This is a genomic window from Arboricoccus pini, assembly GCF_900187945.1.
Classification (GTDB): domain Bacteria; phylum Pseudomonadota; class Alphaproteobacteria; order Geminicoccales; family Geminicoccaceae; genus Arboricoccus; species Arboricoccus pini.
Map to the genome: position 1 here is coordinate 1 of NZ_FYEH01000020.1, position 56692 is coordinate 56692.

Annotated in this window: 51 protein-coding genes, 1 pseudogene and 1 riboswitch (1 of these 53 cut by a window edge); of the genes and pseudogenes, 22 read left to right on the forward strand and 30 right to left on the reverse strand. The window is 64.7% G+C overall.

Annotation, left to right across the window (positions count from 1 at the left end):
* A pseudogene (locus CFB17_RS19385) lies at positions 1–424 on the forward strand (hypothetical protein); the annotation flags it as partial.
* Positions 425–577: 153 nt separating this feature from the next.
* Here the strand turns inward: CFB17_RS19385 and CFB17_RS17965 are convergent.
* From CFB17_RS17965 to CFB17_RS18035, 15 genes are all read right to left on the reverse strand, one after another.
* Complete coding sequence (locus CFB17_RS17965) at positions 578–1903, reverse strand: dicarboxylate/amino acid:cation symporter (RefSeq protein WP_088562964.1); 1326 nt, start codon at positions 1901–1903, stop codon at positions 578–580.
* Positions 1904–2044: 141 nt separating this feature from the next.
* Positions 2045–3031 carry a D-erythronate dehydrogenase gene (gene denD, locus CFB17_RS17970; RefSeq protein ID WP_088562965.1) on the reverse strand — a complete coding sequence of 329 codons (987 nt, stop codon included), beginning with the start codon at positions 3029–3031 and terminating at the stop codon, positions 2045–2047.
* Positions 3032–3129: 98 nt separating this feature from the next.
* Positions 3130–4404, reverse strand: a complete 1275-nt coding sequence (locus CFB17_RS17975; RefSeq protein ID WP_088562966.1) for a polyhydroxyalkanoate depolymerase — start codon at positions 4402–4404, stop codon at positions 3130–3132.
* 554 nt (positions 4405–4958) lie between these two features.
* Positions 4959–6089 carry a molecular chaperone DnaJ gene (gene dnaJ / locus CFB17_RS17980; protein ID WP_088562967.1) on the reverse strand — a complete coding sequence of 377 codons (1131 nt, stop codon included), beginning with the start codon at positions 6087–6089 and terminating at the stop codon, positions 4959–4961.
* A gap of 140 nt (positions 6090–6229) precedes the next feature.
* Positions 6230–8149: a molecular chaperone DnaK gene (gene dnaK / locus CFB17_RS17985; RefSeq protein WP_088562968.1), complete on the reverse strand. Its 1920-nt coding sequence runs from the start codon at positions 8147–8149 to the stop codon at positions 6230–6232.
* 230 nt (positions 8150–8379) lie between these two features.
* Positions 8380–8850: a flagellar export chaperone FliS gene (gene fliS, locus CFB17_RS17990; RefSeq protein WP_088562969.1), complete on the reverse strand. Its 471-nt coding sequence runs from the start codon at positions 8848–8850 to the stop codon at positions 8380–8382.
* Positions 8847–10577, reverse strand: coding sequence for a flagellar filament capping protein FliD (fliD, locus tag CFB17_RS17995; RefSeq protein WP_088562970.1), 1731 nt, complete (start codon positions 10575–10577; stop codon positions 8847–8849). The genes fliS and fliD overlap by 4 nt, the downstream gene beginning before the upstream one ends.
* Before the next feature lie 57 nt (positions 10578–10634).
* Entirely contained in the window at positions 10635–10967 is a 333-nt protein-coding gene (locus CFB17_RS18000) for a hypothetical protein (RefSeq protein ID WP_088562971.1), read from the reverse strand.
* Positions 10968–11116: 149 nt separating this feature from the next.
* Positions 11117–11917, reverse strand: coding sequence for a flagellin (locus CFB17_RS18005; RefSeq protein ID WP_088562972.1), 801 nt, complete (start codon positions 11915–11917; stop codon positions 11117–11119).
* Between the two features lie 205 nt (positions 11918–12122).
* Positions 12123–12461: a tRNA-binding protein gene (locus CFB17_RS18010; protein ID WP_088562973.1), complete on the reverse strand. Its 339-nt coding sequence runs from the start codon at positions 12459–12461 to the stop codon at positions 12123–12125.
* A gap of 89 nt (positions 12462–12550) precedes the next feature.
* Entirely contained in the window at positions 12551–13099 is a 549-nt protein-coding gene (locus CFB17_RS18015) for a hypothetical protein (RefSeq protein WP_088562974.1), read from the reverse strand.
* A gap of 73 nt (positions 13100–13172) precedes the next feature.
* Positions 13173–13847: a hypothetical protein gene (locus CFB17_RS18020; RefSeq protein WP_088562975.1), complete on the reverse strand. Its 675-nt coding sequence runs from the start codon at positions 13845–13847 to the stop codon at positions 13173–13175.
* A 49-nt stretch (positions 13848–13896) separates the two neighbouring features.
* The gene (gene proC / locus CFB17_RS18025; RefSeq protein WP_088562976.1) at positions 13897–14745 is read right to left on the reverse strand and encodes a pyrroline-5-carboxylate reductase; all 849 of its coding nucleotides are present in this window, start codon (positions 14743–14745) and stop codon (positions 13897–13899) included.
* 81 nt (positions 14746–14826) lie between these two features.
* A complete protein-coding gene (locus tag CFB17_RS18030; protein ID WP_088562977.1) occupies positions 14827–15330 on the reverse strand; it encodes a type III secretion system chaperone family protein in 504 nt (167 codons plus the stop codon).
* Between the two features lie 183 nt (positions 15331–15513).
* Positions 15514–15861 (reverse strand): accessory factor UbiK family protein, encoded by a 348-nt coding sequence (locus CFB17_RS18035; protein WP_088563010.1) that lies wholly within the window; start codon positions 15859–15861, stop codon positions 15514–15516.
* A gap of 217 nt (positions 15862–16078) precedes the next feature.
* Between CFB17_RS18035 and lgt the strand changes: the two genes are divergently transcribed.
* From lgt to CFB17_RS18060, 5 genes are read left to right on the forward strand one after another with little or no spacing between them, the layout of a single operon-like run.
* Positions 16079–16888: a prolipoprotein diacylglyceryl transferase gene (gene lgt, locus CFB17_RS18040; RefSeq protein WP_088562978.1), complete on the forward strand. Its 810-nt coding sequence runs from the start codon at positions 16079–16081 to the stop codon at positions 16886–16888.
* A complete protein-coding gene (locus CFB17_RS18045; protein WP_243389943.1) occupies positions 16885–17991 on the forward strand; it encodes a class I SAM-dependent methyltransferase in 1107 nt (368 codons plus the stop codon). Before lgt ends, CFB17_RS18045 begins: the two co-directional genes overlap by 4 nt.
* Positions 17988–18818: a polyphenol oxidase family protein gene (locus CFB17_RS18050; protein ID WP_088562980.1), complete on the forward strand. Its 831-nt coding sequence runs from the start codon at positions 17988–17990 to the stop codon at positions 18816–18818. The genes CFB17_RS18045 and CFB17_RS18050 overlap by 4 nt, the downstream gene beginning before the upstream one ends.
* A 40-nt stretch (positions 18819–18858) precedes the next feature.
* The gene (locus CFB17_RS18055; protein ID WP_088562981.1) at positions 18859–19065 is read left to right on the forward strand and encodes a DUF3311 domain-containing protein; all 207 of its coding nucleotides are present in this window, start codon (positions 18859–18861) and stop codon (positions 19063–19065) included.
* On the forward strand, positions 19062–20531 hold the full coding sequence (locus tag CFB17_RS18060) for a sodium:solute symporter family protein (protein ID WP_088562982.1): 1470 nt from the start codon (positions 19062–19064) through the stop codon (positions 20529–20531). The genes CFB17_RS18055 and CFB17_RS18060 overlap by 4 nt, the downstream gene beginning before the upstream one ends.
* A 169-nt stretch (positions 20532–20700) precedes the next feature.
* Here the strand turns inward: CFB17_RS18060 and CFB17_RS18065 are convergent, their stop codons facing one another.
* Genes CFB17_RS18065 through CFB17_RS18075 form a run of 3 tightly spaced genes read right to left on the reverse strand, consistent with a single transcriptional unit; the run spans position 20701 to position 23829 of the window.
* Positions 20701–22041: a hemolysin family protein gene (locus tag CFB17_RS18065; RefSeq protein WP_088562983.1), complete on the reverse strand. Its 1341-nt coding sequence runs from the start codon at positions 22039–22041 to the stop codon at positions 20701–20703.
* A 49-nt stretch (positions 22042–22090) separates the two neighbouring features.
* Complete coding sequence (aroB, locus tag CFB17_RS18070; protein ID WP_243389944.1) at positions 22091–23200, reverse strand: 3-dehydroquinate synthase; 1110 nt, start codon at positions 23198–23200, stop codon at positions 22091–22093.
* Positions 23201–23205: 5 nt separating this feature from the next.
* On the reverse strand, positions 23206–23829 hold the full coding sequence (locus CFB17_RS18075; RefSeq protein WP_243389945.1) for a shikimate kinase: 624 nt from the start codon (positions 23827–23829) through the stop codon (positions 23206–23208).
* A gap of 584 nt (positions 23830–24413) precedes the next feature.
* On the opposite strand from CFB17_RS18075, the gene CFB17_RS18080 reads away from it, so the two are divergent.
* Together CFB17_RS18080 and CFB17_RS18085 are read left to right on the forward strand one after the other, a co-directional pair.
* Positions 24414–25808: a hypothetical protein gene (locus tag CFB17_RS18080; RefSeq protein ID WP_133063955.1), complete on the forward strand. Its 1395-nt coding sequence runs from the start codon at positions 24414–24416 to the stop codon at positions 25806–25808.
* The gene (locus CFB17_RS18085; RefSeq protein ID WP_088562986.1) at positions 25805–26761 is read left to right on the forward strand and encodes a site-specific tyrosine recombinase; all 957 of its coding nucleotides are present in this window, start codon (positions 25805–25807) and stop codon (positions 26759–26761) included. Before CFB17_RS18080 ends, CFB17_RS18085 begins: the two co-directional genes overlap by 4 nt.
* Before the next feature lie 69 nt (positions 26762–26830).
* Here the strand turns inward: CFB17_RS18085 and CFB17_RS18090 are convergent, their stop codons facing one another.
* The 4 genes from CFB17_RS18090 to gcvT form a co-directional block, all read right to left on the reverse strand.
* The gene (locus tag CFB17_RS18090; protein ID WP_088562987.1) at positions 26831–27661 is read right to left on the reverse strand and encodes an aldo/keto reductase; all 831 of its coding nucleotides are present in this window, start codon (positions 27659–27661) and stop codon (positions 26831–26833) included.
* 92 nt (positions 27662–27753) lie between these two features.
* Complete coding sequence (gene gcvP / locus CFB17_RS18095) at positions 27754–30639, reverse strand: aminomethyl-transferring glycine dehydrogenase (RefSeq protein WP_088562988.1); 2886 nt, start codon at positions 30637–30639, stop codon at positions 27754–27756.
* Between the two features lie 42 nt (positions 30640–30681).
* The gene (gcvH, locus tag CFB17_RS18100) at positions 30682–31053 is read right to left on the reverse strand and encodes a glycine cleavage system protein GcvH (RefSeq protein WP_088562989.1); all 372 of its coding nucleotides are present in this window, start codon (positions 31051–31053) and stop codon (positions 30682–30684) included.
* Between the two features lie 8 nt (positions 31054–31061).
* Positions 31062–32213, reverse strand: a complete 1152-nt coding sequence (gene gcvT, locus CFB17_RS18105; RefSeq protein WP_243389946.1) for a glycine cleavage system aminomethyltransferase GcvT — start codon at positions 32211–32213, stop codon at positions 31062–31064.
* A gap of 228 nt (positions 32214–32441) precedes the next feature.
* Positions 32442–32541: riboswitch (glycine riboswitch) on the reverse strand.
* Between the two features lie 127 nt (positions 32542–32668).
* Here gcvT and CFB17_RS18110 point away from each other — a divergent pair.
* Positions 32669–33883 carry a glycosyltransferase gene (locus CFB17_RS18110; RefSeq protein WP_133063956.1) on the forward strand — a complete coding sequence of 405 codons (1215 nt, stop codon included), beginning with the start codon at positions 32669–32671 and terminating at the stop codon, positions 33881–33883.
* Between the two features lie 8 nt (positions 33884–33891).
* On the opposite strand, the gene CFB17_RS18115 is transcribed toward CFB17_RS18110, so the two are convergent.
* On the reverse strand, positions 33892–34695 hold the full coding sequence (locus CFB17_RS18115) for a methyltransferase domain-containing protein (RefSeq protein WP_088562991.1): 804 nt from the start codon (positions 34693–34695) through the stop codon (positions 33892–33894).
* Positions 34696–34953: 258 nt separating this feature from the next.
* On the opposite strand from CFB17_RS18115, the gene CFB17_RS18120 reads away from it, so the two are divergent.
* Positions 34954–35127: a DUF1328 domain-containing protein gene (locus CFB17_RS18120; RefSeq protein ID WP_088563013.1), complete on the forward strand. Its 174-nt coding sequence runs from the start codon at positions 34954–34956 to the stop codon at positions 35125–35127.
* Positions 35128–35172: 45 nt separating this feature from the next.
* Here the strand turns inward: CFB17_RS18120 and CFB17_RS18125 are convergent, their stop codons facing one another.
* Positions 35173–35973: a polyphosphate kinase 2 family protein gene (locus CFB17_RS18125; RefSeq protein WP_088562992.1), complete on the reverse strand. Its 801-nt coding sequence runs from the start codon at positions 35971–35973 to the stop codon at positions 35173–35175.
* A gap of 128 nt (positions 35974–36101) precedes the next feature.
* On the opposite strand from CFB17_RS18125, the gene CFB17_RS18130 reads away from it, so the two are divergent.
* On the forward strand, positions 36102–36332 hold the full coding sequence (locus tag CFB17_RS18130; protein ID WP_088562993.1) for a histidine kinase dimerization/phospho-acceptor domain-containing protein: 231 nt from the start codon (positions 36102–36104) through the stop codon (positions 36330–36332).
* Between the two features lie 281 nt (positions 36333–36613).
* On the opposite strand, the gene CFB17_RS19390 is transcribed toward CFB17_RS18130, so the two are convergent.
* Positions 36614–36988 (reverse strand): hypothetical protein, encoded by a 375-nt coding sequence (locus CFB17_RS19390; RefSeq protein ID WP_165769704.1) that lies wholly within the window; start codon positions 36986–36988, stop codon positions 36614–36616.
* Positions 36989–37071: 83 nt separating this feature from the next.
* On the opposite strand from CFB17_RS19390, the gene CFB17_RS18140 reads away from it, so the two are divergent.
* The 3 genes from CFB17_RS18140 to clpA all read left to right on the forward strand — a co-directional run bounded on the left by CFB17_RS18140 (position 37072) and on the right by clpA (position 40658).
* Positions 37072–37695 carry a hypothetical protein gene (locus tag CFB17_RS18140; protein WP_088562995.1) on the forward strand — a complete coding sequence of 208 codons (624 nt, stop codon included), beginning with the start codon at positions 37072–37074 and terminating at the stop codon, positions 37693–37695.
* Between the two features lie 252 nt (positions 37696–37947).
* Positions 37948–38274, forward strand: a complete 327-nt coding sequence (clpS, locus tag CFB17_RS18145; RefSeq protein WP_088563014.1) for an ATP-dependent Clp protease adapter ClpS — start codon at positions 37948–37950, stop codon at positions 38272–38274.
* 59 nt (positions 38275–38333) lie between these two features.
* A complete protein-coding gene (gene clpA / locus CFB17_RS18150; RefSeq protein ID WP_088562996.1) occupies positions 38334–40658 on the forward strand; it encodes an ATP-dependent Clp protease ATP-binding subunit ClpA in 2325 nt (774 codons plus the stop codon).
* 1021 nt (positions 40659–41679) lie between these two features.
* Here clpA and CFB17_RS18155 read toward each other — a convergent pair.
* The 4 genes from CFB17_RS18155 to CFB17_RS18170 form a co-directional block, all read right to left on the reverse strand.
* Positions 41680–44052, reverse strand: coding sequence for a tetratricopeptide repeat protein (locus CFB17_RS18155; RefSeq protein WP_088562997.1), 2373 nt, complete (start codon positions 44050–44052; stop codon positions 41680–41682).
* The gene (locus tag CFB17_RS18160) at positions 44039–46315 is read right to left on the reverse strand and encodes a tetratricopeptide repeat protein (RefSeq protein WP_088562998.1); all 2277 of its coding nucleotides are present in this window, start codon (positions 46313–46315) and stop codon (positions 44039–44041) included. The genes CFB17_RS18155 and CFB17_RS18160 overlap by 14 nt, the downstream gene beginning before the upstream one ends.
* Before the next feature lie 103 nt (positions 46316–46418).
* On the reverse strand, positions 46419–47549 hold the full coding sequence (locus CFB17_RS18165; RefSeq protein WP_088562999.1) for a GNAT family N-acetyltransferase: 1131 nt from the start codon (positions 47547–47549) through the stop codon (positions 46419–46421).
* Between the two features lie 23 nt (positions 47550–47572).
* Complete coding sequence (locus tag CFB17_RS18170; protein WP_088563000.1) at positions 47573–48040, reverse strand: RidA family protein; 468 nt, start codon at positions 48038–48040, stop codon at positions 47573–47575.
* A 227-nt stretch (positions 48041–48267) separates the two neighbouring features.
* Between CFB17_RS18170 and CFB17_RS18175 the strand changes: the two genes are divergently transcribed.
* From CFB17_RS18175 to CFB17_RS18210, 8 genes are all read left to right on the forward strand, one after another.
* Positions 48268–49299 carry an agmatine deiminase family protein gene (locus CFB17_RS18175; protein WP_243389947.1) on the forward strand — a complete coding sequence of 344 codons (1032 nt, stop codon included), beginning with the start codon at positions 48268–48270 and terminating at the stop codon, positions 49297–49299.
* Positions 49300–49533: 234 nt separating this feature from the next.
* A complete protein-coding gene (locus tag CFB17_RS18180; protein ID WP_088563016.1) occupies positions 49534–50463 on the forward strand; it encodes a phosphoribulokinase in 930 nt (309 codons plus the stop codon).
* A gap of 114 nt (positions 50464–50577) precedes the next feature.
* The gene (gene fba, locus CFB17_RS18185) at positions 50578–51660 is read left to right on the forward strand and encodes a class II fructose-bisphosphate aldolase (protein WP_088563001.1); all 1083 of its coding nucleotides are present in this window, start codon (positions 50578–50580) and stop codon (positions 51658–51660) included.
* 48 nt (positions 51661–51708) lie between these two features.
* Entirely contained in the window at positions 51709–53169 is a 1461-nt protein-coding gene (locus CFB17_RS18190; RefSeq protein ID WP_088563002.1) for a form I ribulose bisphosphate carboxylase large subunit, read from the forward strand.
* A gap of 128 nt (positions 53170–53297) precedes the next feature.
* Complete coding sequence (locus CFB17_RS18195; RefSeq protein ID WP_088563003.1) at positions 53298–53714, forward strand: ribulose bisphosphate carboxylase small subunit; 417 nt, start codon at positions 53298–53300, stop codon at positions 53712–53714.
* Between the two features lie 87 nt (positions 53715–53801).
* Positions 53802–54818, forward strand: a complete 1017-nt coding sequence (gene cbbX, locus CFB17_RS18200) for a CbbX protein (protein ID WP_243389948.1) — start codon at positions 53802–53804, stop codon at positions 54816–54818.
* Between the two features lie 3 nt (positions 54819–54821).
* Positions 54822–55496 carry a ribulose-phosphate 3-epimerase gene (rpe, locus tag CFB17_RS18205; RefSeq protein ID WP_088563004.1) on the forward strand — a complete coding sequence of 225 codons (675 nt, stop codon included), beginning with the start codon at positions 54822–54824 and terminating at the stop codon, positions 55494–55496.
* Positions 55497–55613: 117 nt separating this feature from the next.
* The gene (locus tag CFB17_RS18210; protein WP_088563005.1) at positions 55614–56072 is read left to right on the forward strand and encodes a response regulator; all 459 of its coding nucleotides are present in this window, start codon (positions 55614–55616) and stop codon (positions 56070–56072) included.
* A gap of 57 nt (positions 56073–56129) precedes the next feature.
* Here CFB17_RS18210 and CFB17_RS18215 read toward each other — a convergent pair whose 3' ends face one another.
* Positions 56130–56692, reverse strand: partial view of a DNA methyltransferase gene (locus CFB17_RS18215; protein WP_088563006.1) — the 3' portion only. Its footprint extends 181 nt past the window's final position; 563 of the gene's 744 nt are visible here — the last part of the coding sequence; its start codon lies beyond the right edge, outside the window; its stop codon occupies positions 56130–56132.

The following is a 56692-nucleotide window of genomic DNA, read 5'->3' on the forward strand; positions in this document are numbered from 1 at the left end:
CCGGAGCATGGCCGAGCGCTTCGTCGCCCGGGCCGAGGCCGCCGCGCGCGAGACGCAGCCCAGGCCCGAGCGTCGCGAGGCCGCACCGCCGGCCGGGCCGCGCCAGCCGCCGGGCGACTGGAGCCATTGCGCGGCGATACCCGAGCGCCAGGAGGAGGCGGAAGCGCTGGCCCTGGCCGATCTGCGCCGGGTGGCGCGGGACAACCGGGCTGAGCTGAACCGGCTGGCGGACAAGCTGGCGTCGGAAGCGGAGCGGATGGGTACGGGCCTTGGGCCCAGCGCGCTGCCCTCGCTTCGCCTGGAGGCGGTGGCGCGTGGTGTGGCGCGGTACTGGCACGAACGGCCGGCCGAGAGCATGCAGGCGGCGATACGCTTGCAGGGTGCGAGGAAGATCGGCCGCTATGGGACCGGCCCGCCCTCGTGATGGTGGCCGGGTAAGACTCGATCCTCACCCGCACCAACAACCCCGCCCCAACCCGGGTCCAGGGGGCGGTGCCCCCTGGCCGCCGGAGGCATCCCTGCTTTCTCGCAGCGAGACGGCGATCATCAGATCGCCGAGGGCCGCCGGAGGCTGCTTTCACACTGCCGCTTCGTTTTCCTGTTCGGGGAGGCGCTGTGCGAGGGCCTGGCTGAGGCGTTCGGTATCGAGTTCGTTTTCCCAGCGGGCGACGACGATGGTGGCGACAGCGTTGCCGACGAAGTTGGTCAGTGAGCGGCATTCCGACATGAAGCGGTCGACACCGAGTATGAGGGCCATACCGGCGACGGGGACGGCGGGGACGACGGAGAGGGTGGCGGCGAGCGTGATGAAGCCGGCGCCGGTGACGCCGGCGGCGCCTTTGGAACTGAGCATGGCGACGAGGAGGAGGAGGATTTGCTGGCCGATGGAGAGATCAATGTTCATTGCCTGGGCGATGAAGAGGGCGGCCAGCGTCATGTAGATATTGGTGCCGTCGAGATTGAAGGAATAGCCGGTTGGCACGACAAGGCCGACGACGGATTTGGAGCAGCCGGCGCGCTCGAGCTTTTCCATGAGCGTCGGGAGGGCGGATTCCGACGAGCTGGTGCCGAGTACGAGGAGGAGTTCCTCCTTGATGAAGCGGATGAGGGCTAAGATCGAGAAGCCATTATAGCGGGCGACGAGGCCAAGGACGACGAGGACGAAGATGAGCGAGGTGGCGTAGAAGGTGAGGACGAGCATGGCGAGATTGACGACCGCGCCGATGCCGTATTTGCCGATGGTGAAGGCCATGGCGCCGAAAGCGCCTATGGGGGCTGCCTTCATGAGGATGTGCACGACCTTAAAGATGGCGGCCATGCTGGCATTGACGAGCTTGAGGACAGGTTCGCCTTTCTCGCCGATCATGCCCAGGGCGATACCAAAGAGGATGGCGAAGAAGAGGACCTGGAGGATATCGCCATTGACCAGGCCGCTGATGGCGGAGGCTGGGATGATGTTCATAAGGAAGCCCGTGAGGGTCTGCTCATGGGCTGCGGCGGCGTAGCTGGCAACGGCTTTGGCATCGATCGAGGCGGGGTCGACGTTGAGGCCGCTGCCTGGCTGAACGACATTGGCGACGACCATGCCGATGATCAGGGCCAGGGTCGAGAAGAAGAGGAAATAGAGCATCGCCTTGCCGGCGACGCGGCCGACCTTCTTAAGGTCGCTCATGGAGGCAATGCCGGCGATGACCGTCAGGAAGATCACGGGAGCGATGACCATCTTGACGAGCTTGATGAACGCGTCGCCCAGAGGTTTCATCGACTCGCCAATGCCGGGATAGAAATGGCCGAGCGCGATGCCGAGGACGATGGCGATCACGACCTGGACATAGAGATGGCCGAGGAGCGATGTTTTGCGGGCCTGCGGTCTAGGGCTCGGTGTCGTGGCGCTCAGGGCCATGAGATCGTTGCTCCCTCGCTGCGGCCGACGCCTCGTTTCCGCGGGGACCGAGGCTCGGACGATTGGGTTTGTGGGCCATCTTGGCGCGGGTGTGCGCCATCAGATGGGCACTAGCCAAGTGCTACCCGAAGCACAAGGATGTTACGGCAGGCTGCCGCCCAGCTCGTCCTCGATATGCACCTTAATGATCTCATCGAAGGAGGAATCGGCTTTGAAGCCCAGGGCCAGAGCGCGTGTGGGGGTAAAATCACGAGCCCAGCCGCCGACCATTTTCTGAATGGCGGGGTCGTGTTCGCGGCGAATTAGGGCCACGGCCTTGTCGCCGGCGATGCGGCGGAGTGCCTCGATCTGCTCGGCGACGGTGGCGGAGAGGCCGGGGAGCGAAAGGTTGCGGCGGCCTTCGAGTCGGCTTGTATCGAGGGTGGCCGCATGGAGGAGGAAGCCGACGCAGGAGCGGGGGCTGGCGTGCCAGTGGCGCATCGAATCGTCGACCGGCAGGACAGCTTCCTGGCCGATGAGCGGCTCGCGCAGGATGTTGGAGAAGAAGCCGGAGGCTGCTTTGTTGGGCTTGCCTGGACGGATGCAGATGGTGGGCAGGCGAATGCCGATGCCGTCCATGAAGCCGCGGCGACTATAATCGTTGAGGAGAAGCTCGCCGATCGCCTTTTGCGTTCCGTAGCAGGTGAGCGGGGCTGAGAGGAACTCGTCGCCGATGGTATCGCCGAACGGAGCGCCGAAGACGGCGATGGAGGAGGTGAAGACGAGGCGGGGGAGGTAGGGCTCGTTCATACCCTCTTGGCGGATGGCCTCGAAGAGGAAGCGGGTGCCATCGAGATTGATGCGATAGCCTTTGTCGAAATCCGCCTCGGCTTCGCCCGAGACGATCGCGGCCAAATGGAAGATGATGTCGGGGCGCGTGGCGACGATGGCGGGTGCGGTGGCGGGATCGGCGAGATCGGCCGCCCGGGCGACGCTCTCGCCCTTGAAGGCCGGGGGTACGCTTGGTTCGATGACGTCGAGGAGGGTTAGCTTGGTGATCGGCTTGGCGCCGACGGCGCCGTCCTTCGCCAGTCGCTCGGTCAGCTTGCGGCCGACCATGCCGGCGGCACCGATAATGAGAACGTGCATGACGCCCCTCCCTTTTTACTTCTGGCCGATCGCTCGCGGCCTATCGGTCGGCTAAAGGGCGAATTGGGCGGCCTGTCAACTGCGAGACTTGGCGGAGGTCAACTGGCGGCACGGAGAAGTTGGCGGGGGTGGGTGCGAAGGCGGAACTGAGTGGTGCGGATCATTTCGCGGATGCGCGGCTGAATCTCGGTGCGCCAGCGCGTACCGTTGAAGACGCCATAATGGCCAACACCCGGCTGGACATAATGATAGCGGAGCTCCGTTGGCAGATTGGTGCAAAGGTCGTGGGCCGCTTCGGTCTGGCCAAGGCCGCAGATGTCGTCGCGCTCGCCCTCGACGGTCATCAAGGTGACGTCATCGATGGCGGTGCAGTCGACTGGCCGGCCCTGATAAGTGAGTCGCCCATCGGCGAGCTGCTGTTCGATGAATACCTTGGCCACCGTCTGGAGGTAGAATTCGGCAGGCAGGTCCATGACCGCCAGGTATTCGGCGTAGAAGCGTCGATGCTGTTGGGTGCTGTCGCAGTCGCCCTTCACGAGGTTCTTGAAGTACTCGTGGTGCGCCGAGATGTGGCGATTGAGGTTCATGCTGACGAAGCCCGAGAGCTGCACGAAGCCCGGATAGACTCGGCGCATCCAGCCGGGATTGGGCCAGGACACGTAGCTGATGACGTTGCGCTCGAACCAGTCGATGCCGTGCGCCTGGGCGAAGCGATTGACCTCGGTAGGATTGCGTCGCGTGTCGATCGGACCGCCCATGAGCGTCAAGGAGGCCGGGCGACAGCGTTCGTTCGCGGCCGCCATGAGGGCGGTGGCCGCCAAGGCCGGGACGGCCGGTTGGCAAACGGCGATCACATGGACGTCATTGCCGAGGAAGCGGATGAACTCGATGACGTGGCTGATGAAGGAGTCGAGGTCGAACGGGCCTTCCCAGGCGGGTACGTCGCGGGCGTCGCGCCAATCGGTGATATAGAGGTTATGTTCGGGCAGCATGGCCTGCACCGTACCGCGCAGCAAGGTGGCGTGATGGCCGGACATTGGTGCCAGGAGCAGCACCTTGGGGTCGTATCGCTTGCCGCAAACCGTTTCGTCACGGTCGAAATGGAGCAGGTCGCAAAAGGGCGTGCGGGTGACGATTTCTTCGTGAATAGGGACGGTCAGGCCGCCGATTCGCGTCTCGCTGATGCCCCAACAGGGCTTCGGATAGCGCTTGGTCACGTCCTCGAAGAGTTCGCAGCCGGCTGCCAGCATTCGAGTGAGGTCGCTGGCGGCGAAAGGGTTGAGCGGCGACTCGGCCATCTGGCGCACGAGACGCGATTGCGCGCGCCAGGGCGCCATCATCGACTGCAAAATCTCATAGGTCTGATAGAGCACGACGCACGCCTTCGGGCAAAAATCCTGCTGCAGCGCAAGCTAATCTAAGCCGAAGCCGGTCGCGGGGCAAAGGCCAATGATCGAACGGGCAATTCCCTCTTACGCTCGAAGCCGGCCGACGACAGCTATTGCCCCGGCGCGGCCCTTCTCCCGTCGTCTGGCCCCGCGCTAGGGCGGCACCGATGCGGGAGACGACTACTGGTCAAACCGAGGGAGGGCAGCCTCTTTGCGCCAAGGACAGCTCTCGAAGTCGCAGCCGCCCATCATCGATCCGGGGTTCCCAGCGGCGGCGATCATGACAGCGGGGCCATAAAGTGCCGCCGATGGGCACCCTTGAGTCTTTTTATGGATATCGCCATGCCGTTCATCGTCGCCACGGGCTCATCAACGTCTCTTGCGCGTGGCCAGTGCCGCGCGACAGCGTGGCGAAAGCGATCACGCTCTATTCACAACGATGCTCAGAAAAGCCCCTTGGCGACAATCTCAATGGGGGCTCCGCGCGTTCGCCTCCGGCCCGGCGCGCATCACGACCGGGCGTCAAGCGGACCCGGATGCTAATCGCGCAACTCGTCCCAGAATTCCTTGACACGTGCGAAGAAACCCTCGGACTCTGGATTCTGTCCCTTGGGCGCTCCGGCTTCCTCTTTCTCGAACTCGCGCAGCAGCTCTTCCTGCCGTTTGGTCAGCTTTTGTGGGGTTTCGACGACGATTTCGACGAAGAGATCGCCGCGCGTCGTGCCCTGGAGTTCGGTCAGCCCATTGCCACGCAGGCGAATCTGCTTGCCGGTCTGGGTGCCTTCCGGCACCGCCATCCTCAGACGCTTGCCGTCGATCGTCGGCACGTCGACCTGGCCTCCCAAGGCCGCCACGGTCATCGGAATGGGTGCCCGGCAGAATAAATGCGTGCCTTCGCGCTTGAACATGCGATGCGGCGCAATGGAGACGAAGATATAGAGATCGCCCGGCTGGCCCCCACGCAGACCGGCCTCCCCTTCGCCGGTCAAACGGATCCGTGTGCCGTCCTCGACGCCCTGCGGCACGGTGACAACCAGCGTCTTTTCCTTGTGCACGCGTCCGGCCCCCTGGCAGGCCCGGCACGGATCGGCGATGACGCGCCCGGCCCCCTGGCAGGCGGCACAGGTGCGCTCAATCATGAAGAAACCCTGCTGGGCACGTACCCGCCCGGTACCCCGGCAGGTAGTGCAGGTCGTCGGATCGGCCCCCTGCGCTGATCCGCTGCCATTGCAGACCTCACAGTGAACCGAGGTCGGCACGCGGATCTGGGCCTTCTTGCCGACAAACGCCTCTTCGAGCGTGATCGTCAGATTGTAGCGGAGATCGGCGCCCCTCGCGCCACCCCCCCGTCGACGGCCACCGCCAACGAAATCGCTGAACAGGTCGTCAAAGACATCGGCAAACGAACCGAAATCGAAGCCGCCCCTTGCACCGGAAGCGCCGCCTTCGAAAGCCTGATGGCCGAACTGGTCATAAGCGGCCCGTTTTTGCGGATCCTTGAGGACTTCGTAGGCCTCGCTGATTTCCTTGAACTTCGTTTCGGCCGTGGCATCGCCGGGATTGCGGTCGGGATGCCATTTCATCGCCAACTGGCGATAGACCTTCTTGAGCTCACCCTCGCCGCATTGCCGCGAGACGCCGAGAACCTCGTAGTAATCAGCCTTCGCCATCTTCCGACATATCCACTCGTGGCAATATCAACTTGCAGCGGACCGGCTTCAGCACATGTCCGGCACAATGCAAGAAGGATCGAATGCCGGGCATTCGATCCTTTGTCTTGCTCCTAGGCCCCCAAGGACCGTCCCAAGGATCAGGCCGAACGACGCTTGTCGTCGTCCACTTCCTCGAAATCGGCATCGACGACACCATCGTCAGCGGCCTTACTCGCGCTTTCCGTCTCATCGCCTCCGGCAGCGCCGCCCTCGGACTGGCTCTTATACATGGCCTCGCCGAGCTTCATGGAGGCCTGCGCCAACACCTCGGTCTTGCTCTTGATCGCCTCAGCATCCTCGCCGTCGATGACCGACTTCAAATCGGCGAGTGCTGCCTCGATCGCAGAACGATCGCCGGCGGCGACCTTGTCGCCATATTCCTTAAGGTTCTTGTCGGTCGAGTAGATCAGGCTGTCCGCATGATTCTTGGCCTCGATGACCTCACGCCGCTTCTTGTCTTCTTCGGCATGCGATTCCGCTTCCTTGACCATCTTCTCAATCTCGGCCTCGCTCAGGCCGCCCGATGCCTGGATGCGGATCTGCTGCTCCTTGCCCGTAGCCTTGTCCTTGGCCGAGACATTGACGATGCCGTTCGCGTCGATATCGAACGTCACCTCGATCTGCGGCATGCCACGCGGTGCGGGCGGGATACCCATCAGATCGAACTGGCCAAGGGGTTTGTTCTGGGCGGCGAGCTCGCGCTCACCCTGGAAGACCCGGATCGTCACCGCGGATTGATTATCCTCAGCCGTCGAGAAGACCTGACTCTTCTTGGTCGGGATGGTCGTATTTCGGTCGATGATACGCGTGAAGACGCCACCCAGCGTCTCGATACCGAGCGAGAGAGGGGTGACGTCCAGGAGCAGCACGTCCTTGACTTCACCCGACAGCACCGCTGCCTGGATCGCCGCACCGATGGCCACGACCTCATCGGGGTTGACACCCTTATGCGGTTCCTTGCCGAAGAAATTCTTCACGGTCTCGACGACCTTGGGCATGCGCGTCATGCCGCCGACCAGCACGACCTCGTTGATGTCGGCCGCTTTCAATCCGGCATCCTGGAGCGCCTTGCGGCATGGCTCAATCGTCCGGGTAACGAGATCGTCGACGAGGCTCTCGAGCTTCGCCCGGCTGATCTTCATCGTGAGATGCTTGGGGCCCGTCGCATCGGCCGTGATGAACGGCAGATTGACCTCGGTCTGCGTTGTGGAGGAGAGCTCTATCTTGGCCTTCTCTGCGGCCTCCTTCAGGCGCTGAAGCGCCAGCCGGTCGCCGCGCAGGTCGATGCCATGCTCTTTCTTGAACTCATCGGCCATGTAGTCGATGATGCGCTTGTCGAAGTCTTCGCCGCCGAGGAACGTGTCGCCATTGGTCGACTTGACCTCGAAAACACCGTCGCCGATCTCGAGGATCGAGACGTCAAACGTGCCGCCGCCCAGGTCATAGACCGCGATCGTCTGGTTGGCACCCTTGTCCATGCCGTAGGCGAGGGCGGCCGCCGTCGGCTCGTTGATGATGCGCAGGACCTCAAGCCCGGCGATCTTGCCGGCATCCTTGGTGGCCTGGCGCTGGCTGTCGTTGAAGTAGGCCGGTACCGTGATGACCGCCTTGTCGACCGGCTGGCCGAGATAGCGCTCGGCCGTCTGCTTCATCTTCTTGAGGACTTCAGCGGAGATCTGCGAAGGCGCCTTCTTCTCGCCCCGGGCCTCGACCCAAACGTCGCCATTGTCGGCGCGCGCGATCTTGTAGGGCACCATGTCGATGTCCTTGCGCACGACCGGATCATCGAACCGGCGGCCGATCAGGCGCTTGACGGCAAAGATCGTGTTCTCCGGATTCGTCACCGCCTGCCGTTTTGCAGGCATGCCGACCAAGATCTCACCATCCTCGGTATAGCCTACCATGGAAGGCGTCGTGCGCACGCCTTCTTCATTCTCGATGACCCGGGCGTTCTTGCCCTCCATCACCGCGACACAACTATTCGTCGTACCGAGATCGATGCCGATGATCTTGCTCATTAATCAACCTCTCGCATTACCCGTTGAACCAAGCACACTTCCGCGCAAGCGAGCCTGGATGCAACAGCAGGCGAACCTCGTCGCGGATCGAATGGGATGCCGGTCTGCATAGCAACCACATCCCGGCGCGAGGCTGATATGGGAAGGGGCCGGGGATCGTGCAACCAGTGCCCCTCGCCTCGTCGACAAGAGAGGCCGTAAAGGCCAAAGCCCGCCCGATCTTGCCTCCTTCAGGCGCTGAGCGAGGTCGGCAGCCTGGCCGGTGTCTGGGCGACCGGCGCCATGGGCGAGCCTGCGACGGCCATGCTGGCGCGGGCAAGCTGTGCCCAGGCCCCCCGAATGTCCGCGAACTTGTCGATCAGCAGGTCGCATATCCCCGGGTCGTTCTTGATGTCGATGCGGGTAATCTGGACGAAGGCGGTGGTATAGAAATTGTGTAGATCCTGCGCCGCCTGGCCGCCTTTGTCGTGATCGAGGCAGTTCTGAAGTCCATCCACGATCGCCGCTGCCTTGGCGACATTGGCATGCCGTTCCTCGATGAGATTCTGGCCCATGGCGGCCTTGGCTTTTCTGAGAAAGCCGATGATCCCGTCATAGAGCATGACCACCTGATAGACGGGCGGCAATGTCGCATGCGCGGCCTTATAGGCCCCGTGCTTTTCAGCGGCGTCGAGGGTCTGGGCGTTCGGAAAGGCGTTCAATTGTCATTCCAAGCACTGGTTTGCGCTTTGATCGAGGAAAGCAAGGTATTGAGCTGCGTCAGCGTCGCTTCCATCGCGGCGTATTTGTTGATCAGGGTCTCCTTATAGGAGGAAGCCCGATCGGTAATGTCAGTGATGCGCTGATTATACTTGAGATTCTGTGAAGCTATGTCGGTGATATTGGTCGCGATCGTGCCGGTGATCGCGTTCAGCACGGGGCTCAGATCGTTGTAGATCTTATCGGCGACACCTTGCGACGCGGTGACCTGCACGGTCGTGGAGCCAGCGCCCAGCCACGCCATCTCCAGCCCTTCGAAGGGCGTTCCCTTAGCGCCGCGTAGATATCCCGAGCTGTCGATGGTGCCGGCATAGGAGGTCCCGGTTGCATCGTCGATGAAGCTCACGGATTGCGCGTTACCGTCGCTCCCCGCCGTGATCTGGACCTTGAAGCTGCTGGACGCCAGCGCGTTGCCGCGGTCGGTCACCGCAAGGTTGGCATCGGAGCTCGTCGAATCGAAGGCAAAGACTTTCTCGACGGCGTCGGGATCGGTCGTAAGCTTTGTCGTCAGCGTCACATCGTCGATCACAAGATGATTGCTGCTGTCGATCGTGATACCGAGAGCGGCTAGAGTCCGGACTTGGTCGCTGCCGAGGCCGCTGGCGCCGGCCGAGGCGTCGCCACTGATTGCGTTGGTAACGGAGCGCAGGGTCGGGTCGGCATGCAGCACAGCTGCGTCGGTATAGGTGCCATCCGAGTTCGTTGCCTGCTGGGTGGAGATGTAGTCCCGCACGGCGTTGTAGGCGTCGACGAAGCTGCTGATCTGCGTCTTGATGTCGGCCAAGGACTGTTCCACCGAGAGCGTGATCGTCTTGCTCGAATCGGCTGCAAAGAGCGAGAAAGTCAGGCCCGAGACCGCGTCGGCGATCGTGTTCGACGAGCGCTCGAATTCGATGCCATCCAGGGAGAACTTTGCGGTCTGGGCCGACTGGATGTCGGTCAGCCCCATCAGTGATGCCACATCGTCGCCGCCAGCATCGCTCGTCGCCACGATCGCCTTGCCGGTCTCGTTCCCGGTCAGGACGAGACGTTGCTCTGTCGACGAGATGGAAATGATCTGGGCAGAGATACCGGTCGTCGAGGACTTGGCGTCGATGGCGGCCTTGAGATCGGCCATCGACATCGTACCATCGACTGTAATGGACGTACTCGTCCCGCCAGCCAACCCGATGTTCAAGGTGCCGCTGAAGGACGAGCCGCCATTCCAGGCGCTCGAGAGGCTCGTGCTGGCGGTGTCCGCAGCTGCGCTCTTTTGCTTGTTCGCCGTTGCGAGTTGCTCGACAACGAGAGCATAGTTGCCGGTCTTGGCGCTGGTCGAGGCATCCACGCTTGCGTAGCTGGTAGGCTCGTTCGTATCGGCGGAAGACAGATAGGTCGCCTTAGTGGCAAACACATTGGTCGAGAGGCCGACGCTGCCCGGCGGGTTGCGGAGTGCGTTCGCCGCAGCCTGCAGTGTCGTCAGATCGGTCTTGAGAGTCTGATAGGCGGTGATCTTGCTCGTGTTGAGCGTGATCTTGTCCTGCAAAAGGGTAGCCGGCGCCATCTTCGCGAGATAGGCAGCATTGACAAGGGCGTCCGTGTCGAGGCCCGAACTCACGTCCGTGAGGCGGGTCGAGCTGCCACTCGTGGCGACCGTTCCCGTGCTTATCGAACTGCTGCTGGTGGCCACGTGTCTCTTCCTTCATCGTGACGTTCGCCTTGTCACGCATCGTGACGTTAGCAATTGTCACGCGGTGGGCTTCTTGCCTTCGATCTCGGCATGGAAGGCGACGTAGAATTTGAGCAGGCTGGCGCTTGGGACCGATTCGACCACGTCGCCCGATTGTCGATCTATCACGCGATAAACAGTATGGTGGGCTGCAGCATCGTAGACCGTCTGCGCACTTCGCGTGTCCGCATCTTGGGTAGCGACCGTCGCCTGATCCTTCGGGTCCGTCGACGACGAGTTGGAGACAATCTGGCCGGCTGTGGGCGGGGCCAGGGCTGCCGGATTGTCCTGGGCGCGAGGCAAAGCTCGAACGACAGGGTCGGCAACCGCCAGAGCGTTGATCGACGTCATTCAGTTTCTCCCCTTTCGCCCAACTCCTCGAACATTCTGCTGGATCGAGCCTAGAGACTGACGATCCGGATCGGCCGCGACCGGAAGATACCGGGATCCGGCGCCCTGGCCCCGCCGACTTTCAGCTAGCAAGGCCAGGGCTATCAGGATCAGCCCAGCAGCTTGAGCAGTTGCTGCGGGACCTGGTTGGCCTGGGCCAGCATCGACGTTGCCGCCTGTGCGAGCACATTCTTGGAGGTGTAGTTCGCCATCTCCGAAGAAACGTCGACGTCCATCAGCGATGAGCGGGCCGATTCGAGGTTTTCAGCCGACACATCGGCCGTCGACTTGGCGAACTCGAGCTGTGACATCTGACCGCCGAGATCGGCTCGGTTCGCGAGGAGCGAGGTCAGCTGCGTGTCGATCGCGCTCGCAGCCGAGGCGGCGAGCGAGGTCGAGGTGACCGAACCCGACACTGACGTAACCGAGCCGATAGCGATCGAGATCGTGTCGCTGGAGCCGGAACTGACCTGGAAGGTCTTTGAGGTGAATGAACCGCCCAGGAGGGCTACGCCGTTGAACTTGGTCTGTGAGGCAATGTTGCCCAACTGCGTGTTAAGCTTCTGGAACTCCTTGTCGAGATAGCCTTGCTCGGTGGTGCTCAGCGAATCATTGTTGGCCTGCGTCGCGATCGCCTTCATCCGGATCAGGATGTCGCTGGCGGTCGCCATGCCGCCGTCGGCCACCTGGAGAAGGCTGGATGCATTGGCGGCGTTGACCGAAGCCTGTTTGAGAGCGCTGACGTCAGCTTTCAGCTTGGAGCCGACGGCGAGCGAGGCGGCGTCGTCGGAAGCCTTGACGATGCGCGAGCCGCTCGAGATCTTGGCCAGCGAATTCGCTGCCTGAGACGAATTGATGTTGAGGTAACGAATTGCCGTATTGGCGGAAGTATTCGTTGTAACCGTAACCATGGAAAATCATCCTTCTACGTGAAGCTTGCCGGGGGGACGACCATCGTCTTCCGGCCGAACGGTCCAACTACGTGTCGAACCTTTGGGATTACGACCCAGAGAAGTCGAAATCGGCTCTTCCCTGGTAACAAGGCCGATAATCGCACCAAATAATGAACGATCCCTTAACGTCGGAATCCGCGACGAAAGAATTTCGCGCCTTTTGCTAGTGCATCCGCTGGCCGTTCGGGACCGGCCGTTCAGGCTGGAGGAGCACGATTTGATCCCTGGCGTCGGAAAAGCCCAGAACCAGGACTTCCGAGCGGGTCGAGGCGATCTGGCGAGGGGGGAAATTGACGACCGCCGCCACCTGCATGCCCACGAGTTGCTCTGGCGAGTAGATATGGGTGATCTGCGCCGAGCTCGTCTTCATGCCGATCGTTGGGCCGAAATCGATCGTCAGACGATAGGCGGGCTTGCGAGCGCCGGGGGTGGGAATGACTGCCTTGATCGTGCCGACCCGGATGTCGACCTTAAGGAAATCCTCGATCTCGATCATGCTCATGCGATTCTCTCTGACCAGCTGCGGACGCCTTTGGATGCGCGTCCCTGGCACGGCGGGTCAAGAGAGGCTCGGGTGCGCTCTGACGGCGATCAGTGCTTGAGTGCGGAGCCAGGACTGAGCCGGTGCGCCGCAAGGTTGCTCACACTCTTCGTCGCCGGTGACGGCGGGGCATTGGCAAGGCAGGCCTGAAGATCGTCGAGGCTTGCAGCACCCTGCGCAAAGCCGCTGCTCAGCAGCATCCTGATAAGTTCCAGCTGCACGCGCGCCGCGTCGAGCGGGTCTTCCGCACGCATGAGGGCCGCTGTCAGGCCCTGCAACTCGCGCAGTTCGTCCCCGCCGCATTCAAAGCGCTGCTCGAGCAGCTTCTGGTTCCGACACAGCAAGGCCAGCTGCAGGTCCCCAAAAGCGATGGCCGCGCCGAAGGCCGCGATCGTGTAGGGTTCGAGGATCGACCACCAGGACGTGCTCAGGCTCTCCTCCGCCGCGCCCATGGCGGGCTCCGGTTCGGCCATCACCGTCGGCGCAACCTTGACGCTCTCGGAGGATCCGGGCGCCCCGGCGGCCGACCGGCTCCGTGCGCCGCCGCGGCGCATCGAAATGACCTTCTGTCCGATCTTCGGGTCTTTCGGAAACGTCATGCTCGTCTCACATCGCCGACTGCCTAAAGGCTCTAGCCATTCTCATGCCGCATCGCACAAAAGGCGCCGGCTGTCAGCCTGGATTTATTTCTTCCTTTCCAGGCATGTGGTGCCCGGCCCAATGCTTCTCGTCGCGCGCGGGCGAGTTGGTCGAGCGACACCTAGGCCGCCAGCGCTGCGCAAATCGGGCAGCCCTGTCCGCCTGCCCGAGCCGGCGATCGAGCTCGGCCAGCGTCCTGGCCTGGTCGTCGCTCTCATCGTCTAACCATACGTTGAGGACGCGCAGATATAGGGCCGCCAACGCATGCGCCGCCAGCCGTGTGCCAGGGCGTCCGAGACCGCTCTCGGCCACGTCCAGCATGAGCCCGGCCGAGCGCCTGATCGTGCTGCCGCTCAGCACGATCAAAGCAGGCTCACGAGCCGCGTCGCGCGCGAGGCGTCGCACGCCAGGCTTGAAGGGAGTCGTCGCATCGAGCCGGCGCATCACGAGCTCAAAGAGCCGGTCGCGTACGCTCAGAGCGGCAAGCTCCTCCACCGTCACCTTGAAGGTTGCTCGATCCAGATGCGCGTTCAGCCGGCGCAACAAGTGCCAGCGCGTCGGGATGACGGCCTGCACGTCGGCCACGCTCCCGCCGGTGCGCCGTGCCACGCCGACGAGCGAGAAACGCCGCCAGCCCGCCTCGGCCAGCTCTGCCATTGCCGCCTGCAGCACATCTTCGCGCCAGGAATGCGATTCATTCTGATCCATGCCTGACGATATAGTGGAGCGCGAGTCAAAGTCATGCCACAGAGGCGTTCTAGCCCATTGCGAGCTCCTGCGAGCGCCGGGCAGCCGCCGCCATCGCCGTCTCGAGCAGATCCAAGACCCCGCCTTTGGCCATCAGTATCTCCAGGGCCGCCTGCGTCGTGCCGTTGGGAGATGTGACGTTTCGTCGCAGTGCGTCGGGCGGGTCATCCCCCCGCCTTGCTAGTTCGCCGGCACCCGCCACCGTCTGCACCGCCAGGGCATCGGCCAGGGTTTCGGGCAGACCAAGTCGACGGCCGGCAGCCGCCATGGCCTCGATCAGGAGAAAGACATAGGCAGGGCCGCTGCCCGAGAGAGCGGTGACGGCATGCATGAGGGTCTCGTCCTCGATCCAATGGCAGGCCGATGATGCGCGCATCAGTGCCGTTGCCAGCCGCCGTGCTGTCGCACCGACGCCCTCTCCAGCGCAGAGTACGGCCGCCCCCTGGCCGATGGCGGCCGGGGTATTGGGCATGACCCTGACGATTGCGGCCTCGGGTCCCAACAACGCCGTGAGTCGGGCGATGCCCGTGCCGGCTGCAACCGAGACGACCAGCGTTCCAGGCGCGAGCAACTGGCGGCATAGGGGCGCGACCTCGGTGATCACCTGCGGTTTGACGGCCAGGACAACGGCATCGATCGCGGTCTTGTCGGCGAGCTCATCGATCGTAGCCAGGATCCGGCCCCGTAGCCCGCCAGTCACCAGGGTTGCCCGTCGTCTGGCATCTGGCTCGATCACGACCAACCGCTCGGAGCCCAGACCGCCGGCCAGCCAGCCCTCCGCCAGAGCGGAGCCCATCTTGCCACCACCCACCAGGACGAGTTTTCCGGGCAGGAGCTTCACTAGATCCTCATTCGCCATGGCTCATCCTCAACATATGAAAACACCCGCCGCGAAAGCGTCGCGGCGGGTGTTTCACAGATCGATCGGCGACGAAAGCGATCAGGCCTCGCCCTCGGTCTCCAGCATCGCGGCGACAATCGCTTCGTGCGGCTCCTTGCCCCCCCAAAAGACAAACTGGAAGGCCGGATAGAAGCGCTCACACTCGGTAACGGCGATGTCGATCAGGTCTTCCATGAGCTCGATCGACGCATTGTTGCCATCCCGAAACAGCAGCGCATGCCTGAAGACCGGCACAGCTTCCTCGCTCCAGATATCGAAATGGCCAACCCAAAGCTTCTCGTTCGCCAGTGCCAGCAGCGTGTAGCTCTTCTCGCGCTTCTTGGCCGGGACCTTGATGTCCAAAGCACAGGAGAGCTGCATCACGCCCAGCTCGGGGTGCCATGAAAACCAGAGCTTGTAGTTACACCACTGGCCCGCGATCTCAGCCGCCAGCTCGTCGTCGCTCTGGCGATGGAACGCCCAGTCGTTGGCAAGCGCCAGTCGCTCGACCGTGTCGAGCGGGTTCGCTCCAGGCTCGGACATTTCAGAGGATAGAGACGTCATGAGCGTACTCTCCGGGCAAGACCGCCTGACCTGAAAATTTGCCAGGCGGCAGGTACGCGGGATTTGGACCCGAGGACACATAGCATGTCATCGAAATCCTTCATTAGCATTAAAGGTGCCAAATTCCCGCGAAAGTGACAAGCGCGGCTTAGGCAGCCCAGCGCTGCCCAAAACCAGCCTCTATCAGACGGCGGCGCCAGCTCCTGAGGGGGGGATGTCGCCTGAGGGCCGTCCCGCCCCAGCACTGGCAAGGACGGCGCTTGACGTCGTGGCCCCGCTCTCGAAAGCCGCAAGCCGCGTCTCAAGTGCTATCACCTTGGCTTCAAGCCGTTCCTGCTCGAGCCGCGCCTGAGCCGCCATGGCCTGTACTGCGTCGAACTCCTCGCGGGTGACGAGATCCATCTCGTTGGCCAGTCGCTCGACCCGCTCCTTGACGCGCGCCTCGATCTCGGCCCTTACGCCGCCCAGCGTGTTGATGGCACCGCTGGCCATCCGGGCCAGATCGTCGAGAAGGCGATTTTCGGTCTGCATCAGCATAACTCCAGGCAGCTCTGGCCAGAGGACGTCGCCCGCGGCCGTTCGCTTCTCATATGCTAAACGAGACGGCGCTGGGCAAGTCCGGCGCGAGGGTCAATCGGCGTTCCCACTGCCGTGCCCCGTTGCGCGCGAGGGCCGCACCTTCTATCAGGCTGCCATCCTCTGCCGCGGGTAGAGCCGCCCGCCGCCGCCCTAGCACCGGAACCAGGCCTTGCTCACCGCCCTTCCGTTCCCGATGATCGATCCGATCGCCGTCCATATCTGGGGCCCGCTGGCACTGCGCTGGTATGCCTTGGCCTATATCGCCGGCCTCGTCCTGGGCTGGCTCTACGTCCGCCAGCTGACCAAGCGGCCCCGATGGCGCCTGCAGCCCGAGGCGATCGACGATCTCCTGTTTTACTGCACGCTGGGTGTCATCCTGGGCGGCCGCATCGGCTACATCCTCTTTTATAATCTCGAGCACTATATTTCCGAGCCGCTGGACATCCTCTTCGTCTGGCATGGCGGCATGTCCTTCCATGGCGGCCTGATCGGCGTCCTCCTGGGGGCCCTGATCTTCGCGCAGCGCCAGAGGCTCTATTTCCTCGAGGTCACCGACGCGCTGGCCGTGGCGACGCCGATCGGGCTTTTCTTCGGTCGCATCGCGAATTTCATCAACGGTGAGTTGTGGGGTCGGCCGGCGGACGTTCCCTGGGCCATGATCTTCCCGACAGGCGGCGACATTCCGCGTCATCCGAGCCAGATCTACGAAGCCCTGCTTGAAGGACTCGTGCTCTTCATCGTCATGATGATCGCTTCCCGCCGGACCTATCTGCTTGAGGAGCGCGGCCGGCTGGGCGGCATTTTCCTGACCGGCTATGGTCTGGCCCGTATCGTCTGCGAGTTCTTCCGTGAGCCCGACGCGCAGCTGGGATTTCTTTGGGGGGGCGCCACCATGGGGCAGCTTCTCTCGATCCCCATGGTCCTGGCTGGCATATGTCTCATCCTCAGGGCGCATCGCCGCCCGCCTCAGCCAGCGTGACTTCTGCGTCGGAGACAAGGCTCCACCAGCGCCTGGCACGGCTGATCGAGGCGCATGGGCCTTTATCCATGGCCCAGTTCATGGCCCTCGTCCTGGGCGAGCCGCGCCAGGGTATCTATGCCAACGCTGCCATCGGCAAGGCCGGCCACTTCACCACTGCTCCCGAGATCAGCCAGATCTTCGGCGAACTCGTCGGTCTCTGTCTTGTCCAGGCGTGGCTGGACCAGGGGCAGCCAGCTCCCTTCGTCCTGGCTGAGGCGGGGCCGGGCAGGGGCACGCTGATGGCTGACCTTCTACGGGCGGCCCGGACTGTCCCTGACTTCCTGGCCGCCGCCGAATTGCATCTGATCGAGACCAGCGCTCCCTTGCGCACGCTACAGGCGGAATGTCTGGCGCGGGTCTCGCCTGGACTCCAGCCGCATTTCCACGCCGGCCTCGACACGCTGCCGGTTGATCGTCCCCTCTTTTTGGTGGCGAACGAATTCCTCGATGCCCTGCCCATCCACCAATTTGTCCGTACGGAGTCGGGCTGGCGTGAACGGGTGGTGGCCCTGGACGAGACCGGCAGCTTCGTCTTCGCGACTGGTCAGGTGGTACCGGCACCGAGCGACGATCCAGAGCTGGACTTCCTCGAAGCCTCGCCCGCGCGCGAGGCCTGGATGCAGGCCCTGGCCGCGCGGCTGGCGAACCGGCCGGGCCTCGGCCTTCTCATCGATTATGGCGATCTGGCGCTCAAGGGCGAAACCTTGCAGGCGCTCCGCCATCACCAACGGGCCCATCCCTTGGATGACCCGGGCTCGGCCGATCTCTCGAGCCATGTGGCCTTCGCTCCCCTCGCCATTGCGGCACGGCGGGCTGGCTGCACCGTCCACGGGCCGGTGACCCAAGCGGCCTTCCTCGCAGCTCTGGGCGGCGCAGCGCGCCTGGCACGGCTGCAGCGGGCCCTGCCTTCGGCCGCAGCGTCGCTCGCGGCCGGCTATGAGCGCTTGACGCATGCCGCAGAGATGGGCGTTCTTTTCAAGGCGATGGCGGTCACCGGCAGGCAGGCCTTGCCGCCGCCGGGCTTTGCATCAAGCGAGCCGCCGGTGGAGAAGGAGGGATGACGATCGCGGGCCCGAAGTATGGTGAAATCGGCAGCGGCGAAGGTGGTGCCGGCGCGACGTGGCTGACGGCGCGAAGCCTCGCCGGTCTCAAGAACATTCGCCACGGCTTCTTCGGCCGTCAGGGCGGGTATAGCCAGGGCGTTTTTGCCGGCCTCAACGTAGGCACCCGCAACGATGACCTGCCGTCGGCGGTGGAAGCCAACCGCGCCCTGGTGGCCGGCCACATGGGCTTTCCGCCCGCCAGCCTCACCACCGCGCGCCAAGTTCACGGCGTTCGTTGCATCCGCGTCGAGACTCCCTGGCCCGCCTCGGCGGCACCGGATGCCGACGCTCTCGTCACCGACCGACCGGGCGTTCTGCTTGGGACTCTCACCGCCGATTGCGCCCCCGTCCTGCTGGTCGATCCGGCGGCTGGCATTGTCGGTGCGGCGCATGCGGGCTGGCGCGGAGCGCTCTCTGGCATCCTTGAGGCGGTCATGCTGGGCATGGTCGAGGCCGGTGCGCTGGCGGCTCGCATCGTGGCGGCCATCGGTCCCTGCGTCGGTCAGGTGAGCTATGAGGTGGCACCCGAGTTCGAGGCCGAGTTCCTGGCGCATGACGGCGCCTCCGCCCGCTTCTTCGCTACGGCGTTTGCGGGGGCTAGGCCGCATTTCGACCTTGCCGGGTACTGCGCCTGGCGCCTGGAGCGGGCCGGTGCCGCCTGGGTCGAGGTGATAGGGCGCGATACCTGTGCTGAGCCCGCGATGTTCTTCAGCCATCGCCGGGCCAGCAAGACCGAGGATCCCAGGCACGGGCTCCAGATCTCGGTGATCGGCCGCCTGGAATGAGGCGGACCCAGATAGCGTCTGTCGTGAGAGGAGAAAATCTTTGCGCAGCATTCATGCCCTGGGCGCCGTGCCCTTCCTCGCCATTCTTGTTGCTCCGGCCTTTTTGAACCGGGTGACACCCTTCGTCTTCGGCGTGCCCTTCCTGCTCGCGTGGCTGATCTTCTGCGTGTTTCTCACCTCCGGGGTCATGGGGCTCGTCTATCTCCTGGACGACACCAATCGTGACGACGCGGGCGGTCGTCCATGAACGCGGCCCTTCCGATCATCGGTGCGGCAGCCCTGGGCGCCCTCATTCTCGGCCTGCGGGCGCGTCGCGGCACGGAAATGACGCTCGAGCAATGGAGCGTGGGTGGCCGGAGCTTTGGCGCTGTTCTCGTCTTCGTCCTGATGGCGGGCGAGATTTACACGACCTTCACCTTCCTGGGCGCCAGCGGCTATGCCTACGGCAAGGGCGCGCCAGCATACTATATTTTCTGCTATGCCACGCTTTCCTTCGTGATCTCTTATTGGCTGCTGCCGCCGATCTGGCGTCATGCCAAGCGCGTGCGTCTCCATTCACAGCCCGAACTTTTCGACGCCCTTTATCAAAGCCGCTCCCTGGGCCTGCTCGTGGCCTGCGTCGGGCTCGTGGCGCTCATTCCCTATCTCGTTCTCCAGTTCAAAGGCCTGGGCATTATCGTCGAGGCAGCATCCTATGGCATCATCAACCCGACGCTGGCGGTTTGGCTCGGGGCGACCCTCCTGACCGCCTATGTCGTGGTTTCCGGCGTGCACGGCTCGGTCTGGACCGCGATCGTCAAGGATACGCTGATCCTGCTCGTGATTGCGTTCATGGGCTTCTACCTGCCCTATCACTATTATGGCGGCGTCGGCGCCATGTTCGCCGCGATCGAGCAGGCAAGGCCGGGATTCCTGGCGTTCCCGGCCACGGGCCAGAGCTTCTTCTGGTTCTCCTCGACCACGCTTCTGACAGCGCTGGGCTTTTACATGTGGCCGCACAGTTTCGCCGCGATCTTTACGGCCGCCGACACCCGGACCTTCCGGCGCAATGCCATCGTCATGCCGCTCTATGCGCTCATCATGCTCTTTGCGATCCTGGTGGGATTGGCCGCCATCTTGCAGGTGCCGGGCCTGAACGGTGGCGAAATCGACCTTGCTCTTCTTCGTCTGTCGCTGGCGACCTTCGATCCCTGGTTCGTCGGCGTCATCGGCGCGGCCGGCGTTCTGACGGCCCTGGTACCGGGCTCGATGATCCTGATCAGCGCCGCCACAGCCTTTGCCAGCAGCATCTACCGGACATTCGACCGGGGAGCGGACGCCAAGCGCGTTTCGCTCGTCGCGAAGAGCGCGGTGCCGGTGGTAGCCCTGATCGGCGTCTATTTCACGCTCCAGGGCGGCGACACGATCGTGGCCTTGCTCTTGATGGGCTATAGTTTCGTCACCCAGCTTTTCCCGTCTCTGGTGGCCGGGCTGTCGGGGCGTCGTCCCCTGACAGCACTGGGCGCCGGCGCCGGCATTCTGGCGGGCGTGGGCGCTGTTGCCTGGACGGTGCTCACGCACCAGACGTTCGCCACCCTGTTCCCCGGCCTGCCGCAATGGGCCAAGGATTTGAATATCGGTATCGTCGCCCTTGGCCTCAATTTCGTCGTGGCGATCGTCGTGACCTTGCTTCAGCGATTGGCCGGGAACTATCGGAGGGTGGTCGCAGGCTAGGGGCTTAGCACACGGCTTGCCTATCTGAGCTCTATTAGCCGGAGCGGCGGCCCGGCCCGGCAACGGTGCGACCGTTGTTTGAGGACAGGCGCGACATGTTGAGCGGCTCTGGGATGACCCGCGCTCGCGGTCATCCCAGAGCGTATCTGCGAGAGCTATAGAACAGCGCTCAGTCCTTAGCCGGGTCGGCCTTGGGTGCGATCCGCAATTGCTTGAGGTGGTGCTTTTCGCGGCGGACGACCTCGATCTCGAAGCGGCCGATCAGCAGCTTCTCGCCCTCCTGCGGGATTCGCCTGGCCTCGTGCATCAAGAGGCCAGCCATCGTGGCGGCGTCCTCCTCGGGCAGGTCCCAGTCGAAGCGCCGGTTGATGTCGCGCACGGCAACCCCGCCATCGACGAGGACGGCACCGTCGCTCAACAGCTCCAGGCCGGGCACCACGACGTCCTTCTCGTCGGCGATGTCGCCCACGATCTCCTCGACGATGTCCTCCAGGGTCACGAGTCCCATCAGCGTACCATACTCGTCGACGACCATGGCCAGATGCGTGCGCCGCTGGCGGAAGGCCAAAAGCTGCTGCTGCAGCGAGGTCGTGTCGGGAATGAACCAGGCCGGATGCAGGAGGCGAGGATCGAGCTTGGTCGGCGGCTGGTCCCAGCCGCTGCCCTCGCCGGAGCGATCCGGCTCGGCCGGCAGATCGGCCGCCATCGAGAGCAGATCCTTGGAATGCAGGATGCCGACGATCTGATCGGGATTATCCCGCCAGACCGGAAAGCGCGTGAAGGGGCTCTCCTTGACGAGCTTGATCATCTCGACCAGTGGCAGGTCGATGTCGATCGTCGTCATGCGGCTGCGATGCGTCATGATCGAGCCCACCTCGACCTCGCGCAATTCGAGCACGCCGCCCAGCATGTCGCGCTCGGACTTCAGCATCGTCCCCGTGCGGCGTGAGAGCTCGATCAGCCCGCGCAATTCGCGCGGGCTGATGCTCTCCTCCTCGTCCATGCTCTTGACGCCGCAGAGCCGGAGGATGCCGGAGGCGGCCTCGTTCAGGAGCCAGGTGAAGGGAAAGCAGAGCAGGTAGAAGCAGCGCAGCGGCCAGGCGACGAAGAAAGCCATCGTTTGGCTCTCGCGGATGGCGAAGGTCTTGGGCACCTGCTCGCCGATCACGATGTGCAGCGAGGAGAAGACGAGGAAACCCACGAAGACGCTGATCGTGTGGATGAGCGTCTCCGAAATATTCGCTCGCTTGAAGACCGGCTCGAGTAGCATGGCGACGAAGGGCTCGCCCACCCAGCCCAGGCCCAGGGAGGCCATGGTGATGCCGAGCTGGCAGGCGGCCAGGTAGGCCTCGATCTTGCGATGGATCTCGAGCATCAGGGCAGCCGTCTGGTGCCCGTTGCGAGCCAGTTCGTCGAGCCGCGAGACCCGTACCTTGACGATGGCGAACTCGGCCGCGACGAAGAACGCGTTGGCCGCCAGCAGGATGATGATCAGGACGCCGCTCAGCATCGCGGGTGTTGACCTGACGTGCAGCTGCGAGTGTGTGGGATCGTCTTGTTCAAGGTTCGCCCAGGATTGCCTGCAGTGCCTCGGCCGGCACGCTGCGATCGACGATCGCCTGCCCGATACCTCTTGAAAGGATGAATGTCAGCCTGTTGCCTTCCGTCTTCTTGTCCCGACCCATGGCCTCCCGCACGGCCTCGGGCGCGAAGGTGAGCCCCAGATCCGCTGCCTGCACGGGCAGGCCGGCCGCGCGCAGATGCGCCACGCACCGGCCGGCATCCTGCCCCCGGCAAAGGCCAAGTCGGACGGAGAGGGCGAAGGCCTTGGCCATGCCCAGCGCCACGGCCTCGCCATGCAAAAGCCGGTCGCCATAGCCGGTCAGGAACTCGTAGGCGTGGGCGAAGGTATGGCCGAAATTGAGGAGAGCCCGCTCGTCGCCCGTCTCCTTCTCGTCGCGGCCGACGATCTCGACCTTGACCTTGACGCTGCGGGCGATCGCCTCCGCGCGCACATCGAGATCGCCCGCCATGAAGTCACCAAGGTGGCTCTCCAGCCAGGCAAAGAGCGCCTCGTCGCGGATGAAGGCGTGCTTGACGAGCTCGGCATAGCCGGCCTTGAGCTCGCGGGGCGGCAGCCCCTCCAGCACTGTGGGATCGACCAGCACGAAGAGCGGCTGGTGGAAGGCGCCGATCAGATTCTTGCCCTGCCGGCTGTTGATGCCTGTCTTGCCACCTGCGCCGCTATCGACTTGGGCCAGGAGGCTGGTCGGCACCTGGAAGAAGTCGAGACCGCGCAACAAGATGGCGGCGGCAAAGCCCGCAAGGTCGCCCACGACCCCACCGCCGAATGCCAGAATCGCGGTCTTGCGGTCGATGCCGCCTGAAAGAATTTCCTCGAGCAGACCCTCGAGAACGCCCATGGCCTTGCTGGCCTCGCCCGCCGGCACCACGACCGGGCGGGCATCGATCCCCGCTGCTTGCAGGGAGGCCAGCAGCCTTGCCATATGCGGCGTCACCTCGACGTGGCTGTCGGTGACGACGACCAGGCGACGCGAACGCATCAAGGGCAGGATCAAGGCTCCCGCCTCGTCGAGCCCGTAGGGCTGGATCAGGAGATCATAGCTTCGCTGGCCCAGAGGCACGCGAAGTCGTCGTTGCGCCGTCATCTCGTTCATTCCCCGCTGCCCGCCGCAGCCGCGGCCGCATCACTGGCGCCGGCCAGGACGCCCTTTTCCCGCAGCAAGGCAACGATCTCGGTCGCCATCGCATCCGCCGATTGGTTGCCGCTCTCGACCACGTGGTCTGCCAGGGCATAGACCGGATGGCGCTCCTCGATCAACGCGGCCAGTGTCTTTGCGGGATCACCCTTGGCCAGGAGCGGGCGCGTCTGGCGCTTGCGCAGGACGCGCGAGAGCAGGATGTCCAGCTCGGCCTTCAACCAGACCGAGTCGGCTTGACTGAGCACGAGCGTCCGCGTGGTGTCGTCCATGAAGGCGCCCCCGCCCAGCGACAGCACGATGGGCGGTCCTTCAAGGAGCCGGGCGACCACCCGGCGCTCCAAGTCACGAAATTTCTCCTCGCCGAAGCTCTCGAAGATCTCGGGGATCGAGCAGCCGGCCGCAGCGACGATCTCGTCGTCGGCGTCAACGAAATCGGCGTTGGCGAGGCGCGCGACCCGCCGCCCGACGGACGTCTTGCCGGCTCCCATGAGGCCGACAAAGACGAGTGTCCGGGCCAGGGGCGGTGGCGGTTGGACCGTTCCCTCCATCGCCTCTTTCTGCATCGCCTGCGACATCAACCTATGCGTTCCCGTTGCCGATGGCGGCCTCCGCCCTCGCGTTTACCATATCCAAGACTGAGCAAAGATTGAACGCCATCCAGGCAACCGATATAGAACCGGTCGTGGAGGCCCGATTCAACCGCCTTCGCCAAAGGGAGTGGTCCGGTCATTCGCGGCATTCTTCTCATCATCCTGGCGCTGCTGGTTGTGGCCAGCCTCGCTGTCCTGACGATGGTCGACCTGCCAGCGCCTACGCGGCAGGTCGAGGTTCCTATCCCGAGCGAGCACTTCGCCAAGTGAGTGCCGGGCGGGCTGCCGGTCGTCGTCTCGGTCACCTCGCCATCGCCCTGGCCGCCGCCGGCTTCTGGGCAAGCTCGCTCGGCGCGCAGCCCCAGCCCCTCTTTCCCGCTCGGCCGTCGACAATGCAAGCGCCGCCCGCCCCGAGGTCGGCGCCGTTGCCGCCAGCAAGCCCTGCTCGGCCGCCGCCGAGCAGGATCGCGGCCAAGCCCCTGGCTCCCCTTGGACAAGGCCGGGTCGATGCGCTCGACCGGAGTGATCCACTGGCAACCGACCCTTGGGCAGGCGTCGCGCCAACTGAGGTGAACAGGCTTCTCAAGGCACTGCCGGAGCCGAACGGCTTCACTGCCGCGACCCGATTGCAGCGCCGCCTTCTCCTGGCCACGGCCCCTGTCGGCGAGGACGGCGACGACGCGTTGCGTCTGCGGATCGCGCGACTGCTGGCAATCGGCGATGTCGAGGCCGCGCGGCTCCTGATCATGCTGGCCACAGCCTTGCCGGCCGACGATCCGTTGCGGCAGGATGTGGCCCTGGCATCGGGCGATGGTCGTGCCAGTTGTGATGGCGTCAACGCAATGCGCTACCGGCCGCCCACCAATGCGCCCCTTACGTTGGAACCGCCGGCCGAGCGAGCGTTGCGTTTGAACAGCCGCCTGGTCTGCATCTGGTTGGCCGATGGCGGCGAGCACGCCGCCATCACGGCCAAGATCGCCATGGAGCGGCAAGATCCCAACGCCGCTGGCTATCGTCAGGTCCTCAGTCTGCTGCAGAACGGCGACGTCGCCGGGATGCTGCGGCTGGATCCGCCGCTGCGCGATCTGGCCCTGCTATCGCTCAGCGGTAACAAAGCCAGGCTCGCCAAAGGTGCCGTTCCGGCATTGCCGCATCTCTTGCAGGCGCGCCTGGCCGACAATGACGGGCTCTCGCCCGACGCGCGGCTGGCCGCTGCATTGGCGGCGGCATCGGTCGGCGCCCTGCCGCCCGCGACCTTGCGAACGACGCTTGCGGCCGACCCCGGGCTCGGGCCGAAGCTGGCGGCGATCGACGATGCCAAGCTCGCCACGGTCAAGGCGGAACGGCTGCGCGATGCCTGGAAGACCGGCCCCGGAGGCCCGGCCCAGCTCATCTGGGCGCAGGCGCTTAGCCTTGACGTGCAGACGACCGATCCGTCGCTCGAGACCGTGGCCGCAGCTGAGGCGGCCGTGCCGATCTCGGTTTTGGCGGGCGACCAGGGCCGGCTCACGGCCTGGCGCGCGCTTTTGGCCTTTCTCAGCCGCGATCGCGCCGATGTCAGGGCGGCTGCCACAGCACTCGACCCCTATCTCCGGCTTGCCGATGCAGGCCAGGCGGAGGGCGCCGACGCGGCCGATCTTTCGCCGGCCGCCGAGGCCTATCTGGCGGCGCTGGGCAGGGCCACCGCGTCGGCTGGCTGGCTCAGCGCTCCGTTCGATCAGAGCGAGGGATTGACCCCGGCTCAGGCCGCGGCACGTGCAGCGCTGGACCAGGCCGTGCTCGCGGGCGGCAAGGCCAGCGTCGCGGCGACGGCGCTGGCGCTGCTGGGCGACAGGCCGGAGAGCCTGCCTCTTGCGACCCGCGTCGATGTCCTCTCGGCGCTCAGGCACGCGGGCTTTGCCGCCGATGCCGTCCAACTGGCGGCAGCCTTTCTGATCGCCGAACCGGCGGACCTGTCCCCATGATCGCGACGTTTCTTGAAATGCTGGTCGTCGAGCGTGGCGCCTCGCGCCATACGCTGGACGCCTATCGCCGCGATCTCCTGTTCTTCGAGGCTTATCTGAAAGGTCAGGGTCGGACCCTTGCAACGGCTGACGAGGCGGACGTACGCGGCTTCCTCCATCACCTCTCGGCCCAGGGCTTCACGGCGTCCACCCAGGCGCGGCGTCTTGCGGCCGTTCGCCATTATTATCGTTTCCTCTTCCTGGACGGCACCCGGGCCGATGATCCGACTACCCGCATCGAGACGCCCAAGCGCAGCCGTCCTTTGCCCCGCACGGTAAGCGAGGCCGAGGTCATGCGGCTGCTCGAGGCCGTCGAAAAGCGCCCTAAGGCCGATCGGCTGCGGCTGATGACGCTCATGGAGCTGCTTTATGGCACGGGCTTGCGGGTCTCGGAGCTGGCGGGCCTGCCGCTATCGGCCATAGCCCCCGACCGCCGGAGCCTGACGGTCAGGGGCAAGGGCGATAAGGAGCGGGTCATCCCCTTGGGCAGCCACGCCCGCGCCTGTCTCGAGGCCTGGCTGGCGCTGCGCAAGGAAGGCAAGGCCAAGGCCGCGGATCGCGTGTTCGCCGCCTCTCGCTTCGTCTTTCCCTCACGCGGCAAGAGCGGCCATCTCACGCGCCAGCGCATTCTCCAGCTGGTCAAGGAAGTCGGCCTCGAGGCCGATATCGATCCCGCCCGCCTCTCGCCGCATGTGCTCCGCCATGCCTTTGCGACGCATCTCCTGGCGCATGGAGCCGATCTGCGCAGCCTGCAGGCGATGCTGGGCCATAGCGACATCGCGACCACCCAGATCTATACGCACGTGCAGACCGAGCATTTGGCGGCGGTCGTCGCCGCCCATCATCCGCTGGCGGCCAAGTCGCCCTTGGAGGGCGAGGAGGTGGCCCCCACCGGGGGCGATCCGGTCGCCTGAGGCCGTATTCGACCCCCGCCAGCGGCCGCAACTCCCCCTCATTGTTCCAGCTGGCCGCGTTGGGACGTTCTAGAAGCTGGCCTTGTCGGGATCGGGTCCGATCCGGCCTGCGGGATCGTCCAGCTTGGCGATGGCGGCAAGATCGTCCTCGCCAAGCTTGATGTCGAACACGGCGAAATTCTCGACGATCCGCTCGGGCGTGACCGATTTGGGAATCACGATATTACCTACAGCCAGATGCCAGGCGAGGATGAGCTGGGCGGGTTTGCATCCATGCTTGCGGGCGAGCTCGACCAGGACTGGATCTTCCAGGATCTTGCCCTGGCCCAACGGACTCCAGGCCTCGGTGGCGATGCCGAGCTCGGCATGAACCGCGCGCAGCTTCTTTTGCTGGAAGCGCGGATGCAGCTCGATCTGGTTCAAGACGGGCTTGGTGCCGGTGGCATCGAGGATGCGGTTCAGGTGATCCGGCTGAAAGTTAGAAACGCCGATCGCCTTGGCCCGGCCTTCCTTCTTGAGCTCGACCAGTGCCTTCCAGGTCTCGACATAGAGCCCGCGATGCGGCGAAGGCCAATGGATCAGATAGAGATCCACATGATCGAGCTTCAGGCGCGAGAGGCTCTCGTCAAAAGCGCGTCGCGTCTTGTCGTAGCCCTGTGCCTCGTTCCAGACCTTGGTCGTCAGATAGAACGCGTCGCGGGCCAAGCCGGCATTGGCAAGGGCTTCGCCGACGCCGCGTTCATTGCCGTAGATGGCGGCCGTGTCGACATGGCGGTAGCCGACCGCCAGCGCCTTGCCGACCGCCGCCGCGGCGCCGTCGTCCGGTACCTGCCAGACGCCAAAGCCCAGCGATGGGATGGTCGAGCCGTCATTGAGCTTGTGATGAGGTTGGGTGGCCATGATGCATGTCCTTCGTCGATCGGGTCAAAGGCAGTCTCGGGGCTGGCCCTGGGACAACTACCCGGTAGCGCTGCATGATAGCAGGAAGTTGATCAATCGGCCGCGTCGGCATAATCCGCAACGGGCGGGCAGGAACAGGCGAGATTGCGGTCGCCGTAGGCATTGTCGACACGGGCGACCGGCGGCCAGTATTTGTCGATGCCGACGAAGGGTAGGGGGAAAAAGGCCTCTTCTTTGGAGTAGGGACGTTCCCAGCTCCCGAGAAGAAGGTCCGCCCGGTGTGGTGCGTGCTTTAGAAGATTGTTGGCGCGATCGACCCTGCCCTCCTCGATGGCGCGAATTTCCGCCCGGATCTGGATCATGGCGGCTATGAAGCGTTCAAGCTCTGACCGGTCCTCCGATTCGGTGGGCTCCACCATCATCGTGTCCGGCACCGGCCAGGACATGGTGGGGGCGTGGAAGCCATAATCAACCAGCCGCTTGGCTACGTCCTCGGCCGTGATCCCGGCGCTCTGCTTCAGCTGCCTGAGATCGATGATGCATTCATGCGCGACCAATCCACCCTGGCCCTTGTAGACAATGGGATAGTGGGGCGCCAGGCGGGCCGCCACGTAGTTGGCGTTCAAGATCGCCACCCTGGTGGCCTCGGTCAGACCCTCAGCGCCCATCATGGCGATGTAGGCCCAGGTGATGGGCAGGATGGAGGCGCTGCCGAAGGGCGCGGCCGAGACGGTGCCAACCTCGCTTTTGGCCGCCGGATTGACGCCTGCCACGACCGGGTGTGTCGGCAGGAAGGGCGCCAGATGGGCGGCCACGCCGATCGGCCCCATGCCCGGGCCGCCGCCGCCATGCGGAATGCAGAAGGTCTTGTGCAGGTTCATGTGCGAGACGTCGGCGCCGATCTCGCCCGGGCGGGCCAGGCCCACCAGGGCGTTGAGGTTGGCGCCGTCCATGTAGACTTGGCCGCCCGCGGCGTGGACCAGCTCGCAGATTTCCTTGATCCGCGCCTCGAAGACGCCATGCGTCGAGGGATAGGTGATCATGAGGGCCGCCAGCGCCGGCCCATGCCGGGCCAGCTTGGCCTCCAGGTCCACGAGGTCGACATTGCCGGCCGCATCGCAGTCGACGACGACGACCTCCATGCCCGCCATGACCGCCGAGGCTGGGTTCGTGCCGTGCGCCGAGGCGGGGATGAGGCAGATCCGGCGATGCGCCTCGCCCCGGCTCTCATGCCAGGCGCGGATGACGAGCAGGCCCGCATATTCGCCCTGGCTGCCGGCGTTGGGCTGCAGGGAGACAGCGGCAAAGCCCGTGATCTCGGCCAGCCAGGCTTCGAGATCGTCGTACAGCCGACGATAGCCCTTCTGCTGCTCCTTGGGCGCGAAGGGGTGGATGGCGGCAAAGCCCGGATCGGAGACCGGCATCATTTCGGCCGCAGCGTTCAGCTTCATGGTGCAGGAGCCCAGCGGAATCATCGAGCGGTCAAGAGCTATGTCCTTGCCCTGGAGGCGGCGGAGATAGCGCATGAGCTCGGTCTCGCTCCGGCAGCCGTGGAAGACCGGATGTTCGAGATAGGTGCTTGTGCGCTGGAGGGCCGGGGGGATTCCCTCGGGTGCCTTCGCGTCCAGGATGCGGGTGTCGGCGTCCGCCAAGCCCAGCGCCGACAGGAGTCCCTGGAGCTGGGCCGGTGTCGTCGTCTCATCCAGGCTGATGCCGAAGCGGTCGGCATCGACCGGGCGAAGATTGAAGCCCTTGGCCTCGGCATCGGCGACGAGCCCCGCGGCCCGGCCCGGTGCCAGGACGGTCAGCGTGTCGAAGAAGGTGTCGTTCTCAAGCTTGAGGCCCGACTGGACGAGGCCGGCCGCCAGGGCGCCGGTCAGGCGGTTCACGCGGCTGGCGATCCGCTTTAGGCCTTCGGGCCCGTGCCAGACGGCGTACATGCCGGCAATGACCGCCAGCAGCACCTGCGCCGTACAGATATTGGAGGTGGCCTTCTCGCGGCGGATATGCTGCTCGCGGGTCTGCAGCGCCATGCGCAAGGCGGGCTTGCCCTGGGCATCGACCGAGACACCGATCAGTCGGCCGGGCATGGCGCGCTTATAGGCATCGCGGACGGCGAAGAAGGCGGCGTGCGGGCCGCCGGCCCCCATGGGCACGCCAAAGCGCTGGGCCGAGCCCAGGACGATGTCGGCCCCGAGCTCGCCCGGTGGCGTCAGGAGCGTCAGTGCCAGAAGGTCGCTGGCCACTGCGACCAGGGCACCTTCCTTGTGCAGCGCCTCGATGGCCGGCGTCGGGTCGACAAGGGCGCCGCTCGAGCCCGGATAGGAAAGAAGCGCGCCAAAGCAGCGCATCCGGCCGATGTCGCTGGCCGCTGCCGTAACGATCTCGATGCCCAGGGGACGTGCCCGGGTGCGAAGGACGGCCAGGGTCTGGGGATGCGTGTCGGCATCGACCACGAAGACATCGCTCTTGGCCTTGGCCTGGCGGCGGATCATTGTCATGGCCTCGGCCGCCGCCGTGCCTTCATCCAGCAGCGAGGCGTTGGCCAACGCCATGCCGGTCAGGTCGGCCACCATCTGCTGCCAGTTGAGCAGCGCTTCCAGCCGCCCCTGGCTGACCTCGGCCTGATAGGGCGTATAGGCCGTGTACCAGCCCGGATTCTCAAAGAGGTTGCGTAGGATGACGGGCGGCGTGAACGTGTCGTAATAGCCCATGCCGATCATCGAGACGCGGCGCTCGTTCTGCGCGGCGATGTCGCGAAGTGCCGCCAGGGCCTCCTGCTCGGAAAGCGCGGGCGGCAAGGCCAGCGGCCGCGTGGTGCGAATGGCAGCCGGCACCGCGTTGTCGATCAGAGCGGCCAGCGAGGGCTGGCCCAGTTCCTTGAGCATCGCCGCCTTGTCGGCCGGACGCGGCCCGATATGACGGCCCTGGAATTCGCCGGCCGGCAGGAGGGATGAAAGGGTCTGGCGCGTGGGCATGGAGGCGGTCTCGACCTGGACGGCTTGGGGATGAGGAGCGGATCAGAGCGAGGCCACGAAAGCGTCGTAGGCTTCCTTGTCCATGAGCTCGCCGAGCTCGCTCTGGTCGGTAAGGGTGAGTTTGAAGAACCAGGCCTCCCCCTCGGCATCCTCGTTGACGAGCGATGGTGTGGCTTCGAGGGCGGAATTGGCCTGGATGACCGTGCCGGAGACCGCGGCATAGACATCGGAGGCCGCCTTCACGCTCTCGACCACGGCTGCCTCCTTGCCCTTGGTCAGCACCTTGCCGGCCTCGGGCAGCTCGACGAAGACGACATCGCCCAGTTGGCCTTGTGCATGGTCGGTGATGCCGACGGTGGCCACGTCGCCATCGACCTCGACCCATTCGTGATCCTTGGAATAGTAGCGTGTCATGAGCGACCTCAGCGGTGGTAGCGATGGGGGACGAAGGGAAGGGCGACGATCTCGGCCGGCAGTGAGCGACCCCGGACGTCGAGCTGGATCTCGGTGCCGATCTCGGCGGCGTTCGTCACCACATAGCCAAGGGCCACGGGCGCGCCGACGCTGGGGCCATAGCCGCCGCTGGTCACCTTGCCGATCGGGGCCCCGGTGACACTCTGGATCTCGGTACCGGCCCTGGCCGGCGCGCGGCCGGTCGGGCGGACACCGACGAGCTTGCGCTCCGTGCCCTCCCTGAGCTGGCGCAGAATGACCTCGTGGCCGGCAAAGCCGCCTTCCTCGCGGCGCCGCTTGCCGATCGTCCAGGCGAGATCCGCCTCGATCGGCGTGCGGGTGGCATCGATATCGTTGCCATAGAGGCAAAGTCCGGCTTCCAGCCTCAGCGAATCGCGCGCCCCCAGGCCCGCTGCCTCCACCTCCGGTGCTGCAAGGAGCAAGCGGGCAAGGTCCGTGGCCTGCTCGGCCGCCAAGGAGATCTCGAAGCCGTCCTCGCCGGTATAACCCAGGCGAGAGACCCGGGCCTCGATCATGCCCAGCTTGAGATCGCAGCCCTCCATGAAGCGTAGCTGCATGACGCGCGGATTGAGGCGGGCCAGAACCTGTGCCGCCAGTGGCCCCTGCAGGGCCAGGAGAGCGCGGTCGGCGAGCGCCTCGACCTCGCAGGTCGTGCCAAGCTCGGCCTTGATGTGGGCAAGGTCGGCAGCTCCGGTCGCGGCATTGGCGACGATATAGAGATGATCCTCGGCATTGGTGACGATCAGATCGTCGAGAATGCCGCCCGCGTCATTGGTCAAGAGCGTGTAGCGGGCGCGATTGGGGGCCAGGTCCTTGATGTTGCCGGGCACCAGGCGCTCGAGGCCGAGCGCGGCATCGGGGCCGGCGACCTTGATCTGCACCATGTGCGAGACGTCGAAGAGGGCGGCCCCGGAGCGGCACTGCAGGTGCTCGGCCATGATGCCTGCCTGGTACTGGATCGGCATCTCGTAGCCGGCGAAGGTGACGAATTTCGCCCCCAGCTCCCGATGCAGCTCAAAGAGCGGTGTCCGCCGGGCCGTTGCCGATTCCTGCTCGCTCACGATCATCTCCTCGCCGCGCGCCAGGCGGCGCGCGTCCATGCATGCTCGAGGTGGCTGCTCTCGCCGCGCACCTTCGCGCTGCCGTCCATCGACGATGGACGGCAGCGATAGGGATTCATCGACCCGGGCGTCCGGCCTTGCCGGAACCGCTCACGCCGTTGCCCCCTCTGTCATGGACCTGAGAGATTCGAAGACGTCGCGATCCGTCTTCTCCCCGTCGGTGGGGCGGCCGATCAAACCGGCCAGCCCGCTCTCCAGAGCGTTCGATGCCCATGCGCGGTCCTTTTGCCTGAGAGTTTCCGGGGCGGTTGCTCCTTCGGCGCCACGACCCCCCTCCCGGGGTCGCGGTCTCTCCCACGCGGGCTTACAAACTGCGACATTGTGTATCGCCATTGCAAGGACGCCGCAAGTCCAAGCGCGGCTCGCGATGAGTTGATGGAGCGCAAGCCCAGGCCGCGGCGTTTCAGGCCCGATAAGCCAGCCGGAGCGCCTCCTTGAGCAACAACGACCGAGCATCAGGTCCCAGGACGATGCGACTTTGCCGACCATCCACCCTCGTCGTCGCCATCCCGGTGCGCGACGAGGTGGAGCGTATAGGCAGCTGCCTCGCGGCATTGGCGGCCCAACAGGATGCGCCGCCATTCACCGTCGTTCTTCTTCTCAATAACTGCCGCGACGGCACGGCCGAATTGGTCAAGGCGATGCGTCCGGCTTTGCCGTTCGTACTCGATCTGATCGAAGTCGATCTTCCAGCGGCGATCTCTCATGTAGGAACGGCTCGGGCGCTGGCCATGGAACGCGCGGCCGAGCTTGCCGGGGCAAACGGGATCCTCTTTGCTACCGACGCGGATGGCGAAGTGGCGCCGGACTGGATCCGGCGCAACCTCCTTGCCTTCGAGAGGGGCGTGGAGGCAGTGGCCGGACGGTCGGTGGTGACGTCCATCGAGCACCCGGATTTCCCGCCCGAGCTTGTGGCCGACAATGAGGTGGAAGAACGCTACGCCGACCTCCTGGATGCGATAGGCGACTTCCTCGATCACGAACCCTACGATCCCTTGCCTCGCCACACACAGCATTCCGGTGCAAGCATCGCCGTCACCGTCGCCGCCTATCGTCGCGCGGGTGGCGTACCTCGCATTCCCTCCGGCGAAGACCGCGCCTTCTTCGATGCACTTCGCCGCGTCGACGCCAAGCTCCGACATGATGAGTCCGTCTATGTCACCGTTTCCGGCCGCGTTGTCGGTCGTGCGCCAGGCGGCATGGCGGATACGATCCGGCGCCGCTTGGTGCGCCAGGATGAGATGCTGGATCGGAAGTTCGAACGGGTGGATGCGCGCGTGGCGCGCTATGCGGCGCGCGCCCGGCTTCGCAAGTGCTGGCAGAGGGAGGGGGCGGAATTCTACAAATTGTGTCGGCGACTGGGTATTTCTGCGGAGAATGCCCGCCTGATCCGTGCTGCCCCCTATATGGGCACCGCCTGGGCGTGGCTCGAGACGCATAGTCCGAGGCTTGCCTGGAAGGCGATGCGACGGGACGAGCTGCCATTCCAGATTCAGCGAGCGGAGCGGGCCCTGGCCATTTTGCACGCCGAGAGGGCCCGCGCTACGGCGGGCGGTGGCCGCACGATCTTGCGCCTTGCGCCCATGTCAGGCGGTTTGGCGGCGAGCCGTGATCCTGGCTGGAGCGTCACCGAGCCGGGACTCGTCTGATCGCGAGGTCAGCCGCGATGGTGCTTGCTTCGGCTCTCGTCGCGATCGCGCGCCGCCAGGGCGATCTCCGGGATGGCGGTATAGCGGCGACGGCGTGCCTTGTTGGCGGAAAGCGGCACGATGGCCGTGGGCGCCATCACGCTCTTGCGTGCCTCCACGATGACGATGCCTGAGAGCTCGGGCGCCACCTGCTGGACGATGCGCTCGATGCGCATCGCCATGCTGGGCCAAATGCGCGCCACGCTTGGCGGCGCGAACAAGGCGCGGGCCTCGCCGCAGGGCTCGAAGAGGTGCTGCGCGAAGGTGCGCTTGAGTTGCTGCATCGTGTAGGGTCGCCCCTGGCCGAACGGCGTCCGCTCGCTCCAACACCAAAAGCCGCGACGATTAGGCACCACGGCCAGGACGCTGCCGCCATCGGCGGTGATTCGCCAGGCCTCCCGTAGGAGTCGCTTCAAATGGAGCGAGTTCTCCAGAGCGTGGATGAGGACCACCCGGTCGGCTACGCCATCGGCGATGGGCAGATCGTCGTCGGGGATCAAGGCCAGTCTCTGGCGAACCGCATCCTCATAGACCCGGCCCAATTGCCGCCCGGCCAGGAAGCCCGGTGCCGCAAGGCCGGAAGGGAGCAGAGAGATAGCGCGCTCCGCCTCGGGAAACCCGTTAACGAAGCCGCCCAGATAGCCGATCCCGACCAGCGTCCTGCCGGACATGTCGCCGAGCAGCCGGCGCAGTTGCGCGGCGATCAGGCGTCGCGCTAGCTGACCGCCGCGCGTGTCGTAGAAGGCATGAAGATGCTCGATCTCAGCTTTCATGACACCGCCCTTCACCCGTTTCGCCGCACTTTGGCGGCCGTCCAGCGCTAGAACGTCGATCCTGTTCGAGATGGATCAATCGAGGCGCGGGCGCAAGCCGTCTCGCAGGTGCGCCTGGGCAGTCTATACCAGCGACAATTGTAAAAAACCTGTTTGCGGTCGCAACGCTCGGCCGCGCGGCTCGTTAATGGCCGGTCGAAGCGCGGGCCGGCAACGAGACATGCCGCGCCATAACCTTATCCGGTTTTGGATCCTACCATGCTCAAATGGGCGATTATTTTCTTCATCATCTCGCTGATCGCGGGCTTTTTCGGTTTCACCGGCATAGCCGGGGCCTCCCGCGGCATCGCGAAAGTGTTGTTCTTCATCTTTGTCGTCATCTTCCTGGTCTTCCTCGTGATGACCTTGATGGCGGGCTCGATTATCCTCTAAGGACGCCCCTCGGTTCCGGAGGCACGCTCGTGCTTCCGGTCCCTCTCAGGCCTGGGCGGCGACCAGATCCTCGATCTGCTTGGCCAGGGCTTCGGAGATTTTCGGCGGCGAAAGATCGATGCCGCGCCCCAGCCTGTCGGCGATCTCGTTCAGGGCCGTGACCCGGCCGAACCATTTGTAGTTCGCGTTGACGATGGTCCAAGGCGCACGCTTGGTGGATGTCTGCTCGAACATCTTCGCAATATAAGGCAGATAGCGGTCCCACTTCTCGTGGTTGCGCAGGTCGTCCGCAGTGAGCTTCCATCGCTTGTAGGGATCGTCGAGACGCTCCTTGAAGCGCTTGAGCTGCTCGTCGGGCGTGATGTGGATGAAGAGCTTGACGAGCCTGATGCCGTCGGCCAGCAGCATCTTCTCGAAATCGTTGATCTCGCCATAGGCCCGCGCCACGACCTTGGGCGCAGTGAGGCCCTCGACGGGCTCGACGAGCACCCGGCCATACCATGAGCGATCGAAGATCGAGATCGTGCCTGCTTCCGGGATGCGCCGCCAGAACCGTTGCAGATAATGCTCGCCCTTCTCGGCGGCGCTGGGGGCGGAAATGGGCCAGACCCGAAAGGCGCGGGGATCAAGCTTGGTGGTCAGGCGGCGGATGATGCCGCCCTTGCCCGCGCAGTCCCACCCCTCGAGCAGAACGAGGCCGCGCAGGCCCTTGTCGAGATAGCTCTGCTGTACCGCCAATAGTCTGGTCTGGGCACGCGCCAGCTCTTTCTCGAAGGTTGCCTTGTCCTTGAGCTTGGGGTGATGATCAGGATTGTTTAAAAGCTTTTGCTTGTTTGTCTTGGCCAATCTTCCGTCCTTCTGACCTGGATGTGAACAGCTTCTATCGATCGTTAAGAGGTTGGAAAGGAAGCGGCGCTAGTATCGATCTCCGGCCTTGCCCCCGGAACCGACGAGCCAACGATAGGAACGCAACGGTGGCCCCTCTTCGCAAAGATCACCTTTGGCCAGCGACGCCCCAACGGGACGTTCTGGCGCCGCACGATGTACGGACGCCGCTCCACGCGATTAAAGGTAATCTCGAGATCGTTCTGTCCGATACCGGTTTGGCGCTTCCGGCCCAGGCCAGGCATTCGCTGGCACAGATCCTCGAGGCCACCGCCGAACTGGAGCGGGCCCTGGCTCGGGCCGGCCTCCTTGGGGCTTAGCAAGCGGGTCCCGGGATCCTTGAGCGGCGCTTTGCGTGCCCTGACGCACACAATGCGGCCGCAAATGGCAGGCAAAGTCCGTGGCGTGGCGAAAAATAGAGGGTGGCGGCTTGCTATTTTCTTCGGTCTGAGTAGTGGTGGATAGAAATTGGGCCGCACGCTGGTGCAGAGCGTTCAAGGCAAGCGAAGGCGGGGCGACGGCGATCGGAGCTGCCCTTGTCTTTATCATCGGTTGGGATGAGCGCGCTTGCATAATGCGTGACACTCTATCGTGGTCACGCCTATTGCCCCTGGAGGATAGTGACCTGGAGCTGGAAGGCGTGATCGGGGAACGGGCGCCGCCACCAGGAGCATGATTGCGGCGACCCGAAGAGCGTGCGGGCGATGATGGGATCGCGACAGACCACTTGATCGACCGCGGGTATTCCCGGAAGGTTCGGTGCCAACTCGGACATCGGCCGCCATCCGGGCGCCCCCGATGGGTTGTCCGCTGCCAGTTTGTCGCCGGCGTGCAGGAAAGCGACGTCGTCTTCATCCCGCGAAATCGCGAGGAAGACGACGTTTTCAGCACGATGTCCGGAAGCGTCCGGATCCGCCGCCTCGGTGGGCCCTTGTCGTGCTGGATTGGCGGCTGTGACGGTCGGCCACTGCCTCAAGCGTGGCCGTTCCATGTGATCCCTCTCTGCTTTTGGAGGGATCGTTCTTTGGTCTCGACGAGAGGTCTATGAAAGACAGATCGATGTTTCCGTTTCGCCGCGGCAACAGCAAGAAGCGCGGCAAAGGCGGCGGTGGCAACGGCGGTGGCGGTGGCAACAACGCCAACATGCCGCGTCGTCATCAGGGCAATCCCCGGCGCGTGCCAGGGTCCGCCGGCGAATTGCTGCCGCTCCTGCAGCCGACCACCAAGGCGCTGGCCCAGGTTCTGGCTGGCAACACGCGGGCGTCCGGTCAGGTCGTTCATGCCCGCAATATCCTCTCGCAGGCGCAAAGGCTGATTGACGAGCGCCAGGTCGACCGCATGGCACCCGTACATCGCGAGGAGTTTCTCGAGCAGGTCGCTAGGCTGCGGCTGACGTTGGCCGACGCCGAGGAGGACGATTATCAGGACGAGGCCGACAGCGACCCTGTGCCCAAGCCCGCGCATCGGCCACTGACGCCGGAGCGGCTGCGCGAGCTGGCCTTGAGTCTGGCCGGCCCGGCCGAGCCGCCGGTCGCCGCGGCCGAGCCCGAGAGCGAGCCGGAAACGCTGGTCGAGGTCGAGGCGCCTGCCGCACCCGTCATGATCGAGGATGCCGTCGAGCGCAGTGACATCAAGGCCGGCTCGCCTCGCTCCGCGCGGCTGCGTCTGCGGACGGAAGGCTGATCACAGGATCGCGCAAGGCGCGCCATCCTCTAGATGATGCGTGCATGGTTCTTGGATGCCTTGCCCAACCCGTTCGCCATACCCATGTCCTCGTAAGGAAGGCATGCGGACCAGTCGTTCGTCCTTCCTGGTCGCGCCCGGAGCGGGACCAGGGCCGGGTGCGCCGGGCGTGGGAAAAGGATTTGTCTCAGGCATGGCATGCTCTAAGATTTGGGCATCGCTCGATATGCGTCACGGTTTCAAGGCTTGTTCATGAGCGACGATCGGACGGACGGTAAAGACGGGGACAAGGGCGAGATCGCCACCAAGACGCGCACGCGCGTCCAGCGTCCCTCGTTGTACAAGGTGTTGCTCCTGAACGACGACTACACGCCAATGGAGTTCGTCGTTCTGGTGCTTGAAAAGTTTTTTTCCAAGAGCCGCGAAGACGCCACGCGGATCATGCTGCACGTTCATCAAAAGGGCGTGGGTGTCTGCGGGGTCTACACCTTCGAGGTCGCGGAGACGAAGGTGGCTCAGGTCATCGAGTTTGCCCGTCAGCACCAGCATCCCCTACAATGCACCATGGAAAAGGAATGAGTTCGACGCGGAGCGGCGGCTCCGACCCGGACTCCTAGACGGGACGAACATTGATGCCGATGCTGTCGCGTACCCTTGAGAAGACCCTTCGCCGGGCCCTTGCCCTGGCAAACGCCCGACAGCACGAATACGCCACGCTCGAACATTTGCTTCTTGCCCTGGCCGAGGATCAGGATGCGCTGGCGGTGCTCAAGGCCTGTGCCGTCGAAGTCGACGACCTGAAGCGCAGCCTGACCGAATTCGTTGACCAGGAACTGACCGGGCTGGTCGTCGAGGGTGTCGTCGACGCCAAGCCCACAGCCGCCTTCCAGCGCGTGATCCAGCGCGCCGCAATTCATGTCCAGTCCTCGGGCCGCGGCGAGGTGACGGGTGCCAATGTGCTGGTCGCCATGTTCTCCGAGCGCGAGAGCCACGCGATCTTCTATCTTCAAGAGCAGAACATGTCGCGGCTCGATGCCGTGAACTACATCAGCCACGGCATCGCCAAGAAGCCGGGCATGGGTGAGCAGCGAGCCGTGAAAGGTGCCGACGAGAAGGAAGAGGAGAAGCGCGACGGGACGGGCGAGGCGCTCAAGACCTATTGCGTGAACCTCAACGTCAAGGCGCGCGACGGGCGCATCGACCTGCTTGTCGGCCGCGACCAGGAGATCGAGCGCACGATCCAGATCCTGTGCCGCCGCTCGAAGAATAACCCGCTTTTCGTGGGCGATCCGGGCGTCGGTAAGACGGCCATAGCCGAGGGCCTCGCACTACGGATTATCAAGGGCGAGGTCCCGGACGTCCTCAAGGAATCCGTGATCTTCGCGCTCGACATGGGAGCGCTTCTGGCGGGTACCCGCTATCGGGGCGATTTCGAGGAACGTCTGAAGGCCGTCATCACCGAGCTTGAGGCGGACCGCCGTGCGGTCCTCTTCATCGATGAGATCCACACGGTCGTCGGCGCCGGGGCGACGAGCGGCGGTTCGCTCGATGCCTCCAACATTCTCAAGCCAGCGCTGGCCAATGGCAGCCTGCGCTGCATCGGCTCGACGACCTACAAGGAATTCCGCAACTATTTCGAGAAGGATCGGGCACTCGTCCGTCGCTTCCAGAAGATCGATGTGCCCGAACCCTCGGAAGACGAGGCCGTGCAGATCCTCGCGGGCCTGCGGCCAAGCTTCGAGACTCATCACGGCATTAAATATACCGATGGCGCGCTCAAGGCAGCGGTCAAGCTCGCGACCCGCTATATCCATGACCGCAAGCTGCCCGATAAGGCGATCGACGTCATCGACGAGGTCGGTGCGGCCCAGATGCTCAAGCCTGAGACGCAGCGGCGCAAGGTCGTGGGGACCAAGGAGATCGAGGAGATCGTAGCCAAGATCGCGCGCGTGCCGATCAAGGCTGTCAATGCGCGCGACAAGGAAGCGCTGAAGTCGCTGGACAAGGATCTGAAGGCCGTGGTCTACGGCCAGGATGAGGCGATCGAGGCGCTAGCATCGGCGATCAAGCTCAGCCGGGCCGGCCTGCGCGATCCGCAAAAGCCGATCGGCTCCTATCTGTTCTCGGGCCCGACCGGCGTCGGCAAGACCGAGGTCGCAAGGCAGCTGGCCAAGATCATGTCGATCGAGCTCACGCGCTTCGACATGTCGGAATACATGGAGCGGCATGCTGTCTCGCGCCTGATCGGCGCGCCGCCCGGCTATGTCGGGTTCGATCAGGGCGGTCTCCTGACCGATGCTGTCGACCAACACCCGCACACGGTCCTTCTCCTGGACGAGATCGAGAAGGCGCATCCCGACGTCTTCAACATCCTTTTGCAGGTGATGGATTACGGCAAGCTCACCGATAATAACGGCAAGACGGTCGATTTCAGGAACGTCATCTTGATCATGACGACCAATGCCGGTGCCTCGGACATGAGCAAGCCGGCCATGGGCTTTGGCGCCAGTGCCCGGACGGGCGAGGATACCGAGGCGATCAAGCGGATCTTCACGCCCGAGTTCCGCAATCGGCTGGACTCGATCATCCCCTTCAGAGGCCTGACCTTCGAGATCATCGCCTCGGTCGTCGATAAGTTCGTCAAGGACCTGGCAGCTCAACTGGCCGACCGGCGTGTCACCATCGATCTCGACGAGGATGCACGTACTTGGCTGGCCGAGAAGGGCTACGATCCGCTCTACGGCGCAAGGCCACTCGGCCGCGTCATCCAGGAGCATATCAAGCGCCCGCTGGCCGACGAACTGCTCTTCGGCAAGCTCGCCAAGGGTGGGAAGGTGAAGGTCGGCATTGAGGACGACAAGCCCGTCTTCACCATCGAGAGTGCCACGCCGCGAAGCCGGTCCACCAAAGTCGACGAGGACGAGTCGATCGCCGAGCTGCCGGAACCCGAGCCGGCCGACTGACGTCTCGGGGGAGTCGGACGCCGTCCTTGGCCGTGGCCCCGGCAGGCCAACTGGCATCCATCGTGAGGACGAGCCGTCGACATGCGGTCAGGGTCTTGCGCAAAGATGGCATTGTCGAGCCGACACCGATCGGCCGGTCGACGATGCCATCCATGGCCTGGAAGTGACGCTAGGCCTTGAGAGGAAGGCGATCGGCCCGACCGAGTCAGTGTCCCCGTCGGACGGCACGAGATGACCGCCGGCCGGCAGGCGGTACGTCGAACCACGCGCTACCGGTCCGGCAGGTGAGTAGCCCGAAAAGCGCCCAGTTCGCGACCATCGGCCTTTGTGGTCACTGGCGTGGCGCGTCGGGCTGGCACTCCAGCGATGGATGCTTGGCGGAAGGAAAAGCGGCCCGGTCGGCAGGCATCCCCCGTCCGTCCGCATCCGTCCGAGCCTGATGCCGGAGGAGCGGAGCCTGCCGACGCATCCCCAACGCCTGATATGCCGGCGGGCAGTCGGTCGCAAGAGATCTGCGAGGCGACAAGTGGCCGGCCATCTAATTGGATAGGCGGCGAACGGAGGCACTCCAAGATCCTGTCTGGCAGCAATATCCTGCCCATCGATCCCCTATTTTGATGCTCAACCATGCCAATGCCTGCCGTGCTGTCGCTCGCGGGCGCCGGGATGGGGCCTGCCATGGTGTTCGCTAATCTTGCGAGCCTTGAAGCCTGAGGCTTGCCGGCCCGGGGCGCGGTAGGGCGCAAGGCGGCCCAAGGTGATCGGCATGATGATCGTCCGCGGGTGCCGGCTTTGTCGCGGCGGACGAAGCGCTGCCCATCACGATTGCCCGCATATGTCTCGCCCATGGCGGTCCGGGCCATTTGGGCTTTTGGTCGGCGCGGGGAGGGTGACGGGAGGCCATGCCGTCCCACCCGCCAAGACGGTGGCGGGCGAGGGCGTTTTCCTGCGGCTCGGTCGGTCGCCGCTTGGTGTGCGCTCGGCGAGCGTCCGAGGTCGTGGCCAGGCCCGCTGCCGCCGGTCAAGCCGGCACGTCGAAGCTCTTTGGCGGCAGGCCCTGTTCATGGCGTTGCCACATGGTCTGGTAGGCAGCCTCGAGATGGCGGGTGAACATCGACGTGTTGAACAAAGGCGCAGTTTGGCGATTGCCCCGCAGTCGCGCCTTAAGGGCGTTCAAGCGCCGAGGCTGCGTTGCCAGCTGGTTCGCCAAGGCCAGATAGGCTTCGAGCGAATCGGTAACGAGTTCGGGAAGGTCCAGGGCATGCAGGACTCCCGTGGCGACGCGGCCGGCGAAGTTAGTGCCCGTGCAAGTAAGTAGAGGCACGCCCGCCCAGAGCGCATCGCTTGCGGTCGTGTGGGCATTGAAGGGCAGCGAATCGAGAAAAAGATCCGCCAGCCCCAGACGGGCCAGATTTTGCGCCTGCGCCAGGAAAGGTGCGAAGACGAGCCGCTCGGGCGCCACGCTTCGCGCGCTGGCCTCGCGCCGCAGATTGAGCGCCACCGTCTCGTTGCTCCGCAGCAGCCAGAGGACGCTGTTCGGCGTGTCGCGTAGCAGGTCCATCCAGGCTTCGAACATGGCAGGGTTGAGCTTGGCGGCGTTGTTGAACGAGCAGAAGACGAAGGCGTCCTCCGGCAGGCCGCATTGGGCGCGCGTCGGCCTCTCGGCGGCGATGACGCGCTTGTCGTCATTGGGCTGGTAGGAGAAGGGCAGGCGGGCGACCTGCTCGCTGTAGCAGGCCTCGTCCGCCGGCGGCACGATGTGCCGGTCGGCGATGAGATAGTCGAGATAGGGTGCGCCGAGCGTGCCGGGATAGCTCAGATAATTGACCTGCAAGGGGGCCGGCCGATGGGCGAAGATGTCCAGGCGGGCATCGGCGGTATGGCCGTTGAGATCGACCGCGATGTCGATCTCCATCTCATGCATCAGCCGCGCGATGGCCGACACGCCCATCGCGCGGACATCGACGAAGCGCTCGAAGGCGCTGCGCACGCGGTCCTGCAGGGGATCTTGGCTGTCGGGGCCAAAAGAGATGGCAAGTGTCTCGAACCGGTCGCGGTCATGCTGCTCGAAGACGCCAGCCATGAGCTGCGCGGTGACATGGTCGTTAAAGACAGTGCCCACATAGGCCAGCCTTATCCGCTCATGGCGGTAGCGCTGACCCCGCCAGAGCGGGGGCCGGGCCGGATGGCGTCGCCTGACGGTGGCCTCTGCGACGCGGAGATCGTCTTGAGGCCCACGCGACCATAGGAGCGCGACGAAAGGTAGGGCGACCGGGCGGCCAGCATCGATGCCGGCCAGGGTTCGCTCAAGCAGCTCGTCATAACCCTGCCAGTCGCAGGAACGCAGGCGGGCGGCCAGCAGGCTGCCTTGCGCATAGTCATGGTCAGGCGCGAGTTCAACCAGACGCGCGAAGATCAAAGCCGCATCGTCGTGACGCTTTAGCCGCACCAGGAGATTGCCCAGGCTGGAAAGCGTGCCGGTCGAGGCGGGCCGCAGTTCCAGCGAGCGCACGTAGCAGGCAAGCGCATCGCCGACGCGACCCAGGGATTCCAGCGCGGTGCCGAGATTGGTCCAGGCGGTGGGGTCTTCCGGTGCCACGGCCAGTGCCCGCTCGTAGCAGGTCTTGGCCTCGGCGAAACGCTCGAGGTCGTGCAGCACGTTGCCGAGATTGGTGAGCAGGGCCGGGTGCGAGGGCAACGCCGCCAGGGCTTGTTCATAACATTCGCGGGCTTGCTCGAGACGGCCAAGGGCCACCAGCACGATGCCGCGATTACTCAAGAGTGCTCCGTCACCAGGCGCTGTCGCCACCGCCTCGTCATGCGCCAGGAGCGCTTCCTCGTGCCGGCCCAGCGCGTGCAGGACATTGCCTCGGCTGGATAGCACCGAGCCCAGCCGCAGGCCGGCCGCCAGAACTTGGTCGTAGCCTTCCAGGGCCTCGGCAAATCGCTGTAACTGCTGCAGGACATTGGCGCGGTTGACCCTGGCCTCCAGCCCGTCGGCATCCAGGGCCAGCGCCGTGTCATAGGCCAGGACGGCCTGCTCGGCCTGGCCGCTTTCGGCCAGGAGATTGCCGAGCAGGAAATGCGGCCGGGCGTCGTCGGGCCAGAAGGCCAGCAGCCGGCGAACGGACGAGATGCCCTCCTCGACCCGCCCGACCGCCGCCAGGCAAAGGCCCAGGAGATGCAGGGCGTCGGGCTGCCTCGGCTCGCGGTCCAGCACCGCGCGGTAGAACCGCTCCGCCTCGGTCAGGTTGCCCGCCTGGTGATGGGCCAGGGCATCGTGCAGCAGTTCCTCGACGAACGAGGTCGGCGGTCCGGGTGGCAAAACGGCCGCGAAAGCCGGGCGAGGGCCAGTCTGCGGCATCGGGCTCGAGGCGAGCTCAGGCGGGGACATCGAAGCTCTCAGGCGGCATGCCGGCTTCGGCGCGCTCCCACATCGTGGTATAGGCACGCTCGAGATAGCGGGTGTGGCGCACCGTGTCGAAGAGAGGAGCTTTGCCGCGGTTCAGCCAGAGAGCGAGTCTTAAGGTTCTGAGACGATCGGCATCCAAGGCCAGCTCGCGCGCCAGGGTCTCGTAGGCCGCAAGGTCGGGGGTCGCCAGCTCGGGCAGGCCGATGGCATGGAGGACGCTGGTGGCGACGCGGCCGGCGAAATTGCCTCCCGTGCAGGTGATCAAGGGCAGGCCGACCCAAAGCGCGTCGCTGGCGGTGGTGTGCGCGTTGAAGGGGACGGCATCGAGGAACAGATCGGCGATCGAGAGACGAGCCAGATACTGCTCGGGTATGACCGGGTCGGCAAAGACCAACCTCGCCGGATCGATGCCACGGGCAAAGGCCTCGCGTCGCAGATTGTCGGTGGCCCGCGAGGCCGTCTTGAGCAACCACAGAACGCTGCCAGGCACGCTTGCCAAAAGGCGCATCCAGCAGTCGAAAAGTGCTGGATTGATCTTCATCACCGCATGCATGGCGCAAAAGACGATACCGTTGGCTGGCAGGCCGCATGAGGCCCGAGTCGGTGGCTGGGCAATGGGCCGCTGATCGTCGTTCGGCTGGTAGCTGAAGGGCAGCCTTGCCGCATTCTCGGTGAAGAAGGGCTCGTCCTCGACCGGCAGGACATGTCGGTCCGCCAGGATATAATCCATATAGGGGAGCGCCATCGTCATCGGATTGGCCAGATAGCTCACCTGAACCGGCGCTGAGCGGTGGGCGAAGATATTGATGCGGTTGCCCTTGGTGTGGCCGTTCAGATCGACCGCTATGTCGACCTCGTGGTCGATCATTGTTTGCGTGATCGTCGCCGTATCGGCCGAGGCCAGCGGCAGGAAGGTGCCAAAGAGCCCTTTGAGCGCCGCCCGCTTGCTGTCCTCCGGGCCGGCCCAGAGGTCGATCGCCAGAGTCTCGAATCGGTCGCGATCGTGGCTGGCGATGACGCCTTGCATCAGCTGCGCGGTCACATGGTTGCGAAAATCCGAACTCACATAGGCAAGGCGGATCCGGCTGTGGCGATAGGGCCTGCCCCGCCAGACCGCGGGCAGCGGCGGCAGCGTCCTGGCCACCGCGCCGGCGACCAGACGATCGTCCTGGGCCCCCCTGGACCAGTAAAGCGAGTTGAACGGCAGGCTGACCGCGCCGCCGGCATCGGTCGCCGCCTGGACGCGACCGAGCAAGCTGGCATGGTCGTGCCAGTCGGCATGGCGCAAGCGGAGTGCCAGCAGGTTGCCGAGGACGTAATTCCGCCCTGGCGCGATCGCCGTCGCCCGCTCGAATGCGGCCTCCGCCTCGTCGTACCGTTCGAGTTCCAAGAGCGTGTTGCCGAGATTGGTCTGGATGGCGGGGTCGCCGGGCGCCAGTTCGCGGGCGCGCTCATGAAAGCCGAGCGCCTTGGCAGCACCGTCTGCGACCAATCCACGACTGCTCCAATGCTCGGAGCAGTCGGGCTCGAGGGCGATGGCGGCATCGAAGGCCGCCGCTGCCTCGTCCACACGCTCCAGCGCGTGCAGCGCGTTACCCCGCTTGGCCAGGAGGGCGGCCGCCTGGTCGCCCAGTTCCATGGCGCGATCGTAGCAAACGAGCGCTTCGTCGGGCCGCGCCAGCGCGCGGAGCACAGTGCCGCGATTGCTCCAGAACTTGGCGATGCCGGGCGCCATTGCGACGGCGCGATCCTGCGAGACAAGTGATTCGTCCAACCGGCCCATGCCCATGAGGGCGTTGCCGTGGTCCGACCAGACGCTGGCGATCTTGTCGTTCAGCGCCAGCACCCGCTCGTAATCGGCAAGTGCCTCATCGTAGCGGCGGAGAGCAAAAAGCGTATTGCCTCGATTGGCCAGTGCCTCGACGAAATCCGGCCGGACCTGCAGCGCCCGGTCATAGGCAAAGAGCGCCTCAAGCAGGCGGTCGTGGCAGCGCAACATGTCGCCAAGCGTGCGCAGCGCAAGTGCGAACCGCGGCTGGAGGTGGATCGCGCGCTGGACGTAGACCAGGCCGTCCTCGGTCAGGCCGCGTTCGTGCAGGCTCAACCCGAGGAGGTGCAGCGCGTCCAGATGGCGCGGCTGGCGGCGTAAGATCGCCCGATAGATCTTTTCAGCCGCTGAGAGACGGCCGGCCCGGTGGTGGTCGAGACCCTCGTGAATGGGATCGATCTTGGCTCTCTGCGCCATAAGCCTTCCTTGCCGCAGGCCGGATCACATCGGCCCATTGCCCGAAAGGATAAGGTCAGGCGCTTAACGCCCGGTTAACGCCCGATGTCCCGGCCGGGTCGCATCAGGCCTCGTTCGGCCGGCGAAAAGGCAGGAGCTCGCGGGAGGCCTCGATCTGTTCGTCCATCGCCGTTCGCTCTTCCTTCAAGAAGCGCTCGACGGCGCTCCGAAAAGCGGGCTCGCGGAGATAATGCGCGCTGAAGGTCGGCACGGGCTCGTAGCCGCGCATGAGCTTGTGCTGGCCTTGCGCGCCAGCCTCCACCCTGGCGATCTTGTGCGCGATCGCGAACTCGATGGCGGCATAATAGCAGCACTCGAAATGCAGGAAGCGATAATCCTCGAGGCAGCCCCAAAGCCGGCCATAGAGGGTATCGCCGCCCCAGAGATTGAGGGCGGCGCCGACGATCTGGCCTTCTTTGCGCGCGACGACGTAGACGACGCGCTGGCGGAGCCCGTCGGCCAGGCCGCGAAAGAAGCGGCGGGTGAGATAGGCCTGGCCCCAGCGTTTGTCGATCGTCGAGAGATAGAAGGGGTGAAACCCGGCCAGCGTCGCCGCGTCCAGTTGGTCGCCATGCAGGACCTCGACCTCGATGCCGGCCTTTTGGACCGCCTCGCGCTCCTTCCTGATCATCTTGCGCTTTTGGCTGCGGCAGGCGTCGAGAAAATCCTGGAAGTCTCGATAGCCGCGATTATGCCAGTGGTACTGGATGCCGCGCCGCTCGAGGAAGCCTGCTTCGGCCAGCACTCGGCTTTCCTCCTGGCCGCAGAAGGTGACGTGCAGCGAGGAGAGGGCGTAGGCCTCGGGCAGCCCCGCCAGCACCCCCGCCAGATCGCGCCTCGCCGCCTCGCTGGTGGCCAGGAGGCGGGGGCCGGGAACGGGGGTGAACGGCACCGCGCATTGCAGTTTCGGGTAATAGCTGCCGCCCGCGCGCTGCAAGGCGTCCGCCCAGCCATGGTCGAAGACGTATTCGCCCCATGAATGGCTCTTGGCAAAAAGCGGTGCGGCCGCGACGGGCTCACCTTCGTTCTCGACCAGCACGTGGATCGGCTGCCAGCCGGTCTTCGTCGCCGCCGACCCGCTCTGCTCGAGCAGTGCCAGGTAATCGTGGCGGATGAAGGGATCGTCGCCCGGGATCAGGCTGTCCCAGGCGGACGCCTCGATCTCCTTGATTCCGGCCAGCAGGCGCGCTTGCAAAGGGCCTCGTTCCTTGAAAAGGCTCAGGCGATCTCGAAGGTCCCGTCGACCTCGACCGCGGCGCCAAAGGGAAGTCCAGCCACCCCGACAGCGAAACGTGCATGGCGGCCGCCATCGCCCATCGCCGCGACGATGAGGTCGGAAGCCCCGTTGATCACCTTGGGATGCTCGCTGAAATTGGGGGTGGCGTTGACGAAACCACCAAGCCTGAGGCAGCGCCGGGCCCGGCCGAGATCGCCGCCGCAGGCCGCCTTGAGCTGGGCCAGGATGTTGAGCGCGCAGATCTTGGCGGCTTCCTGGCCGGCATCGACCTCGACGCTCTCGCCGAGCTTGCCGAGCACGGCCACCTTGCCGTCCTGCATCGGCAATTGCCCAGAGATGTGGACGATATTGCCGCTGACTGTCCAGGGCACGTAATTGGCAGCCGGTGCCGCCGCGGCCGGAAGGCTGAGGCCTAATTCGGCGAGCTTCGTTTCGATTGAACTGCTCATCAGCTGAGTTCCTCCCATCCTGGCTGCAAGATCCCTTGTGGTTCGAGACTTAGGCCGTGCCCGCTGGCCTGACCAGCCATCGTCGCGCCATGAGGGCATGCCCTGAACGCTGTGGCGAGGCACCTTGCACGTTGCGCCGGCGGCCGCCTCGCGGCAGAGTCCGTGCCCGAGTGATCGCCGCGTGCGCATGCGAAGCATGGGTGGCCCGCCTTGAGAGGAGATTGCCCTTGAGTTCCCAAACGCCACGCGACCTCGGCTTTCACATGCCAGCCGAATGGGAGCCGCATCAGCGCTGCTGGCTCGCCTGGCCGGTCCGCGAGGCGATCTGGGGCGGTCATATCGAGGAGGCGCGACGGGTGACGGCCGAGATCGCCCAGGCCATCGCCGCGTTCGAGCCCGTCTCGATCATCACCGAGCCCGAGAATGCGGCCGACGTCTCGCTGCTCGCCAAGGGTGCCAATATCAGCGTCGTCTCGATGACGCACGACGATAGCTGGACTCGCGATTCAGGCCCGACCTTCATTACAAGAGCCGATGGGATCCTGGGCGGTGTCGACTGGCGTTTCAATGCCTGGGGGCAGGTCTATGAGAACTATGCCCAAGATGCCCTCATGGCGCGACGGATCCTCGAGCATGTGGGGGCAGAGCGTTTCGAGGCGCCGATCGTGATGGAGGGCGGTGCCTTGCATGTCGACGGTGCCGGCACCTGCCTGCTTTGCGAGACCTCGGTACTCGACCAAAGGCGCAATCCCGGCCTCGAACGGACGGATATCGAGCGGGTGCTGCGCGATTATCTGGCGATCGAGAAGTTCATCTGGCTGCCCTTCGGGCTCGTTGACGACGAGACCAGCGGTCATATCGACAATCTCGCCTGCTTCGTTCGGCCGGGCACCATCCTGGCGCTTTCGAGCGACGATCCGAGCGATGCCAATTATGCCGGCCTGGAGACCAATCTCGAGATCCTGCGCGGGGCGACGACGGCTGGCGGCCAGGCGATCGAGGTCGTCACCGTGCCGCAGCCCAGGGCGCAATTGGACGAGCAGGGCCGGAGGCTGACCTACTCCTACATCAATTTTTATATCGCCAATGGCGGCATCGTCATGCCGGGCTTCGCCGATCCCGCCGATACCACGGCCCACAAAACGCTATCTGGTCTCTTCCCCGATCGCCGCGTGGTCCAGATCGAGGTGCGAGATCTGTTGCGTGGTGGCGGCGGCATTCACTGCATCACCCAGCAGCAGCCAGCCCTGGCGACCTGACCCTGGCGGCACCAGCCCCATCGGGCAGGGTGCCGCCCACCCTTAAGATATTGCGGACCACCCGAACGCCTGTTTCTGGGCGGCCTTTGTCTTGGCACGTTCCTGCCCACGAGCAAGAAGATGGTGGGAGGCCGACATGCCGGCTGCACGGCGCGAAGGGGCGAAGGGAGGCACAGAAAGGCTGCCTCGTCGCTGGTCGTCGCACATCATCCGGCCGGGCCAGGTGGCCTGACGATGCCGCGCACCACGACGCTCGGCCGGCCGGTTATCCTGGGTATCGTCGGCGATAGCGCTGCCGGCAAGACGACGCTCACGAGCGGCATCGCCCAGATCCTGGGGCCGGCCAGAGTGGCCACGATCTGCACCGACGATTACCACGCCTTCGATCGTAGGGAGCGGGCCGAGAACGGCCTCTCCGCCCTGGATCCGCGCTGCAACCATATGGATATCCTGGAACAGCATTTAAGGCTGCTGCGCCAGGGCCAGCCGATCTTGAAGCCCGTCTACAACCATGAGCGCGGCACGCTCGACCGACCGGACTACATTGCGCCCAAGCCTTACATCATTGTCGAGGGGCTGCTCGGCTACGCCACGCGGGCGATGCGCGATTGCTATGACGTCAAGGTCTTCCTCGATCCCGATCCCAAGCTCCGCATCCGCTGGAAGGTGAAGCGGGACACGGAGCGGCGCGGCTATACCCGCGACGAGGTGATGTGGGCGCTCGACAAGAGGCGCTTCGACAGCCCCACGCATATCGAGCCGCAGCGCACCTTCGCCGACATCATCATCAATTTCTTTCCGCCGCTGGAGCAGATGGAGGAATCAGGCGCGCATTTGAACGTGCGCCACATCCTGCGTCCGACGCTGCCGCACCCCGATCTCACGCCCATTCTCGGGATGAGTGCGCAGTCCGGGCTGCATCTGGAACTCTCGCGCGACACTGACGGCAAGCCCGTCGATGTCCTGGAGATAGCGGGCACGATTCCCGAACGCCGGGCCTTGAAGGTGGAAGATTTGCTCTGGGCGCTCATCCCCGAGGCCAGCCAGATGCGGGCCCGGCTGGGTGCCTATGACGGGCCGGCGATGAGCCATCCCTTGGCCCTGACGCAGTTGTTCATCGCCTATCACATGCTCATGGCCGCAGAGGGCATCCACGCGGTCTGAGCAAGCATCGTGCCTCGTCACGACCGTCCCTGCGAAAAGGGCCGGCCGCCGTACCGGCCAAGGGGTCGACCGGCCGTCGAGACAGCCACCAAGAGCTAAAAGGGAGCAGCTTACATGGCCCTGATCAGCCTTCGTCAATTGCTGGATCACGCCGCTGAGGAAACCTACGGCGTGCCGGCCTTCAACATCAACAACATGGAGCAGCTGGTCGCCATCATGCGGGCGGCACAGCGGACCAACGCCCCCGTCATCCTCCAGGCCAGTCGGGGGGCTCGGTCCTATGCGGGTGACGTCATGCTCAAGCGCATGGTGCAGGCCGCCGTCGAGACCTGGAGCGAGATCCCGATCTGCCTGCATCAGGATCATGGCAACGAGCCGGGGACCTGCCTTTCGGCCATCCAGTTCGGCTTTACCTCGGTGATGATGGACGGCTCGCTCGAGGCGGACATGAAGACCCCCGCCACCTACGACTATAATGTCAACGTCACGAGCGAGGTCACCCGCCTGGCGCATGCGGTGGGCGTCTCGGTCGAGGGCGAGCTCGGCTGCCTGGGCTCGCTCGAGACCGGCATGGGCGAGGCCGAGGACGGCGTCGGCGCCGAGGGCAGGCTCGAGCGCGACCAGTTGCTCACCGACCCGGACCAGGCCCTCGATTTCGTCACGCGCACCAAGGTCGACGCGCTGGCCGTTGCCATCGGCACCAGCCACGGCGCCTACAAGTTCACGCAAAAGCCGACCGGCGACACGCTTGCCATGGACGTCGTCAAGGCGATCCACGAGCGACTCCCCTCGACACATCTCGTCATGCACGGCTCCTCGAGCGTGCCGCAGGAGCTCCAGGCGCTCTTCAACGAGTTTGGTGGCGAGATGCCCCAGACCTGGGGCGTGCCGGTCGAGGAAATCCAGGTCGGCATCAAGCACGGTGTCCGCAAGATCAACATCGACACCGACTGCCGCCTCGCCATGGCCGCGCATTTCCGCAAGGTCGCCTTCGAGAAGAAGGCCGAGTTCGATCCGAGGAACTTCCTCAAGCCCGCCATGGCCGAGCTCGACAGGCTTTGCGCCCGGCGCTTCGAGGAGTTCGGCGCGGCCGGCAACGCCGCGAAGATCAAGCCTGTCCCGCTCGCGGAGATGGCGATCCGCTATCGAAGCGGCTCTCTCGATCCGGCGACCAGCGCGTCGGCGCTCGCGGCCTGACCCGCCAACATTCTCCCAATGACGCCCTCATCTGAAGGAAGCTGAGACATGGCTACCGAGACCGCCCAGCGCAGCGCCGCCGATCGCTACAAGGCAGGCGTGATGCAGTACAAGGAGATGGGATACTGGCAGCCGGACTATGAGCCGTCGGATACCGACATCATCGCCCTCTTTCGCATCTCGCCCCAAGATGGCGTGGACGCTGTCGAAGCCGCGGCGGCGGTGGCCGGCGAGAGCTCGACGGCCACCTGGACCGTCGTCTGGACCGACCGGCTGACCGCCTGCGACAAATACCGGGCCAAGGCCTACAAAGTGGAGCAGGTGCCGGGCAATCCCGAGCAGTGGTTCGCCTATATCGCCTATGATCTGGATCTCTTCGAGCCCGGCTCGATCGCCAACCTGACGGCCTCCATCATCGGCAACGTCTTCGGCTTCAAGCCCCTCAAGGCGCTGCGCCTCGAGGACATGCGGTTGCCGGTTGCCTATGTGAAGACTTTCGACGGCCCGGCCACGGGCATCGTCGTTGAACGCGAGCGGCTGGACAAGTTCGGCCGCCCTCTCCTGGGTGCCACCGTGAAGCCCAAGCTAGGCCTGTCGGGCCGCAATTATGGCCGCGTCGTCTATGAGGCCCTCAAGGGCGGCCTCGACTTCACGAAGGACGATGAGAACATCAATTCCCAGCCCTTCATGCATTGGCGCGACCGCTTTCTCTACTGCATGGAAGCGGTGAAGAAGGCCGAGGCAGCCTCGGGCGAGATCAAGGGTACCTATCTCAACGTCACTGCCGCCACCATGGAGGACATGTACGAGCGCGCCGAATTCGCCAAGGAACTCGGCTCGACGATCGTCATGATCGATCTCGTGATCGGCTACACGGCGATCCAGTCCATGTCGAAATGGGCGCGCCGCAACGACATGATCCTCCATCTGCACCGCGCGGGCCACAGCACCTATACGCGCCAGAAGAGCCATGGCGTCAGCTTCCGCGTCATCTCGAAATGGATGCGCCTTGCCGGTGTCGATCACATCCATGCCGGCACGGTCGTGGGCAAACTCGAGGGCGATCCGAACACGACACGGGGTTTTTACGACATTCTGCGCGAGGATTTCGTGCCCAGGAAGTTGGAGCATGGGGTCTTCTTCGACCAGCCCTGGGCGTCCACGCGCAAGGTCATGCCCGTTGCCTCGGGCGGTATCCATGCGGGCCAGATGCACCAGCTGATCGACCTTCTGGGCGAGGATTGCGTCCTGCAGTTCGGCGGCGGCACGATCGGTCATCCGATGGGCATCGCCGCCGGCGCCGTCGCCAACCGCGTGGCGTTGGAAGCCATGATCCTGGCACGCAACGAGGGGCGCGATATCAAGGCGGAAGGTCCGGAGATTCTGGAGAAGGCCGGCAAGTTCTGTCAGCCGCTGGCCCAGGCACTCTCGACCTGGAAGGACATCACCTTCGACTATACCTCGACCGACGCGCCGGACTTCGCGCCTACGGCCACGGCTATGGCCTGACCCTGCCAGAAACAGCCGGGCCGCATGCGCTCCGCTGTCACCAGACCGGCGGGGCCGCAAGCGCCCCTTTATTTCCAGAAAGGACGGCCTTTCTGGACCGCGCACTGCCAAGATGAGGACTTGATCCGATGCCCATGACGCAGGGGACGTTCAGCTTTCTACCCGATCTGACCGACGAGCAGATCCGCGCGCAGGTGAAATACTGCTTCGACAATGGCTGGGCCGTGAACATCGAGTACACCGACGATCCGCATCCCAGGAACACCTATTGGGAGATGTGGGATCTGCCGATGTTCGATTTGGCCGATCCGGCCGGTGTCATCACCGAGCTCGAGGCCTGCAAGAAGGTGTTTCCCAATCATTATATCCGCATCTCCGCCTTCGATTCGACGGCCGGTTGGGAATCTTTGCGCATCTCCTTCATCGTCAATCGCCCGAAGGAGGAGCCTGGCTACCACCTCGAGCGCAATGAGACGCACGGGCGGACAGTACAGTACACCCTGCGCCCGTACGCGACTCAGAAGCCGGCGGGCCAGCGCTACTGAGCCTTGGGGCGACACGCGAGGGGGAGGGCGGCCGGGGGGCGCCCTCCGCCGTCGTTTTGGGCTGGAAACGACAAGGGAGGACAGGTCATGGCCTTCTCGATGCATGCACCGGTACAGGCGCGTCCCGAGGAGCGGCGGCAGGCGCTGGACGATATCGACCTGCCCGAGGGCGAGCTGCCCGGGAGCCTGGCCGAGATTTATGAAAAGAGCGGCATCCCCGAGGTCTTTGCCAGGCTCGATCGCGACCTTATCGGCCTGGCACCCGTCAAGGGCCGGGTGCGCGAGATCGCCTCCTTGCTCATCGTCGACAAGGTCCGCCGCCAACTGGGCCTGACGGCGGAGCCGCCGACGCTCCATATGTCCTTCACGGGCAATCCGGGGACGGGCAAGACGACGGTTGCCATGCGCATGGCGCAGATCCTCCACCAGCTGGGCTATATCCGTACGGACCGGCTGGTTGCCGTCACCAGGGACGACATGGTGGGCCAGTATATCGGCCACACGGCGCCCAAGACGAAGGAGATCTTGAAACGGGCCATGGGTGGCGTGCTCTTCATCGACGAGGCCTATTATCTGTTCCGGCCGGAGAACGAGCGCGACTATGGGGCCGAGGCCATCGAGATCCTTTTGCAGATCATGGAGAATCAAAGGGACGACCTGGTCGTGGTCGTGGCCGGTTATGCCGACAAGATGGCGAAGTTCTTCACAGCCAATCCCGGCTTTCGCTCGCGCGTCGCCCACCATATCGATTTCCCCGACTATGGCGCCGCGGAGCTGCTCGAGATCGGCGAATTGATGCTGGCCCGGCAGAATTATCGCTTCGACGCCAAAGCGAGGGCGGCCTTCGCCGATTATGTGAAGATCCGCATGAATCAGCCGCACTTCGCCAATGCCCGCTCGATTCGCAACGCGCTGGACAGAGCGCGCATGCGTCAGGCGATTCGGCTCTTCCAGGAGAAGGACAAACCCTTGACCAAGGAGAGCTTGACCACGATCCAGGAAGGCGAGATCAGACAGAGTCGCGTTTTTAGGGGCGGTATCGAGGGATGGCCGGAAGGCGTGCCCGACGCTCAGGGGGCGGGCCAGCCCGGCATGGAGAAATAGAGCATGAGCATCGACAAGAAGAAGGTTCTGATCGCGCCCTCCATCCTGGCGTCCGATTTCGCACAACTCGGCACCGAGGTGGCGAACGTGGCCGACGCGGGGGCGGATTGGATCCATCTGGACGTGATGGACGGTCATTTCGTGCCCAACATCACCTTTGGTCCGGATGCGGTGAAGGCCGTTCGCGGGTCGACGACCAAGCTTTTCGACTGCCACCTCATGATCAGCCCGGCCGATCCCTATCTCGAGGCCTTTGCCAAGGCAGGGGCGGATCTCATCACCGTCCATGCCGAGGCCGGGCCGCATCTGGATCGCTCGCTCCAGGCAATCCGGGCGCTGGGCAAGAAATGCGGCGTGGCACTCAATCCAAGCACGCCCGAGAGCGTGCTCGAATATGTCCTGGATAAGCTGGATCTCATCTTGGTGATGACCGTCAACCCCGGCTTCGGCGGGCAGAAATTCATTCACAGCCAGATCGAGAAGGTCCGCCGCGTCAAGGCGATGGTCGGCGGCCGGCCCATCCGTATCGAGGTCGATGGCGGCATCGATGCCGAGACAGCGCCGCTCGTCGTCCGCGCCGGCGCGGACGTGCTGGTCGCGGGCTCGGCGATCTTCAAGCGGCCGCCCTACGAGGATGCCATTCGCGCCATCCGCGAGAGTCTCCTCGTGCGCGCTTAAGGGGCGCCACGGCAAAAATGCTTGGCCGTCCCACGCTTGGCGCAGTCCGCCGTTAAGAGATCCTTAGCCCTGCGGCTCTAGAACCGATTCGCCTGCCCTGGCCTGACGGAGACGGCGATGACGGCTGAGATGGATGCGGCCCCGCAAGGCTTGCGCACCATGATCGTGGCGGCCTCCAGCCTTTTTGCTTGGCGGCTGGCTGGCGCACTCGAGGCTTTCGGCGTCGGCCAGGTTGAAACGGCCGATCACGCCGAGGGCGCCTTGGCGCTGCTCTGCCGCGATCGCTTCGATCTGGTGCTCCTCATGCATCAACCGCCCGATCTGGACGGCATCGACTTCGTCCGGCGGCTGCACAGCCTGCGAGACGCCAGCAGTCGCGATTGCCACGTCGTCATGATCACCCCGATGGCCGATGCCGAATGTCTGCGCGCGCTTCACCAGGTGGGCATCGACCAGGTAAGCGTCGGTGGTCCGTCGCCGCCCTGGCTACGCGACACCATCGAAGGTTTACGCCGGCGCCGCGAGCGCTGGTCGGTGCCGCAATGGGAACTGGTCGACGACGAGGCTCTCCTCTAGCGGCGGTTCGCGCTCGGGACGCCCCCTGTGGCCGGCGTCGCGCGGCACTCTTGCCACTCACGACCGCAGGTCGCAGCCGAGGAAACGTCGCTCCACGCGATGGCAGGCCTCCAGCACGCTGAAACTGCCGGCCGCCGGGTCCAGGACGACGTCGCCTTCGTTGGTGAGACAGGCGATCAGCCTCGCCTGCAATGCGATGGGCTTGGCATGGGTGAACCCCGGGGGGGCTGCTTCCTCGACGACGTCGGGGATGTCGTGCGCCCGCCAGACGCCCTTGGCGCGGAGCGGCGCCTTTTGCAGCACCAGGAGATATTCGCTGATCCGCCGCGTGCGATAGCCCATGCCGAGCTTCTTCTTCTTCCAGACGATCAGATCGACGCTCGATAAAGCCGTGCCGGCCAGCCAAGACTGCACGCCCATGCAAAGGTGGAACTTGTCGACCCAGAGCAACAGATGGCCCGAGGGCATCAGCACTCGGTCGATCTCGCCGAGGAAAGACTGGATCTCGGCCTCGTCCATCTGCCTGAGCATCGCCCGCTGCCGCTGCCGGCTGCCTTCATTGCCGTATTTCTGGCGGTCCATGACGCCACGATATTGCGGATCGAAGATGCAAAGGGGCA

What these genes read in the sequence shown, in the direction of transcription:
- CFB17_RS18190 (WP_088563002.1), top strand. Translation starts at nt 51,709, where the DNA reads ATGGCTACCGAGACCGCCCAGCGCAGCGCCGCCGATCGCTACAAGGCA.
- denD (WP_088562965.1), bottom strand. Translation starts at nt 3,031, where the DNA reads ATGCACGTTCTCATTATCGGTGCCGCCGGCATGGTCGGCCGCAAGCTG.
- CFB17_RS18065 (WP_088562983.1), bottom strand. Translation starts at nt 22,041, where the DNA reads ATGCTGAGCGGCGTCCTGATCATCATCCTGCTGGCGGCCAACGCGTTC.
- CFB17_RS18005 (WP_088562972.1), bottom strand. Translation starts at nt 11,917, where the DNA reads ATGGTTACGGTTACAACGAATACTTCCGCCAATACGGCAATTCGTTAC.
- rpe (WP_088563004.1), top strand. Translation starts at nt 54,822, where the DNA reads ATGAGCATCGACAAGAAGAAGGTTCTGATCGCGCCCTCCATCCTGGCG.
- CFB17_RS17965 (WP_088562964.1), bottom strand. Translation starts at nt 1,903, where the DNA reads ATGGCCCTGAGCGCCACGACACCGAGCCCTAGACCGCAGGCCCGCAAA.
- proC (WP_088562976.1), bottom strand. Translation starts at nt 14,745, where the DNA reads ATGGCGAATGAGGATCTAGTGAAGCTCCTGCCCGGAAAACTCGTCCTG.
- gcvT (WP_243389946.1), bottom strand. Translation starts at nt 32,213, where the DNA reads ATGGACGCGCGCCGCCTGGCGCGCGGCGAGGAGATGATCGTGAGCGAG.
- aroB (WP_243389944.1), bottom strand. Translation starts at nt 23,200, where the DNA reads ATGACGGCGCAACGACGACTTCGCGTGCCTCTGGGCCAGCGAAGCTAT.
- CFB17_RS18140 (WP_088562995.1), top strand. Translation starts at nt 37,072, where the DNA reads ATGTTTCCGTTTCGCCGCGGCAACAGCAAGAAGCGCGGCAAAGGCGGC.
- fba (WP_088563001.1), top strand. Translation starts at nt 50,578, where the DNA reads ATGGCCCTGATCAGCCTTCGTCAATTGCTGGATCACGCCGCTGAGGAA.
- gcvH (WP_088562989.1), bottom strand. Translation starts at nt 31,053, where the DNA reads ATGACACGCTACTATTCCAAGGATCACGAATGGGTCGAGGTCGATGGC.
- dnaK (WP_088562968.1), bottom strand. Translation starts at nt 8,149, where the DNA reads ATGAGCAAGATCATCGGCATCGATCTCGGTACGACGAATAGTTGTGTC.
- CFB17_RS18170 (WP_088563000.1), bottom strand. Translation starts at nt 48,040, where the DNA reads ATGAGCAGTTCAATCGAAACGAAGCTCGCCGAATTAGGCCTCAGCCTT.
- CFB17_RS18015 (WP_088562974.1), bottom strand. Translation starts at nt 13,099, where the DNA reads ATGACGTTTCCGAAAGACCCGAAGATCGGACAGAAGGTCATTTCGATG.
- CFB17_RS18000 (WP_088562971.1), bottom strand. Translation starts at nt 10,967, where the DNA reads ATGACGTCGATCAACGCTCTGGCGGTTGCCGACCCTGTCGTTCGAGCT.
- CFB17_RS18195 (WP_088563003.1), top strand. Translation starts at nt 53,298, where the DNA reads ATGCCCATGACGCAGGGGACGTTCAGCTTTCTACCCGATCTGACCGAC.
- CFB17_RS18010 (WP_088562973.1), bottom strand. Translation starts at nt 12,461, where the DNA reads ATGAGCATGATCGAGATCGAGGATTTCCTTAAGGTCGACATCCGGGTC.
- CFB17_RS18075 (WP_243389945.1), bottom strand. Translation starts at nt 23,829, where the DNA reads ATGTCGCAGGCGATGCAGAAAGAGGCGATGGAGGGAACGGTCCAACCG.
- CFB17_RS18035 (WP_088563010.1), bottom strand. Translation starts at nt 15,861, where the DNA reads ATGCAGACCGAAAATCGCCTTCTCGACGATCTGGCCCGGATGGCCAGC.
- CFB17_RS18085 (WP_088562986.1), top strand. Translation starts at nt 25,805, where the DNA reads ATGATCGCGACGTTTCTTGAAATGCTGGTCGTCGAGCGTGGCGCCTCG.
- CFB17_RS18160 (WP_088562998.1), bottom strand. Translation starts at nt 46,315, where the DNA reads ATGGCGCAGAGAGCCAAGATCGATCCCATTCACGAGGGTCTCGACCAC.
- CFB17_RS18030 (WP_088562977.1), bottom strand. Translation starts at nt 15,330, where the DNA reads ATGACGTCTCTATCCTCTGAAATGTCCGAGCCTGGAGCGAACCCGCTC.
- CFB17_RS18120 (WP_088563013.1), top strand. Translation starts at nt 34,954, where the DNA reads ATGCTCAAATGGGCGATTATTTTCTTCATCATCTCGCTGATCGCGGGC.
- CFB17_RS18180 (WP_088563016.1), top strand. Translation starts at nt 49,534, where the DNA reads ATGCCGCGCACCACGACGCTCGGCCGGCCGGTTATCCTGGGTATCGTC.
- CFB17_RS18020 (WP_088562975.1), bottom strand. Translation starts at nt 13,847, where the DNA reads ATGGATCAGAATGAATCGCATTCCTGGCGCGAAGATGTGCTGCAGGCG.
- clpS (WP_088563014.1), top strand. Translation starts at nt 37,948, where the DNA reads ATGAGCGACGATCGGACGGACGGTAAAGACGGGGACAAGGGCGAGATC.
- CFB17_RS18210 (WP_088563005.1), top strand. Translation starts at nt 55,614, where the DNA reads ATGACGGCTGAGATGGATGCGGCCCCGCAAGGCTTGCGCACCATGATC.
- dnaJ (WP_088562967.1), bottom strand. Translation starts at nt 6,089, where the DNA reads ATGGCGAAGGCTGATTACTACGAGGTTCTCGGCGTCTCGCGGCAATGC.
- CFB17_RS18155 (WP_088562997.1), bottom strand. Translation starts at nt 44,052, where the DNA reads ATGTCCCCGCCTGAGCTCGCCTCGAGCCCGATGCCGCAGACTGGCCCT.
- CFB17_RS18090 (WP_088562987.1), bottom strand. Translation starts at nt 27,661, where the DNA reads ATGGCCACCCAACCTCATCACAAGCTCAATGACGGCTCGACCATCCCA.
- cbbX (WP_243389948.1), top strand. Translation starts at nt 53,802, where the DNA reads ATGGCCTTCTCGATGCATGCACCGGTACAGGCGCGTCCCGAGGAGCGG.
- gcvP (WP_088562988.1), bottom strand. Translation starts at nt 30,639, where the DNA reads ATGCCCACGCGCCAGACCCTTTCATCCCTCCTGCCGGCCGGCGAATTC.
- CFB17_RS18050 (WP_088562980.1), top strand. Translation starts at nt 17,988, where the DNA reads ATGACGATCGCGGGCCCGAAGTATGGTGAAATCGGCAGCGGCGAAGGT.
- clpA (WP_088562996.1), top strand. Translation starts at nt 38,334, where the DNA reads ATGCTGTCGCGTACCCTTGAGAAGACCCTTCGCCGGGCCCTTGCCCTG.
- CFB17_RS18060 (WP_088562982.1), top strand. Translation starts at nt 19,062, where the DNA reads ATGAACGCGGCCCTTCCGATCATCGGTGCGGCAGCCCTGGGCGCCCTC.
- CFB17_RS18115 (WP_088562991.1), bottom strand. Translation starts at nt 34,695, where the DNA reads ATGAAAGCTGAGATCGAGCATCTTCATGCCTTCTACGACACGCGCGGC.